The 56,851-nt window shown below is 63.0% G+C and carries 52 protein-coding genes and 1 tRNA gene (1 of these 53 cut by a window edge); 28 read left to right on the top strand and 25 right to left on the bottom strand.

The window, feature by feature from the left end:
- Nucleotides 1-129, bottom strand: the 5' portion of a protein-coding gene (locus tag H0485_RS06885; protein ID WP_226934630.1) for a DUF6477 family protein. The gene continues 153 nt to the left of window position 1, outside the view; the window shows 129 of its 282 coding nt (coding positions 1-129); its start codon is at nt 127-129; the stop codon falls past the left edge of the window.
- Nucleotides 130-324: 195 nt separating this feature from the next.
- Between H0485_RS06885 and H0485_RS06880 the strand changes: the two genes are divergently transcribed.
- Nucleotides 325-1,500, top strand: a complete 1,176-nt coding sequence (locus tag H0485_RS06880) for a DUF6456 domain-containing protein (protein ID WP_226934629.1) — start codon at nt 325-327, stop codon at nt 1,498-1,500.
- Between the two features lie 71 nt (nt 1,501-1,571).
- On the opposite strand, the gene H0485_RS06875 is transcribed toward H0485_RS06880, so the two are convergent.
- Nucleotides 1,572-2,270: an MIP family channel protein gene (locus H0485_RS06875; protein ID WP_226934628.1), complete on the bottom strand. Its 699-nt coding sequence runs from the start codon at nt 2,268-2,270 to the stop codon at nt 1,572-1,574.
- A gap of 140 nt (nt 2,271-2,410) precedes the next feature.
- Here H0485_RS06875 and lipA point away from each other — a divergent pair, with 140 nt between their 5' ends.
- Nucleotides 2,411-3,361 carry a lipoyl synthase gene (lipA, locus tag H0485_RS06870; protein ID WP_226934627.1) on the top strand — a complete coding sequence of 317 codons (951 nt, stop codon included), beginning with the start codon at nt 2,411-2,413 and terminating at the stop codon, nt 3,359-3,361.
- 86 nt (nt 3,362-3,447) lie between these two features.
- On the opposite strand, the gene H0485_RS06865 is transcribed toward lipA, so the two are convergent.
- The 3 genes from H0485_RS06865 to hpt all read right to left on the bottom strand — a co-directional run bounded on the left by H0485_RS06865 (nt 3,448) and on the right by hpt (nt 5,223).
- Entirely contained in the window at nt 3,448-4,131 is a 684-nt protein-coding gene (locus H0485_RS06865) for a hypothetical protein (RefSeq protein WP_226934626.1), read from the bottom strand.
- A 36-nt stretch (nt 4,132-4,167) separates the two neighbouring features.
- Nucleotides 4,168-4,413, bottom strand: coding sequence for a hypothetical protein (locus H0485_RS06860; protein ID WP_226934625.1), 246 nt, complete (start codon nt 4,411-4,413; stop codon nt 4,168-4,170).
- A 258-nt stretch (nt 4,414-4,671) separates the two neighbouring features.
- On the bottom strand, nt 4,672-5,223 hold the full coding sequence (hpt, locus tag H0485_RS06855; protein WP_226934624.1) for a hypoxanthine phosphoribosyltransferase: 552 nt from the start codon (nt 5,221-5,223) through the stop codon (nt 4,672-4,674).
- A 178-nt stretch (nt 5,224-5,401) separates the two neighbouring features.
- On the opposite strand from hpt, the gene H0485_RS06850 reads away from it, so the two are divergent.
- A complete protein-coding gene (locus tag H0485_RS06850; RefSeq protein ID WP_226934623.1) occupies nt 5,402-5,866 on the top strand; it encodes a type II toxin-antitoxin system RatA family toxin in 465 nt (154 codons plus the stop codon).
- Between the two features lie 36 nt (nt 5,867-5,902).
- On the opposite strand, the gene H0485_RS06845 is transcribed toward H0485_RS06850, so the two are convergent.
- The 3 genes from H0485_RS06845 to H0485_RS06835 are packed head-to-tail and all read right to left on the bottom strand — an operon-like array spanning nt 5,903 to nt 8,051.
- Nucleotides 5,903-6,385 carry a CinA family protein gene (locus H0485_RS06845; protein WP_226934622.1) on the bottom strand — a complete coding sequence of 161 codons (483 nt, stop codon included), beginning with the start codon at nt 6,383-6,385 and terminating at the stop codon, nt 5,903-5,905.
- Nucleotides 6,373-6,885 (bottom strand): phosphatidylglycerophosphatase A family protein, encoded by a 513-nt coding sequence (locus H0485_RS06840; protein WP_226934621.1) that lies wholly within the window; start codon nt 6,883-6,885, stop codon nt 6,373-6,375. The genes H0485_RS06845 and H0485_RS06840 overlap by 13 nt, the downstream gene beginning before the upstream one ends.
- The gene (locus H0485_RS06835) at nt 6,882-8,051 is read right to left on the bottom strand and encodes a bifunctional 2-C-methyl-D-erythritol 4-phosphate cytidylyltransferase/2-C-methyl-D-erythritol 2,4-cyclodiphosphate synthase (RefSeq protein WP_226934620.1); all 1,170 of its coding nucleotides are present in this window, start codon (nt 8,049-8,051) and stop codon (nt 6,882-6,884) included. Before H0485_RS06835 ends, H0485_RS06840 begins: the two co-directional genes overlap by 4 nt.
- 293 nt (nt 8,052-8,344) lie before the next feature.
- Here H0485_RS06835 and dusB point away from each other — a divergent pair, with 293 nt between their 5' ends.
- The 9 genes from dusB to hflX all read left to right on the top strand — a co-directional run bounded on the left by dusB (nt 8,345) and on the right by hflX (nt 20,451).
- Nucleotides 8,345-9,322, top strand: a complete 978-nt coding sequence (gene dusB / locus H0485_RS06830) for a tRNA dihydrouridine synthase DusB (RefSeq protein WP_226934619.1) — start codon at nt 8,345-8,347, stop codon at nt 9,320-9,322.
- Entirely contained in the window at nt 9,319-10,416 is a 1,098-nt protein-coding gene (locus H0485_RS06825; RefSeq protein ID WP_226934618.1) for a two-component system sensor histidine kinase NtrB, read from the top strand. The genes dusB and H0485_RS06825 overlap by 4 nt, the downstream gene beginning before the upstream one ends.
- 3 nt (nt 10,417-10,419) lie before the next feature.
- Nucleotides 10,420-11,799 carry a response regulator gene (locus tag H0485_RS06820; RefSeq protein ID WP_226934617.1) on the top strand — a complete coding sequence of 460 codons (1,380 nt, stop codon included), beginning with the start codon at nt 10,420-10,422 and terminating at the stop codon, nt 11,797-11,799.
- 109 nt (nt 11,800-11,908) lie between these two features.
- The gene (locus H0485_RS06815; RefSeq protein ID WP_226934616.1) at nt 11,909-14,212 is read left to right on the top strand and encodes a sensor histidine kinase NtrY-like; all 2,304 of its coding nucleotides are present in this window, start codon (nt 11,909-11,911) and stop codon (nt 14,210-14,212) included.
- Between the two features lies 1 nt (nt 14,213).
- Nucleotides 14,214-15,635, top strand: a complete 1,422-nt coding sequence (ntrX, locus tag H0485_RS06810) for a nitrogen assimilation response regulator NtrX (RefSeq protein ID WP_226934615.1) — start codon at nt 14,214-14,216, stop codon at nt 15,633-15,635.
- Nucleotides 15,636-15,729: 94 nt separating this feature from the next.
- On the top strand, nt 15,730-17,106 hold the full coding sequence (gene trkA, locus H0485_RS06805) for a Trk system potassium transporter TrkA (protein WP_226934614.1): 1,377 nt from the start codon (nt 15,730-15,732) through the stop codon (nt 17,104-17,106).
- 20 nt (nt 17,107-17,126) lie between these two features.
- Entirely contained in the window at nt 17,127-18,647 is a 1,521-nt protein-coding gene (locus H0485_RS06800; protein WP_226934613.1) for a potassium transporter TrkG, read from the top strand.
- 203 nt (nt 18,648-18,850) lie between these two features.
- Nucleotides 18,851-19,084 (top strand): RNA chaperone Hfq, encoded by a 234-nt coding sequence (hfq, locus tag H0485_RS06795; protein WP_023664101.1) that lies wholly within the window; start codon nt 18,851-18,853, stop codon nt 19,082-19,084.
- Nucleotides 19,085-19,131: 47 nt separating this feature from the next.
- Nucleotides 19,132-20,451, top strand: coding sequence for a GTPase HflX (hflX, locus tag H0485_RS06790; RefSeq protein ID WP_226934793.1), 1,320 nt, complete (start codon nt 19,132-19,134; stop codon nt 20,449-20,451).
- A 73-nt stretch (nt 20,452-20,524) separates the two neighbouring features.
- On the opposite strand, the gene H0485_RS06785 is transcribed toward hflX, so the two are convergent.
- Entirely contained in the window at nt 20,525-22,999 is a 2,475-nt protein-coding gene (locus H0485_RS06785) for a penicillin acylase family protein (protein ID WP_226934612.1), read from the bottom strand.
- Nucleotides 23,000-23,093: 94 nt separating this feature from the next.
- Here H0485_RS06785 and H0485_RS06780 point away from each other — a divergent pair, with 94 nt between their 5' ends.
- Nucleotides 23,094-23,969, top strand: coding sequence for an NAD(P)-dependent oxidoreductase (locus H0485_RS06780; RefSeq protein ID WP_226934611.1), 876 nt, complete (start codon nt 23,094-23,096; stop codon nt 23,967-23,969).
- A 3-nt stretch (nt 23,970-23,972) separates the two neighbouring features.
- On the opposite strand, the gene H0485_RS06775 is transcribed toward H0485_RS06780, so the two are convergent.
- The 3 genes from H0485_RS06775 to hemB all read right to left on the bottom strand — a co-directional run bounded on the left by H0485_RS06775 (nt 23,973) and on the right by hemB (nt 26,296).
- On the bottom strand, nt 23,973-24,545 hold the full coding sequence (locus H0485_RS06775) for a DedA family protein (protein WP_226934610.1): 573 nt from the start codon (nt 24,543-24,545) through the stop codon (nt 23,973-23,975).
- Nucleotides 24,546-24,558: 13 nt separating this feature from the next.
- Entirely contained in the window at nt 24,559-25,116 is a 558-nt protein-coding gene (locus H0485_RS06770; protein ID WP_226934609.1) for a lipid-binding SYLF domain-containing protein, read from the bottom strand.
- A gap of 181 nt (nt 25,117-25,297) precedes the next feature.
- Entirely contained in the window at nt 25,298-26,296 is a 999-nt protein-coding gene (gene hemB / locus H0485_RS06765) for a porphobilinogen synthase (protein WP_226934608.1), read from the bottom strand.
- Nucleotides 26,297-26,500: 204 nt separating this feature from the next.
- Here hemB and H0485_RS06760 point away from each other — a divergent pair, with 204 nt between their 5' ends.
- Both H0485_RS06760 and mfd read left to right on the top strand, forming a co-directional pair.
- Nucleotides 26,501-27,049: a component of SufBCD complex gene (locus H0485_RS06760; RefSeq protein ID WP_226934607.1), complete on the top strand. Its 549-nt coding sequence runs from the start codon at nt 26,501-26,503 to the stop codon at nt 27,047-27,049.
- A 4-nt stretch (nt 27,050-27,053) separates the two neighbouring features.
- Complete coding sequence (gene mfd, locus H0485_RS06755) at nt 27,054-30,506, top strand: transcription-repair coupling factor (RefSeq protein ID WP_226934606.1); 3,453 nt, start codon at nt 27,054-27,056, stop codon at nt 30,504-30,506.
- An 89-nt stretch (nt 30,507-30,595) separates the two neighbouring features.
- On the opposite strand, the gene H0485_RS06750 is transcribed toward mfd, so the two are convergent.
- From H0485_RS06750 to H0485_RS06730, 5 genes are all read right to left on the bottom strand, one after another.
- A complete protein-coding gene (locus H0485_RS06750; protein ID WP_226934605.1) occupies nt 30,596-31,804 on the bottom strand; it encodes a multidrug effflux MFS transporter in 1,209 nt (402 codons plus the stop codon).
- Nucleotides 31,804-32,463, bottom strand: a complete 660-nt coding sequence (locus H0485_RS06745; protein WP_226934604.1) for a DsbA family oxidoreductase — start codon at nt 32,461-32,463, stop codon at nt 31,804-31,806. Before H0485_RS06745 ends, H0485_RS06750 begins: the two co-directional genes overlap by 1 nt.
- A complete protein-coding gene (locus H0485_RS06740) occupies nt 32,460-33,944 on the bottom strand; it encodes a class I adenylate-forming enzyme family protein (RefSeq protein ID WP_226934603.1) in 1,485 nt (494 codons plus the stop codon). Before H0485_RS06740 ends, H0485_RS06745 begins: the two co-directional genes overlap by 4 nt.
- Before the next feature lie 192 nt (nt 33,945-34,136).
- Nucleotides 34,137-34,256, bottom strand: a complete 120-nt coding sequence (locus tag H0485_RS06735; protein WP_226934602.1) for an entericidin EcnA/B family protein — start codon at nt 34,254-34,256, stop codon at nt 34,137-34,139.
- A gap of 50 nt (nt 34,257-34,306) precedes the next feature.
- Nucleotides 34,307-36,127: an extracellular solute-binding protein gene (locus H0485_RS06730; RefSeq protein ID WP_226934601.1), complete on the bottom strand. Its 1,821-nt coding sequence runs from the start codon at nt 36,125-36,127 to the stop codon at nt 34,307-34,309.
- 281 nt (nt 36,128-36,408) lie between these two features.
- Here H0485_RS06730 and H0485_RS06725 point away from each other — a divergent pair, with 281 nt between their 5' ends.
- On the top strand, nt 36,409-37,182 hold the full coding sequence (locus H0485_RS06725) for a 3-hydroxybutyrate dehydrogenase (protein ID WP_226934600.1): 774 nt from the start codon (nt 36,409-36,411) through the stop codon (nt 37,180-37,182).
- Complete coding sequence (locus tag H0485_RS06720; protein WP_226934599.1) at nt 37,179-38,210, top strand: patatin-like phospholipase family protein; 1,032 nt, start codon at nt 37,179-37,181, stop codon at nt 38,208-38,210. Before H0485_RS06725 ends, H0485_RS06720 begins: the two co-directional genes overlap by 4 nt.
- 15 nt (nt 38,211-38,225) lie before the next feature.
- Here H0485_RS06720 and H0485_RS06715 read toward each other — a convergent pair whose 3' ends face one another.
- A complete protein-coding gene (locus H0485_RS06715) occupies nt 38,226-38,906 on the bottom strand; it encodes a DUF502 domain-containing protein (protein ID WP_226934598.1) in 681 nt (226 codons plus the stop codon).
- 328 nt (nt 38,907-39,234) lie between these two features.
- Here H0485_RS06715 and uvrA point away from each other — a divergent pair, with 328 nt between their 5' ends.
- Nucleotides 39,235-42,087 (top strand): excinuclease ABC subunit UvrA, encoded by a 2,853-nt coding sequence (gene uvrA, locus H0485_RS06710; protein WP_226934597.1) that lies wholly within the window; start codon nt 39,235-39,237, stop codon nt 42,085-42,087.
- A gap of 250 nt (nt 42,088-42,337) precedes the next feature.
- Here the strand turns inward: uvrA and typA are convergent, their stop codons facing one another.
- From typA to H0485_RS06680, 6 genes are all read right to left on the bottom strand, one after another.
- Entirely contained in the window at nt 42,338-44,155 is a 1,818-nt protein-coding gene (typA, locus tag H0485_RS06705) for a translational GTPase TypA (protein ID WP_226934596.1), read from the bottom strand.
- Nucleotides 44,156-44,213: 58 nt separating this feature from the next.
- A complete protein-coding gene (locus H0485_RS06700; protein ID WP_226934595.1) occupies nt 44,214-44,828 on the bottom strand; it encodes a YitT family protein in 615 nt (204 codons plus the stop codon).
- An 86-nt stretch (nt 44,829-44,914) separates the two neighbouring features.
- A complete protein-coding gene (locus H0485_RS06695) occupies nt 44,915-45,517 on the bottom strand; it encodes a YitT family protein (RefSeq protein ID WP_226934594.1) in 603 nt (200 codons plus the stop codon).
- Nucleotides 45,518-45,690: 173 nt separating this feature from the next.
- Nucleotides 45,691-46,308: an HD domain-containing protein gene (locus tag H0485_RS06690; protein ID WP_226934593.1), complete on the bottom strand. Its 618-nt coding sequence runs from the start codon at nt 46,306-46,308 to the stop codon at nt 45,691-45,693.
- A gap of 1 nt (nt 46,309) precedes the next feature.
- Entirely contained in the window at nt 46,310-46,570 is a 261-nt protein-coding gene (locus tag H0485_RS06685) for a hypothetical protein (protein WP_226934592.1), read from the bottom strand.
- Nucleotides 46,570-47,229, bottom strand: a complete 660-nt coding sequence (locus H0485_RS06680) for an alpha/beta hydrolase (protein ID WP_226934591.1) — start codon at nt 47,227-47,229, stop codon at nt 46,570-46,572. The genes H0485_RS06685 and H0485_RS06680 overlap by 1 nt, the downstream gene beginning before the upstream one ends.
- 220 nt (nt 47,230-47,449) lie before the next feature.
- Between H0485_RS06680 and iscR the strand changes: the two genes are divergently transcribed.
- The 10 genes from iscR to H0485_RS06630 all read left to right on the top strand — a co-directional run bounded on the left by iscR (nt 47,450) and on the right by H0485_RS06630 (nt 55,782).
- Complete coding sequence (gene iscR, locus H0485_RS06675; protein WP_226934590.1) at nt 47,450-47,965, top strand: Fe-S cluster assembly transcriptional regulator IscR; 516 nt, start codon at nt 47,450-47,452, stop codon at nt 47,963-47,965.
- Between the two features lie 88 nt (nt 47,966-48,053).
- A complete protein-coding gene (locus H0485_RS06670; protein ID WP_226934589.1) occupies nt 48,054-49,097 on the top strand; it encodes a cysteine desulfurase family protein in 1,044 nt (347 codons plus the stop codon).
- Between the two features lie 16 nt (nt 49,098-49,113).
- Nucleotides 49,114-50,649, top strand: a complete 1,536-nt coding sequence (sufB, locus tag H0485_RS06665; RefSeq protein ID WP_226934792.1) for a Fe-S cluster assembly protein SufB — start codon at nt 49,114-49,116, stop codon at nt 50,647-50,649.
- A gap of 15 nt (nt 50,650-50,664) precedes the next feature.
- A complete protein-coding gene (locus tag H0485_RS06660) occupies nt 50,665-51,255 on the top strand; it encodes a class I SAM-dependent methyltransferase (RefSeq protein WP_226934588.1) in 591 nt (196 codons plus the stop codon).
- Nucleotides 51,256-51,265: 10 nt separating this feature from the next.
- On the top strand, nt 51,266-52,021 hold the full coding sequence (sufC, locus tag H0485_RS06655; protein ID WP_226934587.1) for a Fe-S cluster assembly ATPase SufC: 756 nt from the start codon (nt 51,266-51,268) through the stop codon (nt 52,019-52,021).
- Nucleotides 52,021-53,298 carry a Fe-S cluster assembly protein SufD gene (gene sufD / locus H0485_RS06650; RefSeq protein ID WP_226934586.1) on the top strand — a complete coding sequence of 426 codons (1,278 nt, stop codon included), beginning with the start codon at nt 52,021-52,023 and terminating at the stop codon, nt 53,296-53,298. Before sufC ends, sufD begins: the two co-directional genes overlap by 1 nt.
- 33 nt (nt 53,299-53,331) lie before the next feature.
- On the top strand, nt 53,332-53,847 hold the full coding sequence (locus H0485_RS06645) for a YIP1 family protein (protein ID WP_226934585.1): 516 nt from the start codon (nt 53,332-53,334) through the stop codon (nt 53,845-53,847).
- Between the two features lie 8 nt (nt 53,848-53,855).
- Nucleotides 53,856-54,437, top strand: a complete 582-nt coding sequence (locus H0485_RS06640; protein ID WP_226934584.1) for a Yip1 family protein — start codon at nt 53,856-53,858, stop codon at nt 54,435-54,437.
- The gene (locus H0485_RS06635) at nt 54,427-55,650 is read left to right on the top strand and encodes a cysteine desulfurase (RefSeq protein ID WP_226934583.1); all 1,224 of its coding nucleotides are present in this window, start codon (nt 54,427-54,429) and stop codon (nt 55,648-55,650) included. The genes H0485_RS06640 and H0485_RS06635 overlap by 11 nt, the downstream gene beginning before the upstream one ends.
- A gap of 55 nt (nt 55,651-55,705) precedes the next feature.
- A tRNA-Arg gene (locus tag H0485_RS06630) sits at nt 55,706-55,782 on the top strand.
- Between the two features lie 62 nt (nt 55,783-55,844).
- Here the strand turns inward: H0485_RS06630 and H0485_RS06625 are convergent.
- Nucleotides 55,845-56,573, bottom strand: a complete 729-nt coding sequence (locus tag H0485_RS06625) for a tyrosine-type recombinase/integrase (RefSeq protein ID WP_226934582.1) — start codon at nt 56,571-56,573, stop codon at nt 55,845-55,847.
- Between the last annotated feature and the right edge of the window lie 278 nt (nt 56,574-56,851).

Below are 56,851 nucleotides of genomic sequence, written 5' to 3'. Positions count from 1 at the left end.
GGTCGCAGTGGCAGGCAGTGGCGGGCGCTGTTGCAGCCGGCGCTGATAGAGCGGCAGGGCAATTGCCACCGCCTGCATCAGCAGACCAGGCCGGCGCAGCGTTGCGAGTTTCGGCAAGGGTTCAGCCATAGTGACACCTCTGTTCGGCAGGCTGACCAGCCTAAGCCCCTCGCAGGGGGCGTTGCCGCAGGAGGTCATGCGCCGCACGCCCGCTTCGGCAGCGTTTAGACTTTGGTTACGATTATTGATCAAAGATGAAGGATTACCGCGTGATGCTGCCCCATTCTTTGCAAAATCCCGATTTTGAGCGTGAAGGGCCAGGATATGGACCCGCATTTCCTCTCGCCGGGCCAGGTGCTGCCGGACTGGTTGCCGGACCGCTTTCGCCTGTATTTCGCGCATATTCTCGATGGCCGGTCGCTGCGCGCCCTGGCGCGGGACCGTGGCCTGCATGCCTCGACCGTGCTGCGTCAGGTGCGGCGCTGCGAAATGAGCCGCGATGATCCTTTGCTCGACCGGGCACTGGCCCGGCTGACCGAAAGCTGCCAGAGCGCGCCGCCCGCAGCCGCTTCAGCTGACAGGAGGACTTTACCGATGACACCCGCCTCTGGCCGGTTGCAGATCACCCCGGCGCCGGGGCCTTTGGCTCTGGCTGCGGGCGAGAGCGCCGAGACCCTGCGCCGCCTGGCCGAGCCGGGGGCGCTGCTGGCCTTTGCCGCTGATATGGAAAAGGCGGCGATCTTACGTGATGCGGGCGGCGGGCGCAGCACCCGCACCGCTGTCCTCGCCCGGGAACTGGCGGAAAGCCTCTGCCTGCGCGACTGGATCGCCTGCCGCAAGGCCGGGCGGATCTCGACCTATAGGATCACCCCGGCCGGGCGGGCGGCACTGCGCCGGCTGTGCGCTGCGGGACCGGGGACGGCGCGGTCGGGGGCGGGGCATTCTGGTATGGCGGGGCAGGGCTTTGCTGAAGCTGCGGCCGGGTTCAGCACCCCGGTGATGGCCGGGTTCAGCGCCGGGCCGGGAGCCCGGGCTCTGCCCGGCGAGACCCCGGTGGCGGTTCTGGGGCGGCGGCGCGAGAAAAACGGCAGTTATTTCCTGACTGCCGAGCTGGTCTCAGCCGCCGAGCGGCTGCGCGAGGATTTTGAGCTGGCGCAGATCGGCGCGGCAGCAGCTCAGGACTGGCAGGGTTTTCTGGCCGGGGCGGCGTCAGGTCTGACCACAGATCCGGCCCCCTCTGGTGCAGGCTGCCCAGGGGCAGGACCGGCTGAGGCACCCGAGCGGGCGCGGGCACGGCTGGCCGGGGCCCTGCGTGAGCTGGGGCCGGGGCTGGGTGATATCGCATTGCGGGTCTGCTGCTGGCTCGAGGGGGTGGAAAGCGCCGAGCAGAGCATGGGCTGGGCCGCGCGTTCGGGCAAGATTGTGCTGCGCATCGCGCTGATCCGGCTGCGCCGCCATTATGATACGACCTGCGGACGCGGCGGGCCGATGATCGGCTGAATCCCGTTATGGCAAAGGGCCACCCCTGGGGGGCGGCCCTCATGCTTGTTTCCTGGCTGTTCAGCCCGGGATTATTCGGCGCGGGTGATCCCTGCGGCATGCAAAATCCCGGCCAGCGCCCCCCCGGCCAGAGGCGCGAGGATAAACACCCAGAGCTGGCTCAGCGCTGCGCCTCCGGCAAAGAGCGCGGGTCCGAAAGAGCGGGCCGGATTCACCGAAACACCGGTTACCTTAATCCCGACCAGATGGATCCCCGCGAGGGTCAGGCCAATGGCCAGCCCGGCAAACCCGACCGGTGCGCCGGACTGGGTAACGCCGAGAATCACCGTGACGAAGAGAAAGGTCATCACAAATTCAAACACCAGCGCCGAGGTAAGATTATAACCCCCGAGATAGGCCGGGCCATAGCCATTGGCGCCAAGCGCATAGGCGCCGAGCCCGCTATAGCCCTGCTGGCCCGAGAGGATCAGCCAGAGCACGAGGCAGGCCAGCACTGCTCCGGTCAGCTGAGCGATGACATAAGCAGCAAATTCACCCGCCGGCAGACGCCCGGCGAGCAATGCCCCCAGACTGACCGCAGGGTTAAGATGCGCCCCGGAGATTGCGCCAATGCCATAGGCGGCAGCAATGATGGAAAGGCCAAAGGCGAAAGAAATACCGGTCAGCCCGATGCCGGTGGTGCCATCTGCACCCGCGATCACCGCTGCACCGCAGCCAAAGAAGACAAGAATGAATGTGCCGATGACCTCGGCCATGCATTTTTTGGACATCGTCCCTCCTGAAACATGCAGAGTCACTTGCCTGATGACCTGCCGGAATACGTTTACTGCACAAAGTTGCCTTGGAGGCAGGAAAGCACTATGTCATAGAAACCCCTGTCCTGTCAGTGGGAATTTACGAGGCGAGGCTCATGCGCGATCTGAAGATCCCCGATCAGAGGCACCCGGAAAAGGCGCATCGCCCCGATCAGGAGCAGCCGAAAAAACCCTCCTGGATCCGGGTGAAGGCCCCGACCTCGGAAGGCTATCGCCGCACCCGCGATATTATGAAGGAAAACCGCCTCGTCACGGTCTGTGAGGAAGCCGGTTGCCCCAATGTCGGCGAATGCTGGTCGCAGGGCCATGCCACGATGATGATCATGGGCGAGATCTGCACCCGTGGCTGCACCTTCTGCAATGTCGCCACAGGCAAGCCGCAAAATCTCGACGCTTTTGAGCCGGGCCGGGTGGCCCATGCCGTGCAGAAGCTCGGGCTGAACCATGTGGTGGTCACCAGTGTCGACCGCGACGATCTGGAAGATGGCGGGGCTGAGCATTTCGCCCAGACCATCCGCGCCATCCGCCACCGCTCGCCCGGCACGACGATTGAGATCCTGACCCCCGATTTCCTGAAATGCCCGCCTTCGGCGCTGGAAAAGGTGGTTGAGGCACGGCCCGATGTGTTCAATCACAATCTTGAAACCGTGCCTGGCCTCTATCATGAGGTGCGCCCCGGTGCGCGCTATTTCCACTCGCTGCGTCTGTTGCAGCGGGTGAAAGAGCTGGATCCGGCGATGTTCACCAAATCGGGAATCATGGTTGGTCTTGGCGAAGAGCGGCATCTGGTGCTGCAGGTCATGGATGACATGCGCTCGGCCGATATCGATTTTCTCACCGTCGGTCAGTATCTGCAGCCGACGCCGAAACATCACCGCGTGGCAAAATTCGTCACGCCGGAAGAATTCGCCTCCTATGAAAAAGCCGCCTGGAACAAAGGCTTCCTGATGGTTTCGGCCACGCCGCTGACCCGTTCCTCCTATCACGCCGGAGATGATTTCGCCCGTCTGCGCGAGGCGCGGCTGGCGCGGCTCGGCCAGAACTGAGCCAGGTCTGATTCAGGTCTGAGCCAGCCCTCAGCGACAGGATTGCAAAAGGGCGCCCGCGGGCGCCCTTTCCTGTTTGTCCGGTTTCAGAAGCGGTAGCCGATGGTCAGGCTGGTGCGCTTGTCATCGAGCCATTTTCCGGTGCCCGCTTCGAAATAGACGCCATTGTCCAGGCTGTAGACCGCGCCCAGCGACCAGATGTCCTGATCGCCATAGCCGCTGCTGTCCTCAAAGCGCATGAAATCGCCGCGCAGGCCAAGACCGAAGCCAAACTCATAGCCGGCATGCAGGCGGGTGAATTCAACTTCTTCTGCGCCGGTATCGACATCGCCCCGGGTCAGACCCAGAACCAGGCCATCTGCCGCATAGCGCAGCCCGAGCACGGTCGAGAGGCCCGAGGTCTCATAGGAAAAACCGGCCTCATTGCCATCGGTCTCGAGCTGCACGAACTGCGCGCTCAGGGTGAAATTGCCGATGCTGTACTGGCCTACGGCCTCGAGACTATAGGCCGATTCCTTGCCATCATAGACATAGCGGCCCGCATCATGCAGCGACAGGCCCCAGGCAAAGGGCGAGTCACCACTGCTTTGCAGCGAGAGCCCGGCGCGGGCCTGATCGGCACGACCGGCCCGATAGACCACGGTCGAACGCTCATATTGATTGAGATTTTTGCCATCATGGCGATACATGCCGAAGTCGGGCAGCAGGGCCATGGTGTCGCTGACCGGACGCGGCGCGCCGAGGCGCAGATCAAAGCCGTCAAAGCCCACAACCGCCGCCAGCCAGAGGCTGTGATCGCCCCAGTCCTAGCTCAGCGCGACGAAGGATTCGATGCCGCCCTCAAGACCGAAGCTGAGTGCGGTATCGGTGGCGGGACGCCAGGAGAAGCGCAGATCTGCGGTGAAATCGGTGATTTTTTCCCAGCTGTCATCGGTATGCTGCAGCGCGAGGTCGCCCGTCAGGGTCAGATCCGGGCCTAGGGCGATCCCTTCGGCTGCTGCGGCCAGCGGGGCCAGGGTTGCAAGGGTCAGAACAGGCAGAAGTTTCATCATAGTCTCAGTCACTTGTATTATTTGCAACAAATCTCAGAAACCTGAAATGTGTTCAATTTGGGGTAATAATACGCGTTGAATCAGCCACAGGATGAGTGTTGCTATGGTGCCACGGGCCGGCTCTGCCACCGGCCTGTCAGGCCCCGGAGGCGAGGCCGGACCTCAGCCGGCATCACAGCCCCGGGGCGGTGCTGCCAGCGGTTTGCTGTGGTGCGGTGGCCGCCGGTCAGATCCGGGAACTCAGCCAGATCATCGCGATCAGGCCCCGGCCTCATCGGTAAAGCGCACCTTGCCAATATAGGGCAGGTTGCGGTTGCGCTGCGCGTAATCGATGCCATAGCCGACGACAAATTCATCGGGGATCTCAAAGCCGGTCAGATCGGCCTTCATCTCGACCTCGCGGCGCGAGGGCTTATCGAGCAAAGCGCAGATCTTCATCCGCGCCGGGCCTCGCGACAGCAGCAGGTTTTTCACATGGCTGAGGGTGAAGCCGGTATCAATAATATCCTCGACCACCAGCACATCGCGCCCGGCAATCTCGCCGCGCAGATCTTTCAGGATCCGCACCTCACGCGAGGAATTCATCTCATTGCCGTATGAGGAGGCTTCGAGGAAATCGACCTCAACCGGCAGGTCAATCTCGCGCACCAGATCGGCGATAAACACGAAAGAGCCGCGCAGCAGCCCGACCACCACCAGCTTGTCGGTGCCCTGGAATTCCCGGGTGATCTCGGCGGCAAGGGCCTCGATCCGGGCGGCAATCCGTTTGGCGCTGATCATCTGATCAATGACATAGGGTCTTTGGGTCATAACGGGCTTGCTCTCGCCGGCTTGAGGGGATCAGGCGCCTGTTCTGGACCGCCTTGGCCCGATTGCAAAGCGGAAACTGCAGCGCATAGCTGCGGCGAAGCGGCGCTGGCGGCTGCGCAAGGGGTTGAATTTATGCGCTGCCCGCGCGACATGAGGAAAGCCCTATAGCCAGCAGATCATGCCAAAACATCAAGAAACACGCCGCCTGCCTTACTCTGCCAAAGAGATCTATGATCTGGTGGCCGATGTCGAAAGCTATCCGAAATTCCTGCCCTGGAATGCGGCTGCACGGATCCGCTCGCGCAGGCCGGTGGAAAATGGCGGCCCCGGTGATGAGGTGATGGAGGCGGATCTGGTGATTTCCTTCAAAGTGTTCCGCGAGCGCTTTGGCAGCCGGGTCACGCTTTTGCCAGGCGAGGGCAAGATCCTGACCGAATATCTCGACGGGCCGTTTCGCTATATGCGCTCGACCTGGGCGTTTCGTGATCATTCCGAGGGGGGCAGCGAGATCGAGTTCTTTGTCGATTTTGAGTTTCGCAATGCCATTTTGCAAGGCGTGATCGGCCTGGTGTTCAATGAGGCGATGCAGCGCATCGTGCGCGCTTTTGAGCGCCGCGCCGCCGATCTTTACGGCCCGCGCTGAGGGCCTGCTGCGCGGTGGCAGGGCCGGGGCCGGGGCTTACCCTCCGGCGGCGCGCAACAGCAGGCTCAGCGCGTGATTGCGCGCCCTTATCCGCACCTCATCGCGGCCCGGTGCGCCGAAATCCATGGTCTCGGTCCGGGTGCTCTGACCCTGGCGGGCCAGCGCAAAACAGACCCGGCCCTCAGGTTTGAATTCGGATCCGCCCGGCCCGGCAATGCCGGTGGTCGAGACCGCCAGCGCGGCGCGCGAATGCGCCAGTGCGCCTTCGGCCATTTCGCGTGCGACCTGCTCACTCACCGCGCCATAGCTGGCCAAAGTGGCCTCCTGCACGCCCAGCATGCTTTGCTTGGCCGCGTTGGAATAGGTGACGAAACCGCAATCAACCACATCGGATGAGCCCGGCACATCGGTCAGCGCGGCGGCGATCATGCCGCCGGTGCAGCTTTCGGCGGTGGTGATCATCAGCCCCGCCTCGCGGGCGGCGCGCAAAACCGCAGTGGCAAGCGTCAGCTCAGCCATGGTTGCAGCACTCCGTGATAAAGACCGGCCAGCACCATTGCGGTCAGCCCGGCAAAGATCCCGGCGATAATGTCATCAAGCATCACCCCGACCGGATCATGACGGCGGTCAGCCCATCCGACAAGCCCGGGTTTGGTAATATCGTAAAGCCGGAACAGCAGAAAAGGCGCGACCCAGCCCGGCCAGGCGCCCGAGATCAGCCCCATCTCAAGGCCGTGGTTCCACAGCGGAATGGCGGTGAAGCTCATCGCGATCCATTGCCCCGCCACCTCATCGATCACCACTTCCGAGGGATCGGCGCTGCGGTCGGCGCCAAGGTAAAGCGGCACGGCCCAGAAGCCGGTCAGCGTGGCGAGCAGCGCCATCACCGGGATCAGCCAGCCATGGCCGGTCTGAAACACCGCAAGGCCGATCAGCACCGCCGCCAGCGAGGCCCAGGTGCCCGAAGCCGGGCGCAGATGGCCGATATAGCCGAAAGTCGCGATCAGGCGCGCGATCATTTCTGCACCAGCACCACGGTGGCGATCGAGGCGATGCCCTCTTCGCGGCCGGTAAAGCCGAGCCGTTCCGAAGTGGTGGCCTTCACGCTGACCCGGCCCGGCTCGCAGCCGATGATTTCGGCCAGGCGCGCCTGCATCGCCGCCGCATGGGGGCCGATTTTCGGCCGCTCGCAGACCAGGGTCACATCGCAATTGCCAATCGTATAGCCGCGCGAGGCCGCGAGCTTTACCGCATGATCAAGGAAAATATCGCTGGCCGCGCCCTTCCATTGCGGATCTGACGGCGGGAAATGCCGGCCGATATCGCCCTCGGCCAGCGCGCCATAGATCGCATCGGTCAGAGCATGCATGCCGACATCGGCGTCAGAATGGCCAAGCAGGCCCTTGTCATGCGGCACAGAGATGCCACAGAGCCAGAGCTGATTGCCTTCGGTGAAAGCGTGAACGTCATAGCCATTGCCCATGCGGATATCCATGGCTTCAGCTCCTTTACGGCGTGCAAGAATGGCCTCGGCCCGGGCGAAATCGCCAGGCCAGGTCAGTTTGAGATTATCTTCCTCACCCTCGGTGATTGTGACCGCGAGGCCGGCGGCACGGGCAAGCGCGACATCATCGGCCGCCTCGCCCGAAGGATCGGCGCGATGGGCGGCAAGGATGGCATCGAAAAGAAAGGCCTGGGGCGTCTGGGCGCGGTAGAGCCCCTCACGCGGGGCCAGCCCGGCGACCTGATCTGCCTCACCGCGCCAGAGTGCATCGGTGACCGCAAGGCCCGGGGCGGCGGCGGGGCCATGATCCAGTGCTTCGATCAGCCGCGCAATCAGAGCGGGCGAAACCAGCGGGCGCGCCCCGTCGTGGATGAGCACCCGGTCATAGCCCTGGTCTTGCATGGCCTCGAGCGCATTTCGCACCGATTCGGCGCGGGTGCCGCCGCCCTCGATCAGCGTCACGCCCGGCAGGCAGGCCTCGGCCCGGGCGCGGTCCTCGGGATGGATGGTCACCACCAGCGGCAGACCGGCAAAGGCTGCGACACTATGGGCCAGCACCGGTTTTCCGGCCAGCATCCGCCATTGCTTGGGCAGGCCCTCGCCGGCGCGGCTGCCCCGTCCGGCAGCGGTGATCAGCACGAGGGTCCGCGCAGAAGGGGGCATGGTCTGGGGCAAAAGCATCGGTCCGGTGTGGCATCGGGGCAGGGTTACTGTCTGTCTAGGCCAGAGCGGGCAGGCTGACAATCGACCTGCTGCCGCAGGCTGTGGCAGCGACTGTGGCAGAGTCCGTGACAGCGGCTGTGGCAGCGGCTGTGGCGCGCCATCAGTTTTCCGGCGCATTTCCGGGCAAATCAGCCTAAATATTGTGCATTGCCTGTTTTCAGGGCAGAGAGACCGGCATCCATCGCCGCCTGGTGCTTTTGAACGGGCAGGAGGCGGGGCTATCTTTCGTTCAAAGTGCAAGGATCAGGCCATTGTCGCTGCCACTCGGACCGCTCTCGCTTACCCCTCCGGTGCTGCTGGCACCGCTGGCGGGGATCACGGATCTGCCGAACCGCCGGCTGGTCGGATCCTTTGGCGCCGGGCTGGTGGTCTCGGAGATGATCGCCTCTGAGGAAGTGCTGGCCAATCGCCCCGAAGCCCGTGCCCGGGCCGAGCTTGGCTTTAACGAGACCGCCACTTCGGTGCAGCTGGCGGGGCGCGAGCCCGGGCCGATGGCCGAGGCTGCGAAATGGTGCGAGGGGCAGGGGGCCCGGATCATCGATATCAATATGGGCTGCCCCTCGAAACGGGTGACCACCGGGCTTTGCGGCTCGGCCTTGCTGAAAGATCTCGATCTGGCGCTGGGGCTGATCGAGGCGGTGGTCCGGGCGGTCTCGGTGCCGGTCACGCTGAAAACCCGGCTCGGCTGGGATGATAAACTGCTGAACGCGCCCGAACTGGCGCGCCGGGCCGAGGGCGCAGGCGTGCAGATGCTGGTGATCCATGGCCGCACCCGCTGTCAGTTCTATAAAGGCAATGCCGACTGGGGCGCGATCCGGACGGTGAAAGAGGCGGTTAAAATCCCGGTGATTGCCAATGGCGATATTATTGATGCCGCCTCGGCCCGCCAGGCGCTGGCTGAAAGCGGTGCCGATGGGGTGATGATCGGGCGCGGCGCGCAGGGCCGCCCCTGGCGTCTGGCCGAGATTGCGCATGAACTTTACGGCACGCCCGCGCCCCGGATCCCCGAGGGCCAGGCCCGCGCGGAGATGATCATCGGCCATTATGAGGAGATGCTCTCTTTCTATGGCCGCGAGCTGGGGCTGCGCTGCGCGCGCAAGCATCTGGGCTGGTATCTCGATGAGGCAGGTCTGAGCAAAGCGCGCGAGCGGATCCTGACCAGCCCGGATCCGGCCGAGGTGATCCGCTTGCTGCCCGAGGCCTTTGACGCCGCCGGAGAGGCCGCATGAGCCTTTTGCCCTCTCCCTGGCCGGTGCCCGGGGTGATCTGGGCCTCGCTGCCCATGCCGGCGCTGCTGATTGCGCCCGAGGGGCTGATCCTTGAGGTCAATCCGGCCGCTGAAACCTTTCTCAATGCCTCGCGCCGCGCTCTGACCGGCCAGCCGCTGCTCGGGCGGATCTCGATTAAGGCGCCGATGGAAGAGGCCTTCCGCCGCGCCCGGGCCAATCAGGCGCCGATGAAGATCAATGAGGCTGAGGTGAGCAGCGGCGAGCGCCCGCCGGTGCAATGCGCGGTGCATCTGGCGCCGCTGCATGACCGGCCGGATGTGATCCTGCTGATCTTCAGCCCGCGCGAGATTGCCGACCGGCTGGGCCGGGCCGGGGTGTCAAAAAACGCCGCCAGATCGGCGATTGGCATGGCCGAGATGCTGGCGCATGAGATTAAGAACCCGCTCGCCGGGATTTCGGGAGCGGCGCAGCTTTTGTCGATGTCGCTGAGCCCGGAAGACCGCGAGCTGACCGATCTGATCGTCGAGGAAACCCGGCGTATTGTGAAACTGCTCGGTCAGGTCGAGCAGTTCGGCAATCTGCGCCCGCCCGAGCGGCGCGCGGTGAATATTCATGATGCGCTCGACCGGGCGCGGCGCTCGGCCCTGGTGGGCTTTGCCGCGCAGATGAGGATCATCGAGGATTTCGACCCCTCGCTGCCGCCGACCCTCGCCGATCCCGATCAGCTGATGCAGGTCTTTCTCAATCTGATCCGCAATGCCGCCGAGGCGGCGGGCCCGCGCGGCGGCACGATCCGCTTGCGCAGTTTTTACGATCTCAGCCTGCGCATCCGGCGCAAGGATGGCAGCCAGGCCGCTTTGCCGCTGAATATTGAGGTGATCGATGATGGCCCTGGCCTGCCGCCCGATATTGCCGCCGAGGTCTTCGACCCCTTTGTCTCGGGCCGCGAAAACGGCACCGGCCTTGGCCTGGCGCTGGTGTCAAAAATCATTGCCGATCATGAGGGCTGGATCACCGTCGAATCCGCCCCCGGTCGCACGGTGTTCCGGCTTTCGCTGCCGGTGGCGCCGAAACCAGCTGAAAAGGGGATGTGAGGGATGGATGGAACTGTTCTGGTTGCCGATGACGACCGTACGATCCGCACGGTGCTGACCCAGGCGCTGACCCGGGCGGGCTGTAAGGTGCATGCCACCTCCTCGCTGATGACGCTGATGCGCTGGGTCGAGGAGGGCAAGGGCGATCTGGTGATCTCGGATGTGATCATGCCCGATGGCAATGGTCTGGATGCGCTGCCACGGATTTCGCGCCTGCGCCCGGGCCTGCCGGTGATCGTGATCTCGGCGCAGAATACCATCATGACCGCGATCCAGGCCGCCGAGGCCGAGGCCTGGGATTACCTGCCCAAACCCTTTGATCTGCCCGATCTGATGAAACGCTCGGCCCGGGCGCTGGAGCAAAAACGCCGCGCGCCCGCCCAGCCCGCGCCGGTGCCCGAGGCCACCGAAGAGCTGCCGCTGGTGGGCCGTACCCCGGCGATGCAGGCGCTCTACCGCCTGGTGGCGCGGGTGATGAATACCGATATTCCTTTGCTGATCTCGGGTGAATCCGGCACCGGAAAAAGCCTGCTGGCACGCGCGATCCATGATTTCTCCGACCGCCGCAGCCTGCCCTGTGTTGTGGCCCAGCCCGCTGATCTGCAGGGCGTTGAGGGGCCGGCGGCGCTGCTGAGCCGGGCGCGCGGCGGATCGGTGATCTTTGATGAGATCGGCGATTACGACGACGAGGCCCAGGCCCGGGTGGTGCGGCTGCTCGATATGCTGGCCGAGGATGTCATGGCCGGCAAAGCGCCGCGTATCATCGCCACCAGCCAGGTGGATCTGACCGCGCGGATGGAGCATGGCAGTTTCCGCCAGGATCTCTATTACCGGCTGGGCGGGGTGACGCTGCAGGTGCCGGCGCTGCGCGAGCGGGTCGAGGATATCGCGCTGCTGGCCGAGCATTTCCTGAGCCGGGGTGAGCGCGATTTCGGCCAGCAGCGCCGCCTCTCGGCCGAGGCGCGCGAGCTGATCCGCAACCATGCCTGGCCGGGCAATGTGCGCCAGCTGGAAAATACCATCCGCCGCCTGCTGGTCACCGCCCAGGATGCCGAGATCAGCCGCGGTGAGGTGGCCGCCGTGCTGGGGCAGCTGCCCGCGGCCGAGCCTTTGCGCAATGTGATGGAGGGCGAAAAGCTCTCGGCGACGGTAATGCGGCATCTGAAACGCTATTTCGATCTGCATGGCGGCCAGCTGCCGCCTGCCGGGGTCTGGCAGCGCATTCTGCGCGAGGTCGAGATGCCGCTGATCGAGATTGCCCTTGATGCCACCGGCGGCAATCAGGCGCGCTGCGCCGACCTGCTCGGCATCAATCGCAATACTTTGCGCAAGAAGATCACCGATCTGGATATTCGCGTGACACGGCGTCGCAAGCTGATGTAAAACCGCAACATCAAGCGTGGCGATCCGGCCTCATTGCGGATCGCCCCCAGGATGTTGCGGGGATATGTCACAAGCGGGGCGAGCAATCAGCCGGGATGTCTGGGCCAGAATGTCCCGTTTGCGGCGGCGAAAGCGGCTGCAAACGGCGCTGACGCTTGGCCTGGTGTTTCTGGGGCCGGTGCTGGTGGTGGCAAGCTTCCTGCTGCTCGGGCCGCTGAATCAGAATTCCAATTCTCCGGCTTTGCGGCTGATCCTGCTGGCCGATCTGGTCTATGTACTGCTGATCGCTGCGCTGGTGCTGAACCGGATCCTGCGTATGGTCAGCGAGCGCCGCCGCCGCTCGGCCGGCTCGGCGCTGCATCTGCGGCTGACCGGGGTTTTTGCCGGCATGGCGCTGGTCCCGACCATCCTGGTGGCGGTTTTTGCCGTGCTTTCGGTCAATCTTGGTCTGGAAAGCTGGTTCTCAGAGCGGGTGCGCTCGGTGGTCGGCTCTTCGCTGGCGGCGGCGCAGACCTATGAGGGCGAGCAGCGCAAGAGCCTGGTGCAGGACACGCTGGCTCTGGCGGGGTTTTTGAATAATGCGCGTGAACAAAGTGTTATGCTGCGCGATGATCAGCTGCGCCCGCTTCTGGCCCAGGGCCAGGACCAGATCCAGCGCGGGCTGAAAGAGGCCTATCTGATCGATGGCAGCGGCAAGCTGCGCACCCGGGGCGAGCGCTCTTATCTGTTTGATTTTGAAGAGGTGAGCCCGGGCGATCTGCGCAAGGCGCTGGCGGGCGAGCTGGTGCTGATCCCCGACTGGGCCAATAATGAGTTTCGTGCCCTGGTCCGTCTGCCGGCCTATGCTGACCGCTATCTTTATGTCAGCCGGCAGATCGACGGCCGGTTGCTGTCGCTGCTGGATGAAACCACCGAGACGGTGGCGGTCTATAATCAGCTCGAGGCCGAGCGTGGCAAGCTTTTGCTGAATTTTGGCCTGATTTACCTTGGCTTCGCGCTTATTCTTATCCTGGCCGCGATCTGGCTGGGCCTGTGGTTCGCCGAGCGTCTGGCCCGGCCGGTAGGGCGGCTGGCCAGCGCGGCGGAGCGGGTTGGCGAGGGGGATCTGGCGGTCCGGGTCGAGGAAGAGCCCGGCGATGATGAGATCGCGCTGCTGGGCCGGACCTTTAACCATATGATCCGCCAGCTGAAGGGTCAGCGCCTCGAGCTGGAAGAGAGCCATGCCGAGACCGAGGCGCGGCGGCGGCTGTTTGACTCGGTTCTGTCCAATGTCACCGCCGGGGTGATCGGCCTCGATCCCGATGGCGATATCGATTTCATGAATCGTGCCGCGATGCGGGCGCTGGATCTGATCAGCAGCAGTGTCGATCAGCCCCTGGCTGAGGTGGTTCCGGAATTTTTCGGGCTTTTCGAGCGTTTACGCGAAGATTCTGCCAGCATGGCCCAGGAAGAGATCCGCCTGACCCGGCGTGGCCAGATCGAAAGCCTGCTGGTGCGGCTCTCCGAGCGGCGCTCGGGTGATGGCGGGCTTGAGGGCTATGTGCTGGCCTTTGACGATGTGACCGATCTGGTCTCGGCGCAGCGCATGGCGGCCTGGGGCGATGTTGCGCGGCGGATCGCCCATGAGATCAAAAACCCCCTGACACCGATTGCGCTTTCGGCCGAACGGGTCAAACGTAAATTCCGCAAACAGGTTCAGGATGTGGAAGATCTGGAAAATCTTACTGATGTTATTGTGCGCCAGACCAATGACTTGCGGCGCATTGTTGACGAGTTCTCCAAATTTGCCCGCATGCCGGAACCCGATCGCCGTGAGACCGATCTGACCGTACTTTTGCGCGACGCCCTGGTGCTACAGCGCGCCGGGCAGCCCGATGTGCAGTTCACCGCTGAGATTTCCGACGAGCCTTTGCTGATGGATCTGGACGGCACGATGATTGGTCAGGCGTTGACAAACCTGATTAAGAACGCCGGGGAATCCACGGAATCCCTTATCGAAAATGGTGCACCCCCCGAATATCAGCCACAGATCCGCATCACGCTTGAGCGCGATGAGGCCGAGGCGGTGATCCGGATCATGGATAATGGCATCGGCCTGCCCGAGGATCGTGCCCGGCTGTTCGAACCCTATGTGACCACCCGCGCCAAAGGCACCGGCCTCGGCCTGCCGATTGTGCGCAAGATCATCGAGGAGCATGGCGGCACGCTCACCCTGTCGGATGCGCCGGTTTTCGCGGGCAATAACCATTTCGGCGCGCTGGCCGAAGTGCGGCTGCCGCGTCTGAACCGCCGCCGCATGGGGCGTAATATGGGCCCTTCGGGCCAGAGCAACGGGGCGGCAGCCGCATCGCCCCGCGTGACTTCGCCCCGGAGCCCGGGGCAACAGGCTGCCCCGCTTGGGCAAGGAGGCTGAGATGAGCATTCTGATCGTCGACGACGAAAAAGACATCCGCGAACTGATCGGCGATATCCTCGGGGATGAGGGCTATACCACGCGGCTCGCTGGCAATTCCGATGAATGTATGAATGAAATCAACGCGGATCCGCCCGCGCTGATGATCCTGGATATCTGGCTGAAAGACAGCCGGATGGATGGGATCGACATTCTTAAAACCGTCAAACGCGATAATCCCGATATTCCGGTGATCATCATCTCGGGCCATGGCAATATCGAGATCGCGGTGGCGGCGATCAAGCAGGGCGCCTATGATTTTATCGAAAAACCTTTTAATATCGACCAGTTGACGCTGGTTGTTGCCAGGGCGATGGAAACCGCCCGGCTGCGGCGTGAAAACCATGAGCTGCGTCGCCGTGATGTCAGCTCGAGCGATATGATCGGCTCAAGCCCGGCCTATCGCACGCTGAAGGCCCAGCTCGACAAGGTGACCAAATCCAATGGCCGGGTGATGCTGACCGGCCAGCCCGGTTCGGGCAAGGAAATGGCGGCGCGCTATATTCATGCCCATTCCAGCCGTGCCCCGGCCCCCTTCGTCACCGTCTCTTCGGCGACGATTGAGCCCGAAAGGATGGAAGAGGTGCTGTTTGGCCGCGAAACCGCTGAACGCGGCGTCGAGACCGGGCTGCTGGAACAGGCCCATGGCGGTGTCGTTTATTTTGACGAGGTCGGCGATATGCCGGGCGGCACCCAGTCGAAAATCCTGCGCGTGCTGACCGAACAGCAGTTCTCGCGCCTCGGCGGCACCGATAAAGTCAGGGTAGATCTGAGGGTTATCTCGTCAACCTCACGCGATCTGCCCGCCGAGATCCGCGCCGGGCGCTTCCGCCAGGAGCTGTTCGACCGGCTGAATGTGGTGCCGATCCCGGTGCCCTCGCTGGCCGATCGCCGCGATGACATTCCGGAACTGGCGCGGCATTTCGTCAGCTATTTCCACCGCAGCCAGGGCCTGCCGGCCCGCGATCTGACCACTGATGCCGAGGCGATGCTGCAGACCATGCAATGGCCGGGCAATGTGCGGCAGCTGCGCAATATGATCGAACGGGTGCTGATCCTCGGCGAGGGCAGCGGCGCGATTGATGCGCGCGAACTGCCGGGGGCCGAGGGGCCGGGCGCGGGCGGCGAGACCATGGTTCTGGGCGGGGCGGTGGCGACCTTGCCGCTGCGCGAGGCGCGCGAGCTGTTCGAACGCGAATATCTGCTGACCCAGATCAACCGTTTCGGCGGCAATATCAGCCGCACCGCCAGTTTCGTCGGCATGGAACGCTCGGCGCTGCACCGCAAGCTCAAGAGCCTCGGCGTGGTGACCACCTCAAAATCCGGCGCGCGTTCGGCGCATTTTGAGGATCTGGAGGGCAGCGAGGAGGCTGAGGAGGCCTGAGCCTGCGACAGGCTGGCCCGGGCGCTGGCTTGACGCCCAGGCCAGGCTCTGTCAGGCAGAAGGCTGTTTTGAGGACCGCAGGACGGGTTAAACCATGAAAATCATTGTCTGCGGTGCGGGCCAGGTCGGCTGGCAGATTGCCCGGCAGCTCTCGGGCGAACAAAATGATGTGACGGTGGTCGATACCAATGCCGAGCTGGTGCGGCGCGTCACCGAAACCCTTGATGTTCAGGGGGTTGTCGGCTTTGCCAGCCATCCCGATGTGCTGGAAAAGGCGGGGGCGCGCGATGCCGATATGGTGATTGCGGCCACTCATTCGGATGAGGTGAATATGGTCACCTGTCAGATTGCCGCCTCGGCCTTTAACGTCACCCGCCGCATTGCCCGGATCCGGGCGCAGAACTATCTCGCGACCGGCTATTCCGATCTGTATAATTCGCAGCGCCTCGCCATTGATGTGATCATCAGCCCCGAGCGCGAGGTGGCCGAGGCGGCGCTGCAGCGCCTTGCCGCGCCCCAGACCTTTGATACCGAAGTATTCATGCAGGGCCGGGCCCAGCTGCTGGGGCTGCAGCTCTCGGCGGAATGCCCGGTGCTGAACACGCCCTTGCGCCAGCTGAGTGATCTCTTCCCCTCCTTGCGCGCCATTGTCGTCGGCATCCGGCGCGAGGGGCGGCTCTTTGCCCCCGATCCCCAGGATCAGCTGCTGGAAGAGGATCAGATCTATCTGTTCGCCCATGCCGAGGATGTGCCGCGCAGCCTCGATATCTTTGGCAAGAAAACCCATAAGCAGGAGCGGGTGGTCATTATCGGCGGCGGCAATGTCGGGCTGACCGTGGCCTCGGTGCTTGAGGCGCGCTCGGACCGGGTCCGGGTGCGGATGATCGAGAAGAACCACGAGATTGCCGAAGCCGCGGCCGATATGCTCTCGCGCACCATCGTGCTGAACGGCGATGGAATGGACAGCGCTTTGCTGGCCGAGGCGGCGGTTGACCGCGCCGATGCAGTGCTGGCGGTGACCGATGATGACAAGACCAATCTGCTGGTCTCGGTGCGCGCCAAACAGGCGGGATGCCCGCTGGTGATTGCGCTGGTCAATGATCCGACCCTGGCGCCGCTGATGGCGCCGCTGGAGATCGACGCCTATATCAACCCGCGTGCCACCACCGTCTCCTCGATCCTGCGCCATATCCGCCACGGCCGGGTGCGCGCGGTCTATGCGATCGGCGATGGCGAGGCCGAGCTGATTGAGGCCCAGGTGATGTCGACCTCGCCGATCTCGGGCAGGCTGATCCGCGATATTGATTTCCCCGAAGGGGTGCTGGTTGGCGGGGTGATGAAGGGCGAGCGGATGTTAAAGCCCGAGCCTGGCATGCGTATTGAACCCGGCGATGTGGTGGCGGTCTTTGCCCTGAGCGGCGATGTTGCGGAGGTCGAGCGCCTGTTCCAGGTCTCGATCGATTTCTTCTGATGCCGGCGCAACCGGGAGGGATGACGGCGGCCTGGCGCGAGGTGCCGCTGCTGGTCCAGGGCCTCGGGGTTGTGGCGGTGATGTGCCAGATCCCGGCGCTGCATGCGCTGGCCAACCGCGATCACCATACCGCCCAGGGCTTTTTCTATGCCGGGATTATGCTGCTGGTGCTGACGGTGATGCTGGCCATTGCCACCCGCCGCAGCACGCGGCGCCATACGGTGCAGGGCCAGCTCGCGGCTCTGGCCGGGGCCTATCTGCTGCTGCCGCTGGCCTTTGCCTTTCCGCTCGGCGCGATCATCCGCGACAGCAGCTGGGTCAATCTCTGGTTTGAGATGCTGTCCTGTTTCAGCACCACCGGGGCCTCGGTCTATGCGCCCGAGCGCCTCGCGCCTTCGGTGCATCTCTGGCGCGGCCTCGTGGGCTGGCTCGGCGGTTTTTATGTTCTGGTCGGGGCCTGGGCGGTGCTGGTGCCGCTGAACCTCGGTGGGGCCGAGGTGATTTCCGGCTCGATCCCGGGCCATAGCCTGACCGGCGGGCGTGGCAGATCGGGTGATCCGCGCGAGCGGCTGACCCGCGGCGCCGAGGCGATCCTGCCGGTCTATGCCGGGCTGACGCTGCTGCTGTGGCTGCTCTTGCTGATGGCCGGCGAGAATGGCCTCGTCGCGCTGATCCATGCCATGGGCACGCTTTCGACCAGCGGCGTGGCGATCACCGGCGGTACAGCAGTCCAGGGCTCGGGTCTCGGCGGCGAGATGCTGATGTTTCTCTTCCTGCTCTTCGCACTCAGCCGGCATATGATGCCTTTTGCCCTGCCGGGCCATCGCCCTGGCAATCTGCTGCGCGATTCCGAGCTGCGGCTGGGGCTGTTCCTGATTTTCCTGACCACGGCGATCCTGCTGCTGCGCCATATGATCGCCGATGCGGCAGCGGGCGAGACCGAGACCTGGCGGGTCTTGCTGCGCGCCTTCTGGGGCGCGATGTTCACCGCCGCCTCTTTCCTGACCACCACCGGCTATGAGAGCCTGTGGTGGGATGCGGCACGCAACTGGGCCGGGCTGGGCTCGCCGGGACTGATGCTGATGGGGCTGGCCATTGTCGGCGGCGGTGTCGCCACCACGGCCGGGGGCGTGACGCTGCTGCGCACCCAGGCGCTCTGGCTGCAGGGCAAGCGCGAGCTGGAGCGGATCATCCATCCCCATTCCATCGGCTCGGGCCGCTTTGCCCGGCGGCTGGCCCAGGAGGGGGCGCGGATGGCCTGGATCTTCTTCATGCTGTTCGCGCTTTCGGTTGCCCTGATCATGTCGGCCCTGACCCTGGCCGGGCTTGAATTTGAACCGGCGCTGATTCTCTCGATTGCCGCGCTGACCACCACCGGGCCGCTGGCGGCCACGGCCGGGGCCGATCCCATTGCCTGGGCGCCGCTTTCGCCGCTGGTCAAGGCCATTCTCGGGCTGTCGATGGTGCTGGGCCGGCTCGAGGCCCTGGCGCTGCTGGCGATTATCGCGCCTGCGAACTGGGGCTTGCGCTGGCGGCGCTGAAGGGTATTTAGGCAACAGTCAGATCAGCGGCGGGCGTCAGCGAACGAAACTTCGCTATTCGCCTCTGGAAACAATCTGCGACAGTCCTATTATCAGCTCTGTCCGGCGCGGTTCTGCCCGTTCCGGGCCAGTGCGGGCAGTCTGTGCCCGGCTGTTTTTCTCAAAGACCGCGACCAAGCGGCAAGCGCAAGGCAAAACAAACAATGGCTGGCGACAAACAGAACCTCCAGGATGCTTTCCTGAACCATGTCCGCAAAGCAAAGGTTCCGGTCACGATCTTCCTGATCAACGGGGTCAAACTTCAGGGTGTTATCACCTGGTTCGATAATTTCTGCGTGCTGCTGCGCCGTGATGGCCAGTCTCAGCTGGTCTATAAACACGCGATCTCGACGATCATGCCCGGCGCGCCGATAAATCTTTATGAAGGCGAAGACTGATTAACGATCCCATCGATCCTTTCGGGGATGAAGACGAGCTCTTCCCGCTGCCAGCCGAGCGCAAGGCTGGCAGTGCAAAATGGCAGCTGACGACCGGCCAGAAAACCCGCGCCGTGGTGCTGCATCCCGATATCCGTAAACGTGCCGCGCGGCGGCTGCCCGAACATGGCCTGGCCGAGGCGGTCAGCCTGGCGGCAGCCCTGCCTGGCATTGAGGTGATCTGGTCCGAAGTGGTCCGGGTCAGCCGCACCCTCGCCGGAAGCCTGTTTGGCACCGGAAGGGTGGCCGAGCTGGGCGAGAGATTTCGCGCCGATAAAATCGGCCTGGTGCTGATCGACGGCCCGCTGACCCCGGTGCAGCAGCGCAATCTTGAAAAGGAATGGAAGGTCAAGATCCTTGACCGGACCAGCCTGATCCTCGAGATTTTCGCCGACCGCGCCCGGACCCGTGAGGGGGTTTTGCAGGTCGAGCTGGCGGCGCTGAATTACCAGCGCACCCGGCTGGTGCGGGCCTGGACCCATCTTGAGCGTCAGCGCGGTGGTTTCGGTTTCGTCGGTGGCCCTGGCGAGACCCAGAAAGAAAACGACCGCCGCGCCATTGATGAACAGGCGATAAGGCTGCGCCGCCAGCTGGAAAAAGTGGTTAAAACCCGCGAGCTGCACCGGGCGGCACGCGCCAAAGTGCCTTTCCCGATCGTCGCCCTGGTTGGCTATACCAATGCCGGAAAATCGACTTTGTTCAACCGGGTGACCGGGGCTGAAGTGCTGGCCGAGGATATGCTTTTCGCCACGCTCGACCCGACGATGCGCTCGCTGAACCTGCCCTCACAGACCGGGCCGGGCCGTAAGGTGATCCTCTCGGATACGGTGGGATTTATCTCGGATCTGCCGACCCAGCTGGTGGCCTCGTTCCGCGCCACGCTCGAAGAGGTGCTGGCCGCCGATCTGATCCTGCATGTGCGCGATATTTCCCATCCGGAAACCGCCGAACAGGCCCAGGATGTCGAGGATATTCTGCAATCGGTCGGTGTACCGGCCTCGACGCCGAAATTTGAGCTGTGGAACAAGCTTGACCTCGTGGAACCCTCGGCGCGTGAGGCTTTGCTGGCCCAGGCCGCGCAGCGGGCCGGGGTGTTTGCGGTTTCGGCCCTGACCGGCGAGGGGGTTGCTGAGCTGCTCAGCGCGGTCTCGGCAGCTTTCGAGGCCGAGAAGACCGAAGAGCTGCTGGACCTCGGCTTTGACCAGGGCCGCCGCCATGCCTGGCTGCATCAGCAGGGCGTGGTGCTCTCGGAAGTTCTGGGCGAGAGCGGCTGGCAGCTGCAGCTCTGCTGGTCCCAGCGCCAGCGCGAGGACTATTTCCGGCTGTAACCCAGAACCCTTGGGGAACCCCTGGGGGCAAACCCTGAAAAACAAAAAAAAGGGGCGGTTTTCCGCCCCTTTTTTATGGCTGTTCCGGCTCAGCCGGGGTCAGCATCATGATCCCGGCGGGTCCGGCATGGGCCAGCTCAGGGTCAAGGCTCATCGGAATATATTCGCCCCGCCGCCACAGCTCGCCCAGATCGTCATAATGGCGCGACAGAGGATGGCCGGACTGGCCGGTGGCGGTGATGAAGACCGAACTGTCAGGATCTGCAAAATCATAGACGCCGCGATAGCCCGCGCCATGGACATTGAGGAAGGGGTTCGGCCCGCTGCCTTTGGTGCGGCCGCGCATCAGCGTATCATCGCCGCCCGAGGTCGACTGGCGGATATTGACGAACCATTTCAGCAAGGGCACCTCGCCCAGCACCGGATGGTCATGCGTCGCCTGATGCGCATCGCCCCAGCGCCAGGATTCGATATTCGGCCCGCGGCTTTCCGCCAGCCGGATCAGCGCCTCATCCAGGGCCATGCGCGCAATATCGGTGCAGGTCTCGACCGGGGCCGATTGCACGATATCGCACCATTTCGAGGCGCCGTTCACATCGCGGTAGACCCGTTCGATAAACACCGGATCGGGACGGCTGAAGTGATCGGCCAGCGGCCCCAGCTCATCGCGGATCAGCCGGTCCATCAGCTCGCGCAGCCAGGCCTCGGCAATCAGCGGCTCGGGCATATGCTCGTTCATCTCGCCATTCCAGGCGGCGAGCAGCGCCAGGGCGCGCTGCCGGAAATGTTCGGGCGTGCCCTCGGCCGCCGCCTCGCCGGTGAACCACAGGTCGGCCCCGATCAGCGGCAGCAAGAGCCGCGCCGTCGGGTTCATCGTATCAAGCTGCGCCTCCATAAAGCTTTCGCGGGTATGGACCTCGCGGCTTTCGATCAGCGCCAGCCAGGCCTTGATGCGCTGGGTATCGCCCCAGGTGAAGCTGACATGATGCGGGAAGGGGCGGTCGGTGGTCTTGTTATTGGTATTGCCCAGCAGGCCTTCTTCCGGATTGAGGAAGCGCGGGTTCTCCTCATAGGGAAACATGCCGCGAAAGCCGGTGGCCAGGTTCCAGCCGGGCGAGGGCAGGCGTCCCTGCGAGGGATGGGCCGGATCGCGGGCCGGCATGGCGCCGATCAGCTGCATGGCAATGCCATCGGGGCCGGCCAGCATCAGATTTTGCGCCGGGGCCATATAGCCGCGCCCGGCCTCGATGCCCTCGGCCACGCTTGAGGCCTGCATCAGCTTCATCGCCGCCGAGATCGAGGTGTCAGCCGGCGAGAGCGCGGTCCAGGACAAAGCCGCAACATGGCCGGAGGGGGTGACGGTTTCGAGATCATATTGCTTGCCCGAGAGCACCGGCCCGTTGCGCGACCAGCGCAAAGTCAGGGTCAGCGGTTGCTGATCCTTAACCCGTACCACGGTCTGGCGGGTCTGGAACCGGGCATAGCTGCCATCGGGCAGCAGATATTCCTCATGGTTTTTCGGGTTCAGCTTCTCGATCACCAGATCCTGATCATCGAGATAGGCGGTGGTCAGGCCCCAGCCCAGCTGATCACTGCGCCCGATCAGCACCGCAGGCACGCCCGGAATGGTGGCACCGATCACCCCGCCCGAGCGCAGCTCGACCCGCGCCAGATACCATAAAGTCGGCGCGCTAAAGCCCAGATGCGGATCATTGGCCAGCAGCGCGCCGCCCGCGGCCGAGCGCTCGGCCATCGCCGCCCAGGCATTGGAGGCCCCCGCGAGGGCAGGCTCCTGCAAAGGCGACAAGGGGCCGAGGGCAAAATTCAGCGGCCGGTTGCCCGGATCTGCGCCCGGCACCAGTGCTGCATATTCGGGTGAGGTAATGGCTTTTGAGCTGTCCTCCGGCAGGATATCACCCAGACGCCCGGGCGGCAAAGCCAGCGACAGCCGGGCGCGCAGAACCTCATTCTGCGCCTGGCCCGACAGCTGCAGCGCCATCAGTTTCAGAATGGCAATGCTGTCGGCCGGGGCCCAGGTGGCGATCTCGGGCTCAAACAGCCAGAATTCCGGCGCGCCGCGGCCGCGCGCACCATTATTCACCTCATGGATCCAGGCATTCACCCCGGCGGAATAGGCCTCGAGCGCGCTGCGGGTGCTGTCATCCTGCGCCTTCACCGATTCCAGCGCCAGGTTATAAAGATCAAGGCGGCGCGCCAGCTCATCGACGGCGAGGGTGCGCGGGCCGAAAATCTCAGAGAGCCGCCCCTGGGCGGTGCGGCGCAGCATGGTCATCTGCCAGAGCCGGTCCTGGGCATGGACAAATCCCAGCGCGAACCAGCTGTCAGTATCGGTGCTGCCGAAAATATGCGGCACCGAGTCACTGTTGCGCACCACCTCGACCGGGGCGGAGATGCCGTTCAGGGTGAAATCTTCGTCATAATCGACCAGCGAACGCGACAGGAACCAGTAGCTGATGGTGAGCAGCAGCAGCGCTATGGCGAGGCACAGCAGAGTGATCCGCAACATCCAGCGAAAAAGCGTTAGCATTCGGGCCTGTCCTTGACGTCCGCAATGGTTCTGGTTCCTAGTCCATCCGGTATTGAAGGGCAATTCACGCCGGTAAGAGCGAAGGGATCAGCAGATGGCCAGAGTGGCATTTCTTGGGCTTGGGGTCATGGGTTTTCCGATGGCCGGGCATCTGGCCGCCAGGGGGCATGAGGTCACGGTCTGGAACCGCAGCCCGGCCCGGGCTGAGGCCTGGGCGAAAAAATTCACCGGCCGCATCGCCGCCAGCGCGCGTGAGGCGGCGGCGGGCCAGGAATTCGTCATGGCCTGCGTTGGCAATGATGAGGATCTGCGCGAGGTCTGCCTTGGCGAGCAGGGCGCTTTTGCCGGGCTCGGGCAGGGCGCGCTCTTTGTCGATCACACCACGGTTTCGGCGAAAGTGACGCGCGAGCTGGCGGACATTCTGAAAAACTCGGGCCGGGGCTTTGTCGATGCGCCGGTTTCGGGCGGCCAGGCCGGGGCCGAGAATGGCATTCTCTCGGTGATGTGCGGCGGGGATGCGGCGGATTACGCCCGGGCCGAGCCGGTGATTGAGGCCTATGCGCGGATCTGCCGCCGCATTGGCGACAGCGGAGCGGGTCAGCTGGCCAAGATGATGAACCAGATCTGTATCGCGGGCCTGGTTCAGGGCCTGTCCGAGGCTCTGGCCTTTGGCGAGCAGGCAGGCCTCGATGGCGAGGCGGTGGTCGAGGTGATTTCCCAGGGGGCGGCGGGCTCCTGGCAGATGGTGAACCGCCATAAAACCATGCTGGAAGGCCGGTTCGATTATGGTTTTGCCGTCGACTGGATGCGCAAGGATCTGAAAATCTGTCTGGAAACCGCCGATGAGATCGGGGCCAGCCTGCCGGTCACCGCGCTGGTCGATCAGTTCTATAAAGATGTCCAGGGCATGGGTGGCGGGCGGCATGACACCTCCTCGCTGATCCGCCGCCTGGCGCGGCCGAAAAGCTGATCCTCAGCGCCGGTGCAGCAGGTGGTGGCACAGCCGGGCGAGGATCAGCCCGGCCAGCGCGACCACCAGCAGCAACCCGAGGAAATGCACCTCGTGCAGGCGGCCTAAGCCCGCTTCGGCCGCCTGACCGAAATGATAGCCCAGCCCGGTAAAAAGCACCGCCCAGACCAGACAGGACAGGCTGTTCCACAAACTATAGCCGGGCCAGGACATCGAGCTGCGCCCCAGCGCCAGCGGGCCAAGGATCCGGGTGCCGGGGATGAAGCGAAAGGCCAGGGTCAGAGCGATATGGTTCTGCTCCAGCCGGCGAAACAGCGCACTGCCGGTGCCGGACTGGCTGCGCGCCTTCAGCCAGCGTCCGGCCCGGCTTTCGGCGGGCAGCGCACGGGCCAGCAAAAACCACAGCTGATCGGCCAGCAGTGCGCCAAGAAAAGCCGCGAGCGCCGTTTCACCCCAGCCGGTCAGGCCGCGATGCGCGATCACGCCGCCGAGGATGGCGGCGGTTTCGCCCTCAAAAAAACAGCCGAGAAACACCGCGGCGATGCCCCATTGCGCGATAAAAGCGCTGAGCGACATCACCGCCGCCGCATCAGGGAATGATGCGGGTATATTTGACGCCCGAAAGCGTCGCCCCGGCGATCAGACCCTGCTGCCCAAAGACCAGAGCAATCACCGGATCCATCTCGGTGGTGGCCTTGCCGATGGTCGCGCCTTCCTCCGGCGTCGCATAGCGCAGATCGGCGGCGGCGGCCCAGCCGGTGGCGCGGCGGAATTCCTCCAGCGCGGTCGGGGTCATATAGAAGAGAGCATGGGCATATTGCTGGGCGCCGACCTGCAGGCCGATGCTGGCCTTGGTCGCGGAGTAATAATCGACGGTCACGCCCTGGATGCGCAAAGCGCCCCGGCCGAAAGCGCCGCCCCAGATCAGCCCGGCCTCGGTCATCAGCGGCATATAGAGCACGCCGCTGGCCCGCGAGGCCAGATCCCGGGTGCCGGGATAGCGGTTGAACAGATAGTTCTGGGTGGCATCGACGCGAATATCGATCTGATGTGCGCCGTTCGAGCCAACCCCATTGCCACAGGCTGCGGTCAGCAAAGCTGCCGATCCTGCGCCCGCGAGCATGGTGCGTCGGGAAATTTTGTCCATCTGACTGCCCTTTTGCCTGCAAACAGGGTTCTGAAGACCCTTTTCACCTCAGTTTTAGCGCGCGGGACGGGTTTTGTCATCCGCCTCGCGCAGCGAAGCGCCCGGGGTAGCGAAGATCCGCAACCGCTCCTCGCGCCCACGCCCCAGGCCTGCTCCCCCTGGGCCCGGTCAGCTGCCGCCCTCAGCGCTGCAGCAGCTTTGCCGCCTCGGGGGCGAAATAGGTCAGAATGCCATCACAACCGGCGCGCTTGAAGGCCATCAGGCTTTCCATCATTGATTTCTCGGCATCGAGCCAGCCATTCAGCGCCGCCGCGCGCAGCATCGCATATTCGCCCGAGACCTGGTAGGCAAAGGTCGGCACACCGAATTCATCCTTCACCCGGCGGCAGATATCGAGATAGGGCATGCCCGGCTTGACCATGACCATATCCGCGCCCTCCGAGAGATCGCGTGCGACAAGGCGCAAAGCCTCATCGGAATTGGCCGGGTTCATCTGATAGGTCTTTTTATCGCCCACCAGCCGGCCCGAAGCGCCGACGGCATCGCGGAACGGGCCGTAGAAAGCCGAGGCATATTTGGCGGCATAGGACATGATCGTCACATCGCCATAGCCTGCCGCTTCCAGCGCGCTGCGGATCGCGCCGATCCGGCCATCCATCATATCCGAGGGGCCAAGGATATCGGCTCCGGCCTCGGCCTGGGCGAGGGCCATTTTCACCAGCGCCGGAATGGTCGCATCATTGAGGATCACCCCGTTCTCGACGAAACCGTCATGGCCATTGGCATTATAGGGATCGAGCGCGATGTCGGTCATCACCGCCAGCTCGGGGAAGGCCGCTTTCAGCGCCCGGATCGCCCGGTTGGTCAGATTTTCCGGATTCCACGCTTCGGCACAGTCTTCGGTGCGCAGCGACTGATCGGTATAGGGAAAGAGGCAGATCGCCGGAATGCCAAGCGCCACGGCCTCGCCCGCGCGCACCAGCAGCCGGTCGAGTGAAAGGCGGTTCACCCCGGGCAGCGAGGCGACCGGCTCCTCAATGCCCTCGCCCTCGCGGATGAACACCGGCCAGATCAGATCGCTGACGCTGAGACTGTTCTCCTGGGTCAGCGCCCGCAGAGCGGCAGTGCGGCGGTTGCGGCGCAGGCGGGTGGCGGGGAAGGCGGCCTGAATCGGTTGCATCGGAATTCCTGTGGCTAGGTGCAAAGCGCGACATTCCTGCTTCACACACGGCTTGGCATGGGCGGAGACTCGACAGGGCTTGCAGCCCTGCGCTCTGCCTGCCATGGAAAGAGCCGCGCCTCAAGCGCGGACGACCGTGACATACAGACGCCAGGCCATTGCCGCGATGAAACGCGCAGCCTGCCAGGGAAAGGGCTTTGCCGGGTGGAGCTGTATAAAATCCTCACTGAGGTGATCGATCTGCGGTCTTTCTCAAATCTGTGGTACTGGATCATGCTGGCGGTGATCTGGTCCTGCTCCAGCCATTGGGTGCTGGGCATCCCCTTTGATATGATCATGCGCGCAAAGCGTGAGGGCGGGGTGGCGCTTGCGGATCTGGGGCAGGTGGCAGAGATAAACAGCCGCCGCTTTCTGCAGATCAGCCGCACCGCTGCTGTGCCGATGTTCTTCTTCCTGAGCTTCTTCTTCACCGGCCTTGCCGTGCTCAGCTTTTACTATTGGGTCGAATTCGCCCAGGCGCTGTTTTTGCTGACCATCTGGTTCCTGCCGGTGGGCTGGCTGACGCTGCGGCTGGCTCTGGTGATCGAGGCGGAGCGGGGCGGATCGCAGGAGCAAGGTCCGCTTTGCGATACACGGCTCTGCAACGGCCTGCTCTGGCTGCGGCGCAAGGTTCAGGTTATCGGTATGTTCGCAATCCTGGTGACGGCCATGTTTGGCATGTGGCGCAACCTCAGCCACTCAATCCTGTATTAAGTGCATGACAGAACAGAAAAAAATTATTCTTGGCGGCGCGCCTGAGGGCTATGACGGTCAGCTGATCGCGCGTGAGCTGAAACGCGCTTCCCGGCCGGTGATCCATGTCGCGCGTGATGACAAGCGGGCCGAGAATATGCGCGCGGCGCTGGCGGCCTTTGCCCCCGATGTGCCGGTGCTGCAGCTGCCGGCCTGGGATTGTCTGCCCTATGACCGCAGCTCGCCCAATCCCGAGACCGCGGCGCGGCGGATGGCTACCCTCGCCGCCCTGGCTGAGGGTCTGAAGGGGAATTTTGTCCTTTCAACCACGCTGAATGCCGCCAGCCAGCTGCTGCCTGCCAAATCCCTGGTGCGTGCCTCCAGCTTCCGCGCGGCGGTCGGCGATTTCGTCGATGAAAAACATCTGCGCGACTTTCTGGTGCGCATGGGCTTTACCCCGGCCTCAACCGTGGCCGAGCCGGGCGATTACGCCATTCGCGGCGGCATTGTCGATATCTGGCCGCCGGGGCCGGGCGGGCCGATCCGGCTGGATTTCTTTGGCGATCAGCTCGATGGCGCGCGCCGCTTTGACGCCCAGAGCCAGCGCACCATTGAAAAGCTGAAAGCGGTGGAATTCGCCCCGGTCTCGGAGGTAATCCTTGATGAGGCCTCGATCGCCCGGTTCCGGCAGAATTACCGTGTCGCTTTTGGCGCGGGCGGCGCCGACGATCCGCTTTATGAGGCGGTGAGCGCGGGGCGCAAACATCAGGGGATGGAGCACTGGCTGCCCTTCTTCCATGAGCGGCTGGAGACGATCTTCGACTATCTGCCCGAGGCGAGCGTGATGCTCGACGACCAGGTGCCGGTGATGCAGATCGCCCGCTGGGAAGCGGTCGAGGATGCCTATGATGCCCGCAATGATGCCAATGCGGCGCGGGCCAAAATGGATACGGTCTATAAGCCAGTCGATCCGCATGGGCTTTACCTCGATGAAAAGGCCTGGAATGCGGCGCTGGAGGGGCGGCGTCAGATCCGTCTTTCGCCACTGGCGCAGAGCCCGGGGCCGGGGGTGCTCGATGCCGGCGGGCGGCGCGGCCGCTCTTTCGCGCCCGAGCGCCAGCAGGAAGAGGTCAATCTTTTTGAGGCCCTGGCCGATCACATCCGCAGCCTGCGCAAGCATCACAATGTGGTCCTCGCCTCCTGGTCGGAAGGGGCGCAGGAGCGGCTGAAGGGGCTGCTCCAGGATCAGGGCCTCGCCACTGCGACGCTGAATGATCTGCGCGATCTGCCCGAGGCGCCGCCGCAAGGCGAGGGCGCGCTTTATCAGATGGTCTGGGCGCTGGAAGAGGGCTTTACCGCCAAAGGCCTCGCCGTGATCTCGGAGCAGGATGTGCTGGGCGAGCGGCTGATCGGTAAGCCACGCCGCCGCAAGAAGGCTGATAATTTCCTGCGCGAGGTCGACAGCCTGTCGCCGGGCGATCTGGTGGTGCATGTCGAACATGGCATCGGGCGCTATCTGGGGATTGAGACCATCACCGCGCTCAGCGCGCCACATGCCTGTGTGATGATCGAATATGCCGACCAGGCCAAACTTTACCTGCCGGTCGAGAATATCGAACTTTTGTCGCGCTATGGCCATGAAGAGGGGCTGCTCGACCGTCTCGGCGGCGGGGCCTGGCAGGCCAAGAAGGCCAAGCTGAAAGAACGGATCCGCGAGATCGCCGATAAGCTGATGCGGGTGGCGGCAGAGCGCGCTTTGCGCTCGGCGCCGATCCTCGAGGCGCAGCATTCGGCATGGGAGGCCTTTGCCGCCCGTTTCCCCTGGCCCGAAACCGAGGATCAGCTGGCGGCGATTGCCGATGTGGTGGCCGATCTGGAAAAAGGCTCGCCGATGGACCGGCTGGTCGTCGGCGATGTCGGCTTTGGCAAGACCGAGGTGGCGATGCGCGCCGCCTTTGTCGCCGCCATGGCCGGGATGCAGGTGGTGGTGATCTGCCCGACCACTTTGCTGGCGCGTCAGCATTACCGCAGCTTTGCCGAGCGTTTCCGCGGCTTCCCGCTGCATGTCCGGCCCTTGTCACGCTTTGTCAGCGCGAAAGAAGCGGCTGAGACCCGCAAGGGCCTGACCGACGGCACGGTGGATATCGTGGTCGGCACCCATGCGCTGCTGGCCAAGGGGATCAGCTTTAAAAACCTTGGCCTTCTGATCATCGATGAGGAGCAGCATTTCGGCGTTTCGCATAAAGAGCGGCTGAAGGCGATGCGCTCGGAAGTCCATGTGCTGACCCTGACCGCGACCCCGATCCCGCGCACTTTGCAGCTTTCGCTGACCGGGGTGCGCGATCTGTCGATCATTGCCACCCCGCCGGTCGACCGGCTGGCGATCCGGACCTATGTCAGCGAATTTGACACAGTGACGATCCGAGAGGCTTTGCTGCGCGAGCGCTACCGGGGCGGCCAGTCGTTCTTTGTCGTGCCGCGGGTCTCGGATCTGCCCGATATCGAGGAATTCCTCAAAACCCATTGCCCCGAGATTTCCTATGTCATCGCCCATGGCCAGCTGGCGGCGGGCGATCTCGATGAGCGGATGAACCAGTTCTACGACGGGCGCTTTGACGTGCTGGTCGCCACCACCATCGTTGAAAGCGGGCTGGATATTCCGACCGCCAATACGATGATCGTGCACCGTGCCGATATGTTCGGCCTCTCGCAGCTCTATCAGATCCGCGGCCGGGTCGGGCGTTCCAAGACCCGGGCCTATTGCTATCTGACCACGAAGCCGCGGGTGCCGCTGACGCCCCAGGCGCAGAAACGTCTGAAACTGCTCGCCTCTTTCGACAGTCTTGGTGCGGGCTTCAATCTTGCCAGCCATGACCTCGATCTGCGTGGTGCCGGCAATCTGCTGGGCGAGGAACAATCCGGCCATATCCGTGAAGTGGGCTATGAGCTTTACCAGCATATGCTGGAAGAGACGATTGCCAGGATCAAATCGGGCGAGATTGACGGGCTCTCGACGATCTCGGATGACTGGTCGCCGCAGCTCAATCTTGGCGTGCCGGTGATGATCCCCGAGGAATATATCCCCGATCTCGATCTGCGCCTTGGCCTCTATCGCCGTCTCTCAGGCCTGAGCACCAAGGTCGAGCTTGAGGGCTTTGCCGCCGAGATGATCGACCGCTTCGGCCCGCTGCCGAAAGAGGTCAATACTCTGATGCTGATCGTGCGGATCAAGGCCATGGCAAAACGTGCCGGGATCAACCGCCTTGATGCCGGGCCGAAAGGCGCGACCCTCACCTTCCATAACGATAAATTCGCCAATCCGGCGGGTCTGGTCGAATTCCTGAAAGCTCAGGGCCCGGCGGCGAAAGTGCAGGGCAATAAGATCGTGCTGCTGGGTGAGATGAAGACCGAGGCCGAGCGGATCCGCGGTGCCTTTGCCATTGCCCGCGATCTGGCGGCCCAGGTGAAGGCAAAATAAAGCCCGGTCAGACCTGTTAAAATGGCGGCTGATAAAAAAGACCGGCCGGGCCTCAGGCCCGGCCGGTCTTTACCTGTCTGTTATGTGGCTTACTTGGCCAGCGCCCGGCTCAGCAGCAGCGCCACCCCGGTGCAGAGCGTGGCACCAAAGATCAGCGGCACCGGCGTGCCGTTAAAGGCCTGGCCAATCGGCATGGCAATCAGCACCGAGAGCACGGTCGAGCTGGCCGAGATCACCGAAGAGGCAAAGCCCGCGATCCGGCCCAGCGGCTCCATCGCCAGCGCGTTGAGATTGCCCATGGTCAGCCCCATCATGCCAAAGATCGTCACCTGCCAGATCAGATAGACCGCGAATTCGGCGGTGCCGGTAAAGACCTGGCCCCATTGCAGCGCCAGATGCAGCAGCGACAGGGTGAAGACCACCGAAAGCGTGGTGACAATCATCCGCCGCATCCCCAGCCGCATCACCAGCCGCGCATTGAGCACCGAGCCGGAACCGGCGACCACCGCAATGCCGCAGAACCAGAAGGGGAAACTGTCGCCAAAGCCGAAATGCTGCTCAAAAATCTGCTGGATCGACAGGATGGTCGAGAACAAAGCCGAGATGATCAGCGATTGCAGCAGGATCGACAGCCAGGAGATGCGGTGCTTTGCCATTTCGCGCCCGGCGGCAACGAGGCTGGCGATGCTCAGCGGCTTGCGGTTTCCGGCCGGATTGGTCTCTGGCTGACGCAGCCCCAGCCAGAGGATCGAGGTCAGACCGAACAGCACATAGATCAGGAAGATCACATGCCAGTCGGTGACGCTCATCACCGCCATGCCGAGCATCGGTGCCATGGCGGGCACCATGGTAAAGATCATCATCGCATAGGACATGATCTGCGCCATTTCGCGGCCGCGATACTGATCGCGCACCAGGGCAATCGCTACGGTGCGCGGCGCGGCGGCGCCAAGGCCCTGGAACAGCCGGGCCAGCAGCATCAGCTCAAGGCTGTTGGCAAAGAAACAGGCCAGCGAGGCGAGGCAATAGATCACCGCGCCGCCGATGATCACCGGCTTGCGGCCCCAGGCATCAGACAGCGGCCCGGTGAATAAAGTGCCGATCCCCATGCCAAGGATGAAAATGCCGATGATCAGCTGGGCGCGGTTCGGCGCCTCGGGCGAGAGCTGCTCGGCAATCAGCGGCATGGCGGGCAGCATGGCATCAACCGACAGAGCGATCGAGGCAAAGAGCATGGCGATCAGGGCGATGAATTCAGCGCGGCGCAGCGGGGCGAGGGGTCTGGCGGATGGTGTCATCACAGGCCTGCCAGTTCCGTGATCACCTGGCCCCAGAATTCCGGGGGCTGGGCGCCGGTGACAATATATTGCTGCGCCACCATGAAGGTCGGCACCGAGGTCACGCCTTTCTGCCGGGCATCCTGGTCGCGGGCCAGAAGATCATCGCGGTCCGCATCCGAAGCCAGCAGCCGCAGCACCGTGGCGCGGTCCATACCATTCTCGGCGGCAATATCGGCGAGGACATGTTCTTCGCCAATATCGCGGCCCTCATCCCAATAGGCGCGGTAGAGCGCGCCCACCACCTCATCCTGGCGGCCCTCGACCGCGGCCCAGTGGCTCAGCCGATGGGCATCGAGCGTGTTCGGCAGGCGTTTGGGACGGTCTGGATCGAGCTCAACCCCGGCCTTGCGCGCTACTTCGCGCAGCTGTTCATGCATCGCATCAACCCGCTCTTTGCCGCCAAATCTGGTTTCGAGCCAGGCGCGTTTGGGCAGGCCTTCTTTCGGCATCTCCGGATTGAGCATGAAAGGATGCCAGAGCCGGGTGAAAGGATGGCCGGGATGATCGGCGAGGGCGCGGGTCAGATTGGCCCTTCCGACATGGCACCAGGGGCAGACCGGATCGGCAAAAATATCGAGACGAACGGCGGGCAGAGCAGAGGGATTAGGACGGGTCATTCACAGGCTTTCGCAAGCATCTCCTGATACAGGGCCTGCAGCCGGCTGCGGAGGAGTTTGCCGGTGGGCCCGCGCGGAATCCCGGAAACCGGGATCCAGACGCGCGGTGTCTTGTAACGCGCCAGGCGCTCCGCCGCAAAGTCATTCGCCAGGCTTTCGGGCACAGTCTCCCCTGCATAAAAGCAGGCAATGATGCGCAGCCCCGGCGCGGGGGACACCTCGGTCACCGCCAGATCGGTGACGCCGGGCAGATCGCTGAGCGCCATCTCGACCTCGCGCGGGCTGACGCGGATGCCGCCCGGGTTCATCATTTCATCATTGCGGCCATGGTAATGCACCGCGCCGCGATGGTCCTGATGCACCAGATCGCCGGTGGCAAACCATTTGCCGCCGGGCGCGGCCTCGCCGTCATAAGACAGCATAAGCCCCGGATCATCGGTGGAAATCGCCAGTATCCCCTGTTCGCCAGGCGGCAGCAGCTGCCCGGCCTCGCCCAGAATGGCGATGCGCCGGCCAGGCTGAGGAAAGCCGCTGGTGCCCTCGGGCGCCGGACGCGCCGGGCTGCCCGAGATAAAGGTCGAGATCTCGCTCATGCCGAAAGCCTCATGCACATCCGTGCCGGTGCGTTCCTGCCATTCACGGCGCAGCGCGGGCGGCAGGGCCTCTCCGGCGCAAAGCGCATGGCGCAGGCGCGGCAAAGCGGGCAGCGGGCCGCGCAGCAAGCGTCGCAGCACGGTGGGAACGGTGGCGAGGATGGTCGCATCATGGCGTCTGAGCACCAGGCCCAGATGCTCATGCGAGACCGAAGCTGCGGGGATCAGCGCTGTGGCCCCGACACTCCAGGGATCCATCAGCCCGGTACCAAGCGTATAGGTCCAGTTGAAGGCGCCGGAATGCAGCAGCCGGTCGGAGGCGCTGATCCCCTCCCAGGCCTCATGCATCATGGCGCGGGCCAGAATGGCACGATGGGCATGGCGCACCGCCAGCGGCCGGCCGGTGGTGCCCGAGGTGAAGACCAGATAGGCCTCGCGTCCGGCATCGCCAAAGGCGAAGTCGCAGGGCAGCGAGCGCTCCCAGGCGGCAAGATCGGCCATGAGCGGCTCGGCGCCTTCGGGCACCGCAATGCCGGGATCGGCCACCACCACCCGCGCCCCGATCTGCCGCGCCATTGCGGTGATCTCGGTGCTGCCAAGCAGCGGCGAGCTCGAGACCGGCACAATGCCGGCGGCAATCGCGCCGAGGTAGAGCACCGGCCAGGCGGGGCTGTTGCCAAGCCGGATCAGCAGCCGCTCACCGGGGGAAATGCCCTGATCCAGCAGCCAGCTGCCGCAGCCGCGCACCGCCTGGATCAGCCGGCCATAGCTCCAGCGTTCGGCCCCGGTCAGGGTCAGGATGGCGAGGGCCACCTTATCCGGCGTCGCCGCGCCCGCATGCAGCACATAAGCGGCAAGGTTAAAACGGGCGGGATCGGTCGCGGGCATGAAGAGAGGCACCTTTGCGCAGGGTCGGATCGCAACCGGCATAAAAGCCGGGCCTTGCCCGGGCAAGCCAAAGGCCGCGCAACCCCGGGCTGCGCGGCCTGTCAGCGGGATAAAACCCGCAGATGTGGTAAATTTTCCTCAGCCGCCGGCCCGGGAAGGGCCGTTCAGACTGAGGCCAGGCAAAGCCAGGGCTCAGCCCAGCCAGCCCTGCACGCTGCGCGCGCCACCCGAGACATCATCCCCAACCCCGGCCACGGTATTGCAGCCCGCCAGCCCTGCAAGCAGAGCGCTGATCAGAATAAGTTTTTTCATTTTGCCTGTCCTTCGTTTCGCAAGCTGCCTTCCGGCCCGCCCCGGTTTCCTTACTCTTCCTGATACCACCAGGTATCGGGCTGAAATCCGAGCCAGTCGCCGTAAAGTGGGATTTTTGCAGGGAATTTCAACTGTTTTTTATGAGCCAGCCGCGCACGGTCAGAATACCAGATCGGCAGCACATAGCGCCCGGCGGTCAGCACCCGGTCAAGCGCGCGGACGGCGGCATTAAACCGCGCCGGATCGGCCGCAGACAGCAGCTCGGCGATCATCGCATCGGCGGCGGGCTGATCTATGCCCATCCAGTTGCCACTGCCCGGGATATTCACGCCCGAAGAATGCCAGTAGAGCTTCTGCTCGGTCCCGGGTGAGAGGGAAAGCCCGCGAATGTAATGGGTTACGTCAAAGTCATAGGCTTTGGTGCGCTCGCGCATCTGCGCAGCATCGATCACCATCACCTCGGCCTGCACCCCCAGCGCCTTCAGCGCCTCGACCCAGATCGCGGCAATCGCGCCCAGCTCATCCTGGCCGGTGGTCAGCAGGATCTCAAAGCGGAAGGGCGCGCCCTGTGCATTGCGCAGAACGCCCTGGTCATCGACCAGCCAGCCAGCCTGCTCCAGCAGCTTTGCCGCCTGGCGCAGATTGCGCTGCCAGGCGCGGCCATCTTTTGCGACGGGCAGGGCATAGCCCTCAAGCGTGCCGGGGATCAGGTCGTCGGCAAAGGGGGCAAGCAAGGTGCGCTCCAGCCCGCTGGCCGGGGTGCCGGGCGCCATGCCCAGCGGCGAGTTGGAAAAATAGCTGGCAATGCGCGGCTGCACGCCGCCATTCATCACCTGACTGATAAATTCGAAATGGAAGCTGGCGATCAGTGCCTCGCGCACCCGCCAGTCGGCAAACAGGGGATTGCGGGTGTTGAAGACAAAACCCTCGATCCCCGAGGGGCGGTGATGCACGATCTCGCTCAGCACCACATCGCCCCGGCTGACGGCGGGGAAGTCGTAATTTGTCGCCCATTTTACCGGGTTCAGCTCGCGGTAGCTTGAGATATGCCCGGCTTTGAAAGCCTCAAAAATCGCCTGGGGATTGGCGAAATAATCATAGCGGATCTCATCAAAATTCCACTGGCCGCGGTTAAAGGCCAGGTCCTTGCCCCACCAGTCGGGATTGCGCCGGTAGCTGATCTGCGTGCCGGGCTCGACCCGCTCGATCACATAGGGGCCAGAGCCGGTCAGCGGTTCAAAGCCCGAGGCCTCAAAATCGCGGCCCTGCCATTGGGCCTTTTTCAGCACCGGCCTGAGCCCGAGGATCAGCGGCAGTTCGCGGTCGGGGGCGGTGAAGATAAAGCGCAGCGAACGCGGGCCCGTCACTTCGGTTCTGGCGACCTTTTTCCAGGCGGCGTGATAGCGTGGATTGCCACTGGTGCCGAGCAGTTCAAAGGACCAGATCACATCCTCAACCGTCACCGGGCTGCCGTCCGAGAAGCGCGCCTGCTCACGCAAGGTAAATTCTGCGTAGCTGCGCGCCGCATCGGTTTCGACTGATTCGGCCAGCAGACCATAAAGCGAAAACGGCTCGTCGTAATTGCGCCCCATCAGCGTTTCAACCACAAGTGGCGTCACACCCTGCACCGGCTGACCAGAGGTCATAAAGGGATTGAGCGTGTCAAAACTGCCCGGCATCGCCAGCCGGATCTCGCCGCCTTTCGGCGCATCCGGGTTCACCTGGGGCAGGGACACAAAATCCGGGGGGAGTGCGGGGCTGCCATACATAGCTATGCCATGTGCTGCCTGTGCATGGAGCGCAGCGGCAGGCCAGAGGAAAGTGGCCCCGAGGCTGAGAGACAGCAGGGCCACGGTTAATGTGTCGCGCATTCCGGAAACGATCCCAGTACAGAAAAAGAAGAACCCGGCGCGACCCTAAGCCTGTCAACAAGGCTTTTCAAACTTTTAGCTTGGCCAACGGCAAAGACAGGACTATATAGATCTTACTGCTCGATAGGTTTCTTGCCTGTATGAAACCTGCCTCAACGACTTAACGCCGGCCTCGCGCCGGCGTTTTTTTCTTTTTTCTTCCCTGGATATCCCCTGGTTCGCGCTGGCGTTTCTGCACCGGCACGCTAGTCTTTTGGCAGTTGCAGCATGGGGAGCGGATCATGGATCTTCAGGGGAAACGTGCAATTGTGACCGGATCCACCTCCGGGATCGGGCTGGGAATTGCCGAGGCTCTGGCCGGGGCCGGGGCGAGGCTGGTGCTCAATAGTTTTACCGATCGCGCCGAGGATCACGATCTCGCGAGTGACATGGCAAAGCGATTCGGAATCGAGGCGCGCTATATCAGCGCAGATCTGTCAATCGGCGAAGAGGCGCGCAATCTGGTGCATCAGGCCGGGGGCTGCGACATCCTTGTCAATAATGCCGGCATCCAGCATGTCGCCCCGATTGAAAGCTTTCCGCCAGCGGCCTGGGACCGGATCATCGCCATCAATCTCAGCTCGGCCTTCCATACCACGGCAGCGGCGCTGCCGGGGATGCGGGCCAGCGGCTGGGGCAGGGTGGTCAATATCGCCTCGGCGCACGGGCTGACCGCCAGCCCCTATAAATCGGCCTATGTCGCGGCCAAACATGGCGTGGTCGGGCTGACCAAGACCACCGGGCTCGAGACGGCGGGCCAGGGTATCACCTGCAATGCGATCTGCCCGGGCTATGTGCTGACGCCGCTGGTCGAGGCGCAGATCCCCGATCAGATGCAGGTGCATCATATGGATCGCGAGACCGTGATCCGCGAAGTGCTGCTTGAACGCCAGCCCTCGAAACAATTTGCCACCACCGAACAGCTCGGCGGCACCCTGCTCTGGCTCTGCTCGGATTACGCCGCCCAGGTGACGGGCACCACGATCTCGGTCGATGGCGGCTGGACCGCCCTGTGAGCGCGCGGGCGCGGCGGCAGGTCTCGCTGGCGCTGCAGGGCGGCGGCGCGCATGGCGCTTTCACCTGGGGGGTGCTCGACCGTCTGCTGGCCGAGACCGATATCGAAATCGCCGCGATCAGCGGCACTTCGGCCGGGGCGCTTAACGGCGCGGCGCTGAAAGCGGGCCTCGTCAGCGGCGGGCATGAGGCCGCACGGGCGCGGCTGGCGGTGCTCTGGCAAAAAATCGGCGAGATCGGGGATCTGCAGGGCATTGCGCCCTGGTTTCAGCCCTTTGTGCCGATGCTGCGGCTGATGCAGCAGAATACGGCGGCGATGCTGCCGGTCAGCCCGGCGCAGCTCGCCTCGCAGCTCTACTCGCCCTATGCCTGGGGCCAGCTCTGGCAAAATCCGCTCGGGCCGGTGGTGCGGGAGTTTGATTTTTCAGAGGTCTGCGCCGCGGCCGGCCCGCAGCTTTTTGTCGGCGCCACCAATGTGCGCAGCGGCAAGGCGCGGATTTTTCGCGAGGCGGAGATCACGCCCGAGGCGCTGATGGCCTCGGCCTGCCTGCCCAGTGTGTTCCAGGCGGTCGAAATCGGCGGCGAGGCCTATTGGGATGGCGGTTTCACCGGCAATCCGCCGCTCTGGCCGCTCTACAGCGCCGGTCTGCCCGATGATCTTGTGATCGTGCATGTAAACCCGTTGCACCGCGACTGCCTGCCGCAGAGCCCGGTCGAGATCCAGGAAAGGATGAGCGAGATCAGTTTCAACGCCTCACTGCTCTCAGAACTGCGCTCGATTGCCTTTGTAAAGCGGCTGCGCGCCGCCGGGCAGATCGCGCCGGGCCAGATGAAGGATGTAAGGGTGCATCTGATCCATGACGATCCGCTGATGAACAGCCTGTCCGGCGCGAGTAAGCTGCAGCCGGGCAAGGCGCTGATTGAGCGGCTGTTCAGCGCTGGTCAGGCGGCGGGCGAGGCCTTTTTCGCCCGCCATGGCGCGAAGATCGGCCATGAGCCTTCGGTCAATCTGGGCGAATTGTTCCTGTAACCGGGGGGCTGCGCCTCAGCGCAGCTCCTTGGGGATCGGATAGACCAGACCGCCCGAGACGATCAGCTTGGCCGCATCATCCACCCCGGTCTCTTCCAGGATCACCAGATCTTTGGTCGGCACAAACAGCAGCATACCGCTGGTGAAAGGCGTCAGCCCGACGAAGACCGCCGACATTTCACTGCCCATCGCTTCGAGCCTGGTCGCCAGCTCGCCCTTGGGCCGGGTCGAGATAAAGCCAAGCGCCCAGGAGCCCTGGCGCGGAAACTCAACGAGGCAGGCCTTGTCGAAACTGGTTTCCTTCTTGTTGAAGAAGGTCTCGGCCACCTGTTTGATCGCGCCATAGATCGAGCGCACCACCGGCATGCGGTCAACGAAAGTCTCTCCGGTGCGGATCACCGAACGGCCGATAATGCCCTTGGCGACCGAGCCGATCAGAATGGTGAAGATGAGGAACACCAGCACGCCGACGCCGCGCACCGGGAATTCATATTCCGGGCCAAGATAATAGCCCAGCAAAGCATCGGGCTGATAGCTGGCGGGGATCAGCGGCAGGATCCAGCCGTCAATCCAGCCGATGGCGGCCCAGACCACATAGAGGGTCAGACCGATCGGCAGGACGACCACCAGGCCGGTCAGGAAGCTGGCGCGGAGCGAGGCCAAGAGGCTGCGGCGAGGCAAGGTCGGATCAGTCATTATGTCTCCATCATCATCTGCCATTTTGGGGGGGCGGGCCGCGGCTTGCAATGACCGGAAGGCAAAGTTCTGCGCTTTTCACGATATCATCACGAAGGGGTTACCGCCCGGTTTGCCCTTGTGCTCCGCCCAGGCGCGAAACCGGGCATACCGCACCGACCCGCCCCGGGCGGCTGAGCCGGCCGCGCCATCGGCGTGAAATCCGCCTTCCTGGCAGAAGTTCGCAATTTGTTCACCAATTCTGCTTGGAAATTGCCGGATTTCCCCCTATCTCTGCGAAGCGGATCCGGGAGGGCTGATCCGGCGGATAAATCTCGGGGCTGGTATTATGGCGGAACAGAAGTTTATCGAGGTGCGTGGCGCGCGCGAGCACAACCTCAAAGGTGTCGATGTCAGCATTCCGCGCGACCAGTTCGTGGTGATCACCGGCCTGTCGGGCTCGGGCAAAAGCTCGCTGGCCTTTGACACGATCTATGCCGAGGGTCAGCGCCGCTATGTCGAAAGCCTGTCGGCCTATGCACGGCAATTCCTTGATATGGCGGGCAAACCGGATGTTGACCATATTTCCGGTCTCAGCCCCGCGATTTCGATTGAGCAAAAAACCACCTCGAAAAACCCGCGCTCGACCGTCGGCACGGTGACCGAGATCTATGATTATCTGCGCCTGCTCTATGCCCGGGTCGGCACACCCTACAGCCCGGCCACCGGCCTGCCGATCACCGCGATGCAGGTTCAGGATATGGTCGATGCGGTGATGGCAATGCCCGAGGGCACGCGGGCCTATCTCATGGCGCCGGTCATCCGCGACCGTAAGGGCGAGTATAAGAAAGAATTCCTCGAGCTGCGCAAACAGGGTTTCCAGCGCGTTAAGGTAAACGGCGCCTTTTATGAGCTGGAAGAGCCGCCCGTGCTGGATAAGAAATTCCGCCATAATATCGATGTGGTGGTTGACCGGATCGTGGTGCGCGAAGGCCTCGAGACCCGGCTGGCCGATAGTTTCCGCACCGCGCTGAACCTTGCCGATGGCATTGCCATTATTGAGATGGCCGATGAGACCGGCGAGCGCAAAACCTATTCCGAGAAATTCGCCTGCCCGGTCTCGGGCTTTACCATTGCCGAGATCGAGCCGCGTCTGTTCTCGTTCAATGCGCCGTTCGGGGCCTGCCCCTCCTGCGACGGGCTGGGGGCCGAATTGTTCTTTGACGAGCGACTGGTGGTGCCCGATCATGGCCTCTCGATCCCCCAGGGCGCGATTGCCCCCTGGGCCAAAACCAAATCGGCCTATTTCACCCAGACCGTCGACTGCCTCGCTAAACATTATGGCTTTGATAAAAAGACCAAATGGCGCGATCTGCCCGAGAGCGTGCGCCAGCTGTTCCTCAATGGCTCCAAGGGCGAAGAAATCGACTTCAGCTATGATGAGGCGGGCCGGGTTTATAAAGTGCGGCGGTTGTTTGAGGGCATTATGCCCAATCTCGAACGGCGTTACCGCGAGACCGACAGCTCCTGGTCGCGCGAGGAAATGGAGCGCTATCAGAACAACCGGCCCTGTTCGGCCTGTAACGGCTACCGGCTGAAGCCCGAGGCTCTGGCGGTGAAAATCGGCGGGCTGCATATCGGTCAGGTGGTGCAGAAATCGATCCAGGAAAGCCATGACTGGATCGGCACCGTGCCCGATAGCCTGAGCGGGCAGCAAAATGAGATCGCCCGCGCCATTCTGAAGGAAATCCGCGAACGCCTTGGTTTTCTTGTGAATGTCGGGCTGAACTATCTGACCATGGCCCGCAATGCCGGCACGCTTTCGGGCGGCGAAAGCCAGCGGATCCGGCTGGCCTCGCAGATCGGATCCGGGCTGACCGGCGTGCTTTACGTGCTGGATGAACCCTCAATCGGGCTGCATCAACGCGATAATGACCGGCTGCTGACGACGCTGAAAGGCCTGCGCGATCAAGGCAATACCGTGCTGGTGGTTGAGCATGATGAGGATGCGATCCGCGAGGCCGATTATGTCTATGACATCGGCCCGGGCGCCGGCGTGCATGGCGGCCAGGTGGTGGCGCATGGCACACCCGCCGAGGTGGCGGCCAATCCTGACAGTATCACCGGCCAGTATCTCTCGGGCAAACGCGAGATTGCCGTGCCGAAGGAACGGCGCAGGGGATCGGGGAAAAAGCTCACCGTTGTAAAGGCTTCTGGCAATAACCTCAAAGATCTGACGGTTGATTTCCCGCTGGGCAAATTCACCTGCGTCACCGGGGTTTCGGGCGGCGGTAAATCGACCCTGACCATTGAGACCCTGTTCAAAACCGCCGCCAGCAAGCTTAATGGCGCGCATGAGACGCCTGCGCCCTGCGAGACCATCAAGGGGTTTGAGCATCTTGATAAGGTGATCGATATCGATCAGCGCGCCATCGGCCGCACACCGCGCTCAAATCCGGCGACCTATACCGGGGCCTTTACCCATATCCGCGACTGGTTCTCGGGCCTGCCGGAAAGCAAGGCGCGCGGCTATGGGCCGGGCCGGTTCTCGTTCAACGTCAAGGGCGGGCGCTGCGAGGCCTGCCAGGGCGATGGCGTGATCAAGATCGAGATGCATTTCCTGCCCGATGTCTATGTCACCTGCGAGACCTGCCGCGGCCAGCGCTATAATCGTGAGACGCTGGAAGTTAAGTTCAAAAACAAGAGCATCGCCGATGTTCTTGATATGACCTGTGAAGATGCGCTCGCGTTTTTCCAGGCGGTGCCCTCGATCCGCGACAAGATGGCGGCGCTGTGCGAAGTGGGTCTTGGCTATATCAAGGTGGGCCAGCAGGCGACGACCTTGTCGGGCGGCGAGGCCCAGAGGGTGAAGCTGTCGAAAGAGCTGAGCCGCCGTGCCACCGGCCGCACGCTCTATATCCTCGATGAGCCGACCACGGGTCTGCATTTTGAGGATGTGCGCAAGCTGCTCGAAGTGCTGCATTCGCTGGTCGATCAGGGCAATACCGTGGTGGTAATCGAGCATAATCTCGATGTGGTGAAAACCGCCGACTGGGTGATCGATATCGGGCCGGAGGGCGGGGATGGCGGCGGCACTCTGGTCGCCGAGGGCACGCCCGAGAAGCTGGCTAAAGTTGCGGCCAGCCATACCGGGCGCTATCTGGCGCCGATGCTGAAGAGCAGACGCGTCGCCGCTGAATAGGCCGCACCTGGCAGCCAGGTCAGTATCACGCCCCTCAGCCCCCCGTTTCGGGGGGCTTTTGCTTTCATCTGTCTGAAAATATCCCCCAGAGATCCGGGGGTCAGAGGTCAGAGGTTCGGGGGTTGGGGTCCGGGGTCGGGATTCGGGGGGGCTGCCAGCCCCCCAGCGCTTTTCCGGCACCGTCCTGCAAAAGCAAACGGCGCCCACAAGGGCGCCGTTTTATCTCTCGCAGCAGTCAGATCTGACCGGATTATTCCGAGCGGCTCTGACGCTTGCGCTCATGCGGGTCGAGATAGCGCTTACGGATACGCACGATCTTCGGCGTCACCTCAACCAGCTCATCATCCTGAATATAGGCAATCGCCTCTTCCAGGCTGTAGCGGACCGGCGTCGTCAGGCGCACCGCCTCATCCGTGCCCGAGGCGCGGACGTTGGTCAGCTTCTTGCCCTTCAGCGGGTTCACCTCAAGGTCATTGTCGCGGCTGTGCTCGCCGATGACCATGCCCTCATAGACTGCTTCCTGAGCGCCGATGAACAGCTTGCCACGCTCTTCCAGGTTCCAGAGCGCATAGGCCACCGAAACGCCGTTCTCCATCGAGATCAGCACGCCCTGACGACGGCCCTGGATCGGGCCCTTATGCGGGGTCCAGCCGTGGAACAGACGGTTCATCACGCCCGAGCCACGGGTATCGGTGAGGAACTGGCCATGATAGCCGATCAGCCCGCGCGAAGGCACATGGGCGATGATACGGGTCTTGCCCACACCGGCCGGTTTCATCTCGACCAGATCGCCCTTGCGCTCGCCGGTCAGCTTTTCGATCACAGCGCCCGAATATTCATCATCGACATCGATGACGACCTCTTCGACCGGCTCCATGCGAACGCCGTTCTCTTCCTGGAAGATCACACGCGGGCGCGAGATCGACAGCTCAAAGCCTTCGCGGCGCATATTCTCGATCAGAACGCCCATCTGCAATTCGCCACGGCCCGAAACCTCAAAGGCCTCGCCGCCGGGGGTGTCGGCGATTTTGATCGCGACATTCTGCTCGGCTTCTTTCATCAGGCGGTCACGGATCACCCGCGACTGCACCTTATTGCCATCCTTGCCCGCCAGTGGCGAATCATTGATGCCGAAGGTGACGGTGATGGTCGGCGGATCGATCGGCTGGGCCGGGATCGCGGTCTCGACCGACAGATCGCAGAGCGTATCGGCCACGGTCGCCTTGGTCATGCCGGCGAGGGTGACGATATCGCCGGCCACGGCCTCATCAATCACGGTCTGGGTGGTGCCGCGGTAAGCGAGGATCTTGGTGACACGGAACTGCTCGATCCGCTCGCCATCGCGCGAGAGCGCTTTCAGCGAGGCACCGGCCTGGATGGTGCCGCTTTCGACGCGACCCGACAGCAGGCGGCCGAGGAAGGGGTCAGCGCCCAGAGTGGTCGCCAGCATCGAGAAGGGTTCATCCTTCTTCACCGCCTGGCGCGGCGAGGGCACATGCTTCACGATCAGATTGTAAAGCGCCTTCAGATCCTTGCGCGGACCATCGAGCGATTCATCGGCCCAGCCGGACCGGCCCGAAGCATAAAGATGCGGGAAATCAAGCTGTTCGTCGCTGGCACCGAGATTGGCGAAGAGGTCAAACACTTCGTTCAGCGCCCGCTCGGGCTCGGCATCGGGCTTGTCGACCTTGTTGAGCACCACGATCGGGCGCAGGCCGAGCGCAAGGGCTTTCGAGGTCACGAATTTGGTCTGGGGCATCGGGCCCTCAGCGGCATCGACCAGAAGCACGACGCCGTCGACCATATTCAGGATCCGCTCAACCTCGCCGCCGAAATCAGCGTGGCCGGGGGTGTCGACGATATTGATGCGAAGGCCCTCGTAATCAACCGAGGTTGCCTTGGCGAGAATGGTAATGCCGCGCTCGCGTTCGATGTCATTGCTGTCCATCACGCGTTCAGTCGTGGCCTGGCCCTCACGATAGGTGCCAGCTTGTTTCAGAAGCCCGTCGACCAGGGTGGTCTTGCCGTGGTCAACGTGCGCGATGATCGCAATATTGCGAAGGTCCATAAGGCTGTCCTGTTTGCTGCGCTGCCGCGAATACAGCAAGTTGCGGCATTTGGCTAGTTCAGCTCACCACATACCAGTCCCGGCGGTGATTGAAAGCCACGACAAGGTTCAGAATGACCGTCCCGAGCAGCGACCACAGCACCATTGTCGCCGGAAACAGGAAAGCCGCGATCAGAAACAGCACCGCATCATGGGCGAGCTGGGTCCAGCCGGCCTTAATGCCAAAGCGGTCCTGCAGGATCAGCGCCACAATCGAAGCGCCGCCGAGCGAGCTGGCATGGCGGAACAGGCCGAGCAGACCGACCCCGGCGCTGATGCCAAAGATCAGCGCGGCGAGGCCGGGGTGAATGCTGTCGATCAGGAGATAGGGTTTCATCGCTTCGGTCATCAGCGAGACGGCGGTAACGGTGGCGATGTTTTTGCAAAAGAAAACCGGGCCGCGCGCCAGCCAGGCGAAGGCAAAGAACGGCAGGTTCAGCGCGAAAAAGGTCAGCGAGAAATTCCAGCCCATCAGATAGGACAGCACCAGCGCCGTGCCTGCTGTGCCACCGGTGACCAGTCCCGCCGCGCGCAGCAGGAAAATCCCCAGCGCCGCCTGGGCCGAGGCGATGATAATGCCCTGCAGATCCTCAAAGCGGCTGTAGCGGCGGGGGGAATAAAGGTCAGCACTCATGACCCGGTTTTAGCAGCTGCCTCGGCGCGCGACCAATGCCTTCACTGCATGACAGATCTGCGCAGAATGCGCGGCTGCGGCGGGTGTCAGAGCGCGATATAGCGGTCGCGGCGGTGGTTGATCGCCAGCACAAGGTTCAGGATCACCACGCCGGGCAGGGACCAGAGCACCCGCTCCCAGGGCAGCCAGATCAGCGCCAGCGCGAACAGGGCGAGGTCAAACAGCATCTGCACCCAGCCGGCGCGAAATCCGCTTCGGTCCTGGATCATCAGCGCGACAATGCCGATGCCGCCGAGGCTTGAGCCATGCCGGAACAAAGCCAGCAGCCCCGCGCCGGTGACAAAGCCGAACAGCAGCGCCGCCAGCAGCGGCCCGAGCTTGGCAAAGCCGAGATATTGCGGCAGCAGGGCCGAGATCAGCGACAGCAGGCTGACCGCAATCAGGCTTTTGACGGTGAAGGCAAGGCCGATGCGGCGATAGCCCAGCCAGTAGAAGGGCAGGTTCACCAGAAAGAAGATCAGGCCGAAGCTCTGGCCGCTGGCATAAGAGATCAGCAAGGCCAGCCCGGCGGTCTGGCCGGTGATCAGCCCGGCATGGGTCAGAAACTGCAGCCCGAGGCCACACATCAGCGTGCCAAAAATCAGCCCCTGGGCATCATCGAGAGCAGAATGTTTTGCGGTCTGTGACATCGGGCCTCACTGCCCCCCTGGCGGTGAAAAGGCAACCGGGCTTTTGCACAGCGGCCTGCACTGGCCAGTCGATGGCGGAGCAGGCGGGCAGGGCGCAGGCGGGTACAGGGCGCGGCGCGGCGGGACTGGTCCTGCTATGCCCCGCTTTTGCAGCCGCCCACGCGTCGTGCAGATCAGTCCTGATGCGGAAACCAGGGCCGGGCCTTTTCGCGCACCCAGTCCCAGAGTTCGGGCGCGCCGCGGGCGATTTTGACGCCGACCCGTTCTTTCAGCTGCGGCCAGGTGACGCTGTATTCGAGCCAGGAGCCGCCGCCGCCGGCAATATTCTGCATCACCGGCTGCAGCCGGTCGAGCGATCTGGCAAAGACCGCATCCGGGCTTTCACCCGCCTCAAACTCAAGCCAGAGCGCGCGGAAGCTGGCGGCCTGATCTTCGGGCAGCAGGCCGAAGATCCGCTCGGCGGCGCGGGCCTCGGCCGCCATGGTCGCGGCGCTGTGATGCACGCTGCCATTCTTGGAATGGATCGGCACATCGCCGGTATCGATCTCGACCAGGTCATGCAGGATCAGCATCCGCATGACGCGGGTAATATCAACCCCCTCGGGCGCATGATCGGCCAGGGTCATGGCATAAAGTGCCAGATGCCAGGAATGCTCGCCCGAATTCTCGCGCCGCGAGCCATCGGCCAGCTTTGAGGCGCGCAGCACCGATTTCAGCCGGTCGGCCTCGGTCAGAAATGCCATCTGCGCGGCGATGCGCACAGAGGGCCCGTCTGGCGTCAGATCAGCCATGTCACAGGCTCACATCCCGGGGCGCGGGCGGGGCCTCGCCACCCTCGCGCTTTGCTTTCAGGCTGCGTTCCAGAAAGGCGCGGCCGCGCGCCTCGGCGAGGCGGATGCGGATCGAGGTCATGAAGCTTTCCTGCAGCGTGGGCGAGGCGGCCATGAGTACACGGCCGACCTGCTCATAGAAGCGGTCATCCTGAAGCTCGCCCTGGGCGGCCAGCACGTCGCGCGCCAGCGCATCAGCAAGCTCCTGGATGTAGGACGACATCAGCGTGTGGTCTCGGTCATCCGGCGGGCGACATAGCCCGAAACGGTGTCGATCATCGGCTTCATATGCGCTTCCTCATCTTTGAAGAAGTGATCGGCGCCTTCCACCTCGGTATGGGTGATGGTGATGCCCTTCTGCTCATGCAGCTTGCCCACCAGGGTACGGGTGTCTTTCGGCGGCGCCACTTTATCATTGGTGCCATTGATGATCAGACCCGAGGAGGGGCAGGGCGCGAGGAAGGTGAAATCATACATATTGGCCGGCGGTGCCACCGAGATGAAGCCGGTGATCTCGGGACGGCGCATCAGCAGCTGCATGCCGATCCAGGCGCCGAAAGAGAAACCCGCCACCCAGCAGGCTTTGGCATTCTGGTTCATCGCCTGCAGATAATCGAGCGCGGAAGCCGCATCCGACAGCTCGCCAATACCCTGATCATATTCGCCCTGCGACCGGCCCACACCGCGGAAATTGAACCGCAGCACGTTAAAGCCCAGATTGTGGAAGGCGTAATGCAGGTTATAGACCACCTTGTTATTCATCGTGCCGCCATAGGCGGGATGCGGGTGGAGAATGATAGCGATCGGCGCGTCCCGCTCTTTTTGCGAATGGTAACGGCCTTCGAGGCGGCCATCAGGGCCGGCAAAAATAACTTCGGGCATAGGTCTCGCCTGATTTGTCCGGCCAGAAAACTTGACGAATTTCCCCGGATATTTTAGAACAGTTCTAAAGGCCGTGCCAGGCAGGCCTTAGGGTTCGCTCCTGAGGTAATGGCCCCAGGTTGCGGCGTCAATGGAATTGCTTCAGAGGGGCGCCTGCCGGCAGCTCTGCCGGGGCGTGATCCGCTGCCTCTCAGGGGGAGGCAGCGGTCAGGAGGGTGGAATGAAACTGTCGACCAAGGGGCGCTATGCCATGGTTGCGCTCGCGGATCTGGCGCTGATGGAGGGCGAGGCGGCGAAAAAGGCGGCGAAAGTGGTGGCGGCGGGCCAGCCGGCCCCGGCCGATGAGCTGGTCTCACTGGCCGAAATCTCGCGCCGTCAGGATATTTCGCTGCCCTATCTCGAGCAGCTTTTCGTCAAGCTGCGCCGTGCCGGCCTGGTTGAGGCGGTGCGGGGTCCGGGCGGCGGCTATCGCCTGGCGCGTTCGGCCGATGCCATCCGCGTCAGCGAAGTGCTGGAGGCGGTCGAGGAGACGGTGGATGCGATGCATACCGGGGCCGGGGCCACGGGCGGCATTTCCGGCACCCGGGCCCAGTCGCTGACCAACCGTCTGTGGGAGAGCCTTTCGGCCAATGTCTATGTCTTCCTGCACCAGGTGCGGCTCTCAGACATTGTGAAAAACGACCTCACCCCCTGTCCGGCAGTGCCGGGCCTGTTCCGGGTGGTCGATGAAGAGTGAGCCTGCGCCGCCGCGCGTCAGGCAAGTGTAACCGGGGCTTTGCCCCGCAGCGCCGGGAAGAGCCCGGCAGGGAATGTTAGGACGGTTTATGGCCGAGCGCCTGTATCTTGACTGGAATGCAACCGCGCCGCTGCGGCCTGAGGCCCGGGCGGCGATGATTGCAGCCATGGATGTGTCGGGCAATCCCTCCTCGGTGCATGGTGAGGGGCGGGCGGCAAAGGCGCTGCTGGAAGATTGCCGCGCGAAAATCTCGGCGGCCTTTGGCGCCGATGGCGCGGATCTGGTCTTCACCTCCGGCACCACCGAAGCCTCGGCTCTGGCCCTGGCCGGGCGCGGCCTGGCCTGTGCCGGGATCGAACATTCGGCGGTTTCGGCCTGGTGTGAGGACCGCCTCGCGGTGGGGCGCGATGGCAGGGTTGAGGTTCCCGATCCCGCCGCCAGCACCCTGCAGCTGGCCAATCCCGAGACCGGCATCGTCCAGAGCCTGCCCGAGGGGCTTGCGGTTTCAGACCTGACCCAGGCCATGGGCAAGCTGCCGCTCGCCTGGAACTGGCTGGGCTGCGATATGGGGCTGGTCTCGGCGCATAAATTCGGCGGGCCGCGTGGCATCGGCGCTTTGCTGTTAAAGCGCGGCCTTGATGTCGAGGCAAAACTCAGGGGCGGCGGTCAGGAGATGGGGCGCCGTTCGGGCACCGAAAATCTGATCGGCATCGCCGGCATGGCGGCCGCAGCCGAAGCGGCGGCACGCGACCTGGCCAATGGGGTCTGGGAAGAGGTTGCCGCAATTCGCGATATTCTGGAATCAGCATTGTTTGCCGGGGCCAGTGACATTATCTCGGTCAGCAAAGGGGCAGAGCGTCTGCCCAATACGCTTTGCCTCATCGCGCCAGGCTGGCGCGGCGAAACCCAGGTGATGGCGCTCGACCTCGCGGGCTTTGCCATTTCTGCCGGATCGGCCTGCTCCTCGGGCAAGGTGCGCGGCTCAAAAGTGCTTGGCGCCATGGGCTATGGCGACCAGGCCGGACAAATGGTCAGGATCTCAATCGGTCCTGGCGTCACTGAAGAAAACGTCCTGCGGTTCTCTGAAACCTGGACCCGGGCTTATGCGAAGGCTCGTGCGCGAGCCGCATGAGGATTGGAGTGAAACGATGAATACCCATGTGGCCAGTGACCAGCTGCGCGAAGAGCGCGACGATATCCGCGAAGGCGTGGATCGCGAGACGGTCGAAGCCGTCGAGGCGATGGCCGGCAAATATAAGCACGGCTGGGAAACCGAAATTGCGACCGAATATGCGCCGAAAGGGCTGAATGAGGATATCGTTCGCCTGATCAGCGAGAAAAACGGCGAGCCGCAATGGATGCTCGACTGGCGTCTGGCCGCTTTTGCCCGCTGGCAGAAGATGGAAGAGCCGGACTGGGCGATGCTCAGCTATCCGAAGATCGACTATCAGGATCAGTATTATTACGCCCGCCCGGTGAGCATGGCCGAAAAGCCCAAATCGCTCGACGAGGTCGATCCCAAACTGCTGGCCACCTATGCAAAGCTTGGTATCCCGCTGAAAGAGCAGGCTATTCTGGCAGGTGTCGAAGTGCCGGAAGAAGAGCGTAAGGTCGCGGTGGATGCGGTCTTTGACTCGGTTTCGGTCGGCACGACCTTCAAGGAAGAGCTGAAAAAAGCCGGTGTGATCTTCTGCTCCATCTCAGAAGCGGTGCGCGAATACCCCGAGCTGGTGCAGAAATATCTCGGCACCGTGGTGCCGCAGTCGGATAACTTCTTTGCCACGCTGAATTCGGCGGTCTTCTCGGACGGCTCCTTCGTCTATATCCCGGAAGGCACCCGCTGCCCGATGGAGCTTTCGACCTATTTCCGTATCAATGCCGAAAACACCGGACAGTTTGAGCGCACGCTGATCATCGCGGAAAAGGGCTCTTACGTCTCATATCTTGAGGGCTGCACCGCGCCGCAGCGCGACACCAACCAGCTGCATGCGGCGGTGGTGGAGCTGGTGATCCTGGAAGATGCCGAGATCAAATATTCGACGGTGCAGAACTGGTTCCCCGGCGATGAGGAAGGCAAGGGCGGCATCTATAACTTCGTGACCAAACGCGCCGATTGCCGCGGCGACCGCGCCAAGGTCATGTGGACCCAGGTTGAGACCGGCTCGGCCATCACCTGGAAATACCCCTCCTGCATCCTGCGCGGCAATGAGAGCCAGGGCGAATTCTACTCGATCGCCATCGCCAATAATATGCAGCAGGCCGATACCGGCACCAAGATGATCCATCTTGGCAAGAACACCAAATCGCGCATCGTCTCGAAAGGCATTTCGGCCGGTAAGGCGCAGAATACCTATCGCGGTCTGGTCTCGGTACATCCCAAGGCCACCGGCTCGCGCAATTATACCCAGTGCGACAGCCTGCTGATCGGCGATCAGTGCGGCGCCCATACCGTGCCCTATATCGAAGTGCGCAATAATTCCTCGCGCTGCGAACATGAGGCGACCACCTCAAAGGTTGATGATGATCAGCTGTTCTACTGCCGCTCGCGCGGTATGGATGAGGAAGAGGCCGTGGCGCTGGTGGTGAATGGCTTCTGCAAGGAGGTGCTGCAGGCGCTGCCGATGGAGTTTGCGATGGAAGCCCAGAGCCTGGTTGCGATCAGCCTCGAAGGCTCGGTCGGCTGAGCCTGGGGGCGGGCCGTGAGCGGAACCCTTCAGCGCCCCCGGCTGACCATGCCCGAGGCGGAAGCCAGGGCCTGGAAAGCCGCCTGTGCCGAGGCTCAGGTGGTGCTGGAATATGGCTCCGGCGGCTCGACCCTTGTCGCGGCTGAGGCTGGCTGTGCGGTCTGGTCGGTGGAATCCGACCGGGCCTGGGCCGAAGGGATGCGCGACTGGTTTGCCGCCCATCCGTCCCAGGCTCCGGTCACCATCCACCATGCCGATATTGGCCCGACCCGAGACTGGGGCCATCCGGCGGATGAGAGCGCATTTCGGCACTGGCCGGATTACGCTTTGAAAGTCTGGGAGTTACCGGGCTTTCTTCATCCGGATCTGGTGCTGATCGACGGCAGGTTTCGCCTTGGCTGCTTTCTGACCATTGCCTATCGGATCACCCGCCCGGTGACCCTGCTGTTTGACGACTACCTGCCGCGCAGGGCCTATCATCAGGCCGAAGAGATCGCGGCACCGATAGAGATGATCGGGCGTATGGCCCGGTTTGAAATTGAACCTGTGACACTGACGCCGGACCGGCTGCGGGCTTACGCCAAAGCGCTGCTGCAACCGGTCTGAGGAGAGAAAAATGCTTGAGATCAAGAACCTGCATGTGAAACTTGAAGAAGAGGATAAAGTGATCCTCCGCGGCGTCGATCTGAAGATCAATGCCGGTGAAGTGCATGCGATCATGGGGCCGAACGGCGCGGGCAAATCGACTTTGTCCTATGTGCTCTCGGGGCGTGACGGCTATGAAGTGACCGAAGGCTCGGCCGCGCTGGAAGGCGAAGAGCTGCTGGAGATGGAGCCGGAAGAGCGCGCCGCCGCTGGCCTGTTCCTTGCTTTCCAATATCCGGTCGAAATCCCGGGCGTTGGCAATATGACCTTCCTGCGCACCGCCGCCAATGCACAGCGCAAGGCGCGCGGCGAGGAAGAGCTTTCGGCCGGCGACTTCCTGAAACTGGTGCGTGAGAAGGCGAAAACCCTGAAGATCGACGCCGAGATGCTGAAGCGTCCGGTCAATGTCGGCTTCTCGGGCGGTGAGAAAAAGCGTAACGAAATCCTGCAGATGGCCATGCTTGAGCCGAAACTCTGCGTGATGGATGAAACCGATTCCGGTCTCGATGTTGACGCGATGAAACTGGTGGCCGAAGGCGTGAATGCCCTGCGTTCGGAAGGCCGCTCCTTCCTCGTCATCACCCATTACCAGCGCCTGCTCGACCATATCAAACCGGATTTCGTCCATATCATGGCCAATGGCCGGATCGTGAAATCGGGCGGCCCGGAGCTGGCTCTCGAAGTTGAGAATAATGGCTATGCCGACATTCTTGCCGAGGTGCAGTAATGGCGATTCAGCAGGTGAAAGCGGAGGCTCTGGCGGCGCGGATCGCCGGACTTTCGTTTGAAAACAAAGGCTGGGCCGGCAAGGCCCGTGCAGAGGCCAGGGTGCGTCTGAGCGCATTGGGCCTGCCGGTGAAGCGCGAGGAATACTGGCGTTATACCGATCCGACCAGCCTGACTTCGGTCGAACCGGTGAAGGCTGCCCCGGTGGCGGCTGAAGCCGCTTTCGCGGCGATTGACCAGCTGCAGATCGTTTTCACCGATGGCCTGTTCAACGCTGCCGCCTCCGGTGATCTGGCTTCGGCCGGGGTCTCGGTCGAACGTCTTGCAGAGGTGGGTGCCTCGGATAGCCACTGGGCCTCCGGGCTCTATGGCGTGCTGGAAGCGCGTGGTCAGACGCCGGTGGCGCGTCCGCTGGCAGCGCTGAACAGCGCCTATGCGACCGACGGTCTGGTGATCCGGGTCTCGGGCGCGGCCACCAGGCCGATCGCTCTGGTTTATGAAAATAAATCAGAGGCTTCCGACGTGATCCTGCATCACATTGTGAAGCTGGAACAAGGCGCCGCGCTGACGGTTCTGGAAAGCGGCACCGCTGGTGCACGTTTCAACACCGTCATGGAAGTTGAGCTGGCCGATGGCGCCCGCTTCAACCATGTCCGCAGCCAGGGCCGTGAGGAAACAGAGCGTCGCGGCGTGACCCATCTCTTCACCCGTCTCGGCTCGGAAGCGCAGTTCAAAAGCTTTACCGTCACCGCCAATGGCAGGCTGACCCGCAACGAGGCGGTGATCGAGCTGATCGGCGATGATGCCATCGCCCATGTCGCCGGTGCCGCAATGGGCGATGGCCGCGATTTCCTGCAAGATGACACGGTCTTCATCACCCATCAGGGCCAGCGCTGCGAAAGCCGTCAGGTCTATAAAAAGGTGCTGCGCAACGGTGCAACCGGGGTGTTCCAGGGTAAAATCCTGGTGAAACAGACCGCGCAGAAAACCGATGGCTATCAGATCAGCCAGTCGCTGCTGCTTGATGAGGACAGCAACTTCCTCGCCAAGCCCGAGCTTGAGATCTATGCTGATGATGTGAAATGTTCGCATGGCTCGACCTCGGGCGCGATTGACGAGACGGCTCTGTTCTATCTGCAGTCGCGTGGCGTGCCGCGGGCTCAGGCGCAATCTCTGCTGGTTCTGGCTTTCCTCGCCGAAGCCATTGATGAGATTGAGGATGAGGCGATTGCAGAAGATGTGCGTGCACGTCTGGAGATCTGGCTGCACGGCCGGTAAGACTGACGCATCAAAGACCTGAAGGACCGGGAAATGTCTGCCACTACCGAGATTTTCGAGACCTGGCGACGCCCGGCTCAGGTGATGCGGCGTAAACTCGATCGGGGCGTGGGGGAAGAACACGCCCTGATCCTGCTGTTTGCCGCCTGTTTTCTGTTTTATGTCGCGCAATGGCCAAGGCTTTCGCGTGAGGCGCATCTGGGCCTGGCCTATGCGCAGGAGACAGGCCTGCCGCTTGAGGAGGTGCCCGGTATTCAGGCATTGCTCGGCATTAACCTCTTTGCTTTCCTTTTTATGGTACCGCTGATTTTCTATGCGGTTGCAGCGCTTTCGCGGCTGATCCTCAGGCTGTTTCGCGCAAAAATTGACCCGCTGGCGGCCCGGATCGCTCTGTTTCAGGCCCTGCTCTGCACCGCGCCGCTGATGCTGTTTCAGGGCCTGCTGGCCGGGTTCAGCGGCCCTGGTCTTTCGGTGACCGCGGTCGGGGTGGTGATCGCGCTCGCCTTCCTCTGGCTCTGGTCGCAGCTGCTGCGTGAGGCGATGCGCTGAAGATGGATATGCTGAAAGCTCTGTTCCGCCTCAGCCTGACCCAGCCGCGTGCCGGCATGCGGCTTTTGCTGAACCTGACGCCTTCGCCGGGCACGGCTATGGCCGCCCTGGCCTTTGTTGCCGTTGCTTCGGCGCTGCTGATCCATTTCAGCCTGCTGGCGCTGAGCGCCGAGGGGCGTGATTTTGCCCGGCAGATTTTTGGCAGCCCGTTCTATACTGCGGCGATCCAGGCCCTGGCCTTGCTGGTCGCGGCGCTGCTGATCTGGCAGGTCGGGCGCTGGCGCCAGGGGCAGGGCGATTTCACCGGCTCGGTGCTGGTGATGGCCTGGCTGCAGGCGATCATGCTGGTGCTGCAGCTGGGGCAGATCCTGCTGACCCTCGCGCTGCCGCCGCTGGCGAACCTGTTCGGCTATCTGGCTTTCGCCTATTTCTTCTGGCTGGTCTCGCATTTCATCGCCGAGCTGCACCGCTTTGATTCGGTTGGAAAAACTTTCCTCGGGATCGTGCTGACCCTGGTGGTCGCGGTGCTAATCCTGTCGTTTCTCCTCTCTCTCTTCCTGTCACCGGAGGCTTTGAGCCATGGGTTATGATGTCGAAAAAATTCGCGCGGATTTCCCGATCCTCAGCCGCCAGGTGAACAACCGGCCGCTGGTCTATCTCGATAACGGCGCCTCGGCACAAAAGCCAAAACCGGTGATTGATGCGATCACCGCGGCCTATTCGATGGAATATGCCAATGTTCACCGTGGCCTGCATTACCTGTCAAATCAGGCGACCGAGAAATATGAAAGCGTGCGCGGCAAGATCGCGCGTTTCCTTGGCGCTGCCGATGAGGAGGAGATCGTCTTCACCTCGGGGGCGACCGAGGGGATCAATCTGATCTCTTACGCCTGGGGCGCCGAAAACCTGCAGCCTGGCGATGAGATCCTGCTCTCGGTCATGGAGCATCACGCCAATATCGTGCCCTGGCATTTCCTGCGCGAGCGTCAGGGCGTGGTGCTGAAATGGGTCGAATGCGATGCCGAGGGCGCGCTTGATCCCCAGGCGGTGATCGATGCGATCGGGCCGCGCACGAAGCTGATCGCCATTACCCATATGTCGAATGTCACCGGCACTGTGGTCGATGTCGCCGCGATCTGCCGGGCGGCACGGCAGCAGGGCGTGGCGGTGCTGGTCGATGGCAGCCAGGGCGCGGTGCATCTGCCGGTCAATGTGGATGCGCTCGGCTGTGATTTCTATGCGATTACCGGACATAAGCTCTACGGACCAAGTGGTTCCGGCGCGATCTTCATCCGCCGCGAACGTATGGAACAGATGCGGCCCTTCCTTGGCGGCGGTGATATGATCCGTGAAGTGCATCGTGACCATATCAGCTGGGCGGCGCCACCGATGCGTTTCGAGGCCGGGACACCGGGGATTGTGAACCAGATCGGCCTCGGCGTGGCGCTGGATTATCTGGCCGGCATCGGTATGGAAAACATCGCGGCGCATGAGGCAGGGCTGCGCGATTATGCCCGCCAGAGGCTGCAGGGGCTGAACTGGCTGAACATTCAGGGCGATGCCCCGGGCAAGGGGGCGATCTTCAGCTTTACCCTGCAGGGCGCGGCCCATGCGCATGACATTTCGACCGTGCTCGATAAGAAAGGCGTCGCGGTGCGCGCCGGCACGCATTGCGCCATGCCGCTGATGCAGCATTTTGGCGTCACCGCCAGCTGCCGCGCCTCTTTCGCCATGTATAACACCATGGCAGAAGTCGATGCTCTCGTGGAAGCTCTTGAATTCTGTCACGAACTCTTCGCATGAGGCGCGGTTCAGCTCTTGCAGCCCGGCTTTCGAGCAGGTAAGGAGAGGGCACAGCGCACCCGTAGCTCAGCTGGATAGAGTACTGCCCTCCGAAGGCAGGGGTCACAGGTTCGAATCCTGTCGGGTGCGCCATTAAATCAATGACTTAGCGACCACACGGTTATTGAGAAACTGTTACATGTAACAGTTAAGCCCTATTTTCGAGGGTTTTCCATAGCTCTGCGGGCTGATTCCATGAAGCCCGGAGAGTGGTGACCGTATACCTTTTCAATGGTCTCCTGGCTGGTCGCAAAGTAGCCTGCAGCTTCCCATGTCGTCACTCCATTCTGCATAGCCCATGTGATTGCGGTGTGCTTCAAAGTATGAGGCGTGACTGATGCAAGGCCTGCCTCGGCGACAGCCTTGATAAAGGCGCGCTTCACATCACCAGCAGGTCTCCCGCCATACTCTACAGCCCAGACAGCGCCCTTAGCGCGCCAGCGGCGAAGGTGTGCCAAGAGTTGACGTGGAATCGGGGCGGGTGTCCTCCGTTTCTTCGTGGTGCGCTCATCCTCTGACTTTCTGTACATGATACCGCGATCAAGATCGAACCAACCTCCATGCGTGTTGGCTGTGAAGCCCATCCGCGTGATCGCGTCCTTGCGAGTACCTGTGTACAGGCCGATCAGGATGAACCGGGCGAGGTGCCCCGCCTTGTGGCCTCGATAGGCCGCCCAGAGAAGGCGCGCCGCCTCAGATCTTGTCAGCCAGCGATCTTTCGGTTCTGACTTTTCCGGAAGAGTAACGACAGGCGCGCTGGTCAGGTAGCCCTCTCTATGAGCATAATTGATCGCGGCTTGCATGGCTCCCAGTTCACGTCTGATCGTGGCAGGGGAGACAGGTGCATATTCGACAGGCTCGCGGGTTTCTGGATCGCGTCGCACCACTTTTTTCCGTGAACTGGCATATCGTCGACAGGTTTCCCCCTTCACATGAGAAACCTTGAGTGCCGACCAGAATGGAAGCAAAGCATCCAGGGCATATCCGATACGGGCCGGGTCAGCGACGGTTGGGGCATATTCCTCTGCATATATCGGGACTGTCCTGAAGTCTGTGTATCTGGGCCGGTCCATGCGGTTTCAGATACTCAAGCGGCGAAGCGCTCGCCGAACATTATGGCGAACTGGTTGCGGGCGGCAAACCATTCCCGGACGTTGCGACC

This window comes from Pseudogemmobacter faecipullorum, from assembly GCF_020539525.1.
In the GTDB taxonomy this organism is placed as follows: Bacteria; Pseudomonadota; Alphaproteobacteria; order Rhodobacterales; family Rhodobacteraceae; genus Pseudogemmobacter; species Pseudogemmobacter faecipullorum.
The sequence above is the reverse complement of the archived record's forward strand: the minus strand, read 5'-3'. Positions and strand labels throughout refer to the sequence as shown.

Coding starts and splice junctions, on each gene's coding strand:
- lipA (WP_226934627.1), top strand. CDS start 2,411: ATGCGCGATCTGAAGATCCCCGATCAGAGGCACCCGGAAAAGGCGCAT.
- H0485_RS06850 (WP_226934623.1), top strand. CDS start 5,402: ATGCCAAAACATCAAGAAACACGCCGCCTGCCTTACTCTGCCAAAGAG.
- H0485_RS06645 (WP_226934585.1), top strand. CDS start 53,332: ATGTCTGCCACTACCGAGATTTTCGAGACCTGGCGACGCCCGGCTCAG.
- typA (WP_226934596.1), bottom strand. CDS start 44,155: ATGGACCTTCGCAATATTGCGATCATCGCGCACGTTGACCACGGCAAG.
- H0485_RS06670 (WP_226934589.1), top strand. CDS start 48,054: ATGGCCGAGCGCCTGTATCTTGACTGGAATGCAACCGCGCCGCTGCGG.
- H0485_RS06780 (WP_226934611.1), top strand. CDS start 23,094: ATGGCCAGAGTGGCATTTCTTGGGCTTGGGGTCATGGGTTTTCCGATG.
- H0485_RS06835 (WP_226934620.1), bottom strand. CDS start 8,051: ATGCTTTTGCCCCAGACCATGCCCCCTTCTGCGCGGACCCTCGTGCTG.
- H0485_RS06745 (WP_226934604.1), bottom strand. CDS start 32,463: ATGACCCGTCCTAATCCCTCTGCTCTGCCCGCCGTTCGTCTCGATATT.
- H0485_RS06775 (WP_226934610.1), bottom strand. CDS start 24,545: ATGTCGCTCAGCGCTTTTATCGCGCAATGGGGCATCGCCGCGGTGTTT.
- H0485_RS06640 (WP_226934584.1), top strand. CDS start 53,856: ATGCTGAAAGCTCTGTTCCGCCTCAGCCTGACCCAGCCGCGTGCCGGC.
- H0485_RS06845 (WP_226934622.1), bottom strand. CDS start 6,385: ATGGCTGAGCTGACGCTTGCCACTGCGGTTTTGCGCGCCGCCCGCGAG.
- H0485_RS06815 (WP_226934616.1), top strand. CDS start 11,909: ATGTCCCGTTTGCGGCGGCGAAAGCGGCTGCAAACGGCGCTGACGCTT.
- H0485_RS06635 (WP_226934583.1), top strand. CDS start 54,427: ATGGGTTATGATGTCGAAAAAATTCGCGCGGATTTCCCGATCCTCAGC.
- H0485_RS06690 (WP_226934593.1), bottom strand. CDS start 46,308: ATGGCTGATCTGACGCCAGACGGGCCCTCTGTGCGCATCGCCGCGCAG.
- ntrX (WP_226934615.1), top strand. CDS start 14,214: ATGAGCATTCTGATCGTCGACGACGAAAAAGACATCCGCGAACTGATC.
- H0485_RS06770 (WP_226934609.1), bottom strand. CDS start 25,116: ATGGACAAAATTTCCCGACGCACCATGCTCGCGGGCGCAGGATCGGCA.
- H0485_RS06750 (WP_226934605.1), bottom strand. CDS start 31,804: ATGACACCATCCGCCAGACCCCTCGCCCCGCTGCGCCGCGCTGAATTC.
- H0485_RS06840 (WP_226934621.1), bottom strand. CDS start 6,885: ATGATCGCGCGCCTGATCGCGACTTTCGGCTATATCGGCCATCTGCGC.
- sufB (WP_226934792.1), top strand. CDS start 49,114: ATGAATACCCATGTGGCCAGTGACCAGCTGCGCGAAGAGCGCGACGAT.
- H0485_RS06735 (WP_226934602.1), bottom strand. CDS start 34,256: ATGAAAAAACTTATTCTGATCAGCGCTCTGCTTGCAGGGCTGGCGGGC.
- H0485_RS06730 (WP_226934601.1), bottom strand. CDS start 36,127: ATGCGCGACACATTAACCGTGGCCCTGCTGTCTCTCAGCCTCGGGGCC.
- H0485_RS06820 (WP_226934617.1), top strand. CDS start 10,420: ATGGATGGAACTGTTCTGGTTGCCGATGACGACCGTACGATCCGCACG.
- H0485_RS06680 (WP_226934591.1), bottom strand. CDS start 47,229: ATGCCCGAAGTTATTTTTGCCGGCCCTGATGGCCGCCTCGAAGGCCGT.
- sufD (WP_226934586.1), top strand. CDS start 52,021: ATGGCGATTCAGCAGGTGAAAGCGGAGGCTCTGGCGGCGCGGATCGCC.
- hpt (WP_226934624.1), bottom strand. CDS start 5,223: ATGACCCAAAGACCCTATGTCATTGATCAGATGATCAGCGCCAAACGG.
- sufC (WP_226934587.1), top strand. CDS start 51,266: ATGCTTGAGATCAAGAACCTGCATGTGAAACTTGAAGAAGAGGATAAA.
- H0485_RS06715 (WP_226934598.1), bottom strand. CDS start 38,906: ATGACTGATCCGACCTTGCCTCGCCGCAGCCTCTTGGCCTCGCTCCGC.
- H0485_RS06740 (WP_226934603.1), bottom strand. CDS start 33,944: ATGCCCGCGACCGATCCCGCCCGTTTTAACCTTGCCGCTTATGTGCTG.
- hfq (WP_023664101.1), top strand. CDS start 18,851: ATGGCTGGCGACAAACAGAACCTCCAGGATGCTTTCCTGAACCATGTC.
- uvrA (WP_226934597.1), top strand. CDS start 39,235: ATGGCGGAACAGAAGTTTATCGAGGTGCGTGGCGCGCGCGAGCACAAC.
- H0485_RS06695 (WP_226934594.1), bottom strand. CDS start 45,517: ATGTCACAGACCGCAAAACATTCTGCTCTCGATGATGCCCAGGGGCTG.
- H0485_RS06875 (WP_226934628.1), bottom strand. CDS start 2,270: ATGTCCAAAAAATGCATGGCCGAGGTCATCGGCACATTCATTCTTGTC.
- trkA (WP_226934614.1), top strand. CDS start 15,730: ATGAAAATCATTGTCTGCGGTGCGGGCCAGGTCGGCTGGCAGATTGCC.
- H0485_RS06700 (WP_226934595.1), bottom strand. CDS start 44,828: ATGAGTGCTGACCTTTATTCCCCCCGCCGCTACAGCCGCTTTGAGGAT.
- H0485_RS06785 (WP_226934612.1), bottom strand. CDS start 22,999: ATGCTAACGCTTTTTCGCTGGATGTTGCGGATCACTCTGCTGTGCCTC.
- H0485_RS06800 (WP_226934613.1), top strand. CDS start 17,127: ATGACGGCGGCCTGGCGCGAGGTGCCGCTGCTGGTCCAGGGCCTCGGG.
- hemB (WP_226934608.1), bottom strand. CDS start 26,296: ATGCAACCGATTCAGGCCGCCTTCCCCGCCACCCGCCTGCGCCGCAAC.
- H0485_RS06880 (WP_226934629.1), top strand. CDS start 325: ATGGACCCGCATTTCCTCTCGCCGGGCCAGGTGCTGCCGGACTGGTTG.
- mfd (WP_226934606.1), top strand. CDS start 27,054: ATGACAGAACAGAAAAAAATTATTCTTGGCGGCGCGCCTGAGGGCTAT.
- H0485_RS06685 (WP_226934592.1), bottom strand. CDS start 46,570: ATGTCGTCCTACATCCAGGAGCTTGCTGATGCGCTGGCGCGCGACGTG.
- iscR (WP_226934590.1), top strand. CDS start 47,450: ATGAAACTGTCGACCAAGGGGCGCTATGCCATGGTTGCGCTCGCGGAT.
- H0485_RS06860 (WP_226934625.1), bottom strand. CDS start 4,413: ATGATGAAACTTCTGCCTGTTCTGACCCTTGCAACCCTGGCCCCGCTG.
- H0485_RS06725 (WP_226934600.1), top strand. CDS start 36,409: ATGGATCTTCAGGGGAAACGTGCAATTGTGACCGGATCCACCTCCGGG.
- H0485_RS06825 (WP_226934618.1), top strand. CDS start 9,319: ATGAGCCTTTTGCCCTCTCCCTGGCCGGTGCCCGGGGTGATCTGGGCC.